We start from the raw sequence: 42,822 nt of genomic DNA on the forward strand, positions 1-42,822 counted from the left end.
CAGCGAGGATCCGGCCAGGGAACGCGAGCTGGTGCTGGCCTTCTGCGCCCGCCGGGTGGACGGCCTGGTGATCGTCCCGGCCGGAAACGACCACGAGTACCTCACCCCCGAACTGGACGCGGGCATCTCCGCCGTCTTCGCCGACCGCCCGTCCGGTTCCGGCCGCAACCTGGACACCGTGCTGTGCGACAACGCGGGCGGCGCCCGCTCCGGCGTGGCCCACCTGATCGCGCACGGCCACCGCCGGATCGGCTTCATCGCCGACGCGCCGTCCATCTTCACCGCCACCCAGCGCTGGTACGGCTACCGCCAGGCCCTCACCCAGGCGGAACTCCCCTACGACCCGGCCCTGATCGCGATGGGCCCACCGGAACCCGCCCGGGTCCTGGCCGACGTGGAACGCCTGCTCGCCCTGCCCGACCCGCCGACCGCCCTGTTCACCGGCAACGGCAGGACGACCGTGGCCACCCTGCGCGCCCTGGACCGGCCGATCGCGCTGGTCGGCTTCGACGACTTCGAACTGGCCGACCTGCTGGGCGTCACGGTGGTCGCGCAGAACCCGGCCGGGCTCGGCAAGGCCGCCGCCGACCTGCTGTTCAGCCGCCTGTCCGGCAACCGGGAGCCCGCCCAGCGGCTGGAACTGCCGACCCAGCTGATCGCGCGCGGCTCCGGGGAAGATGCCCTCCGGCTGTTCTAAAGGGCGCGTACAGCAGCATGGCCGCCGACGTAGAGGTGCTTGCGCAGGGCGATCGCGGAGAGCAGGACGGCCACCCCGGACAGGGCGATCGCGGGCGCGGGCCCGGTCAGCTCGGCCAGGCCTCCGGCGATCACGCCGCCCAGCGCCTGGCAGGTCATCATCCCCGATTGGGACAGGCCGAACGCCTGCCCGAGCGTCTCCCCCGGCACGGCCTCGACGAACCTGCGCTGCAACCCCAGGTTGTAGGAGAGCGCGCTCCCGGCCAGGAACGCGAGCCCGGCCGCCGCGAGCGGGCCCGGCTCGGCCAGGAACCCGAGCAGCGGCAGGCCGAGCAGCACGACCAGCGGCAACGTCAGCCGTTCGCGCAGCGCTGGCGGCGCGAACCGGCCGACCACGAACTCCCCGACGCCCATCCCGGCCGCGGTCACGGCCAGCACGATCCCGGCCGCCGACGCCGTCCCCCGCTCGGTGAAGTACGGGATGAACACCGCCTCCGCGCCCACCATGAACATGATCGGCACCCAGCCGGCCAGCATCAGGCCGCGCACCCGGCGATCGGCGAGCAGGGCCGCGTTCACCCGAAGGCTGGCGCGGACCACGCCGGCCTTGGCGGCCACCGCGCGGGCGGCGCGGTCTTTCAGCCCGAACCTGAGCACCAGCGCGCCGCAACCGGACAGGCTCGCGGTGAGCAGCAGCGCGTGATTCGGCCCGATCAGGGCGAGCACGCCACCGCCGACCGCCATCCCGGCGATCTGGGCGCCCGCCGCCGTCATCGTGAAGATCGCGCGGCCCAGCACGAAGCCGTCCCCCGCCAGCATGTCGGGCAGGATGGCGTTGCGGGCCGCCGCGAAGATCGACGCGGGCACGCTGGTCACCAGGACCACCGCCAACATCGCCCACACCGAAAGCCCGGCGAACGCCAGCACCAGGCACACGGCGACCCGCAAGATTTCCCCGGCCACGATCACCGGCCGCGGCCGCAGCCGGTCGGCCAGCGAGAGCAGGAAAACCCCGCCGACCGCGTGCGGCAAGAACCCGATCATGTACGCGGCTGCCGACAGCCCGGCGGACTCCGTCTGCGTGTAAACCAGGACGGACACGGCGAGCATCTTCACCGACTCGCCCAGGACCATCAGCAACTGCCCGGCGAACAACACCCGGAACTCGGCCACCGAGAACACTTCACGAAATGTCGCCGCACGTTCCGGGATCGACTCAGACCCGACGGGCGCACTCTCCGCAGAGCCGGAGCCCCGCGAAACCAATGTCGCCGCACGTTCCGGGGCGGGCTCTGGCCCGACCGGCCCGGCGGGCGCGTTCTCCACCGGTCCGGAGTCCCGGGAAGCCGACGAAGAACCGTCTTCCATGGCACCTCCGCATCAGATGCTCGGGAAGTCCCACTCTCTTTCGCTAATATTTCGGAAATATCCGAAAGGTGGGGGTGGATGATCCGGATCGAGGTGAGCCCGCAGGACATCGCCGCGAGCCGGTTCGCGATCTCGCCGGTCGTGGAGACGATGCACGCACTCTGGGTGGTGTCGGGACGGCAGCCCGCCGGGCCGCTGAGGTCGTGGGCGGAACAGGCGCGAGAGCCGTACCTGGCCTTGGTGGCGGCCAATCCCGAGCTGCGGGCTTTGCATGCGCTGATGCGGGCGGGGGGCTACAACGCGGACTTCGTCGCGCCGCCGCCTTCCGGCGTGAATGTGCGGTTCGAGGTGGAGATCGAGCGGATCAGGGCAACGCCGCTCAGCCAGGCGCGGGCGGAGATCGCTAGGAACCTGGACGGCGTGGCCCGCCCCCCGGACGCGGTGATGGCCATCCTGAACGGGCCCGGCGTGGTGGACGCGCTCGCCGACGCCCTGGAACTGGCCTGGCGGGCGGTCCTCTCTCCGGACTGGCCGCGCTTCCACGCCATTCTGGAGCGCGACGTGGTGCAGCGGGCCGGACGGCTGGCCACCTACGGCTGGGCGGCCGCACTCGACGACCTCAACCCCAGCATCGGCTGGCGCGACGATACCATCGAGATCCGCCACCGAGGCGAGCCCGAGCACTACCGCCTAGACGGCCGCGGCCTGCTCTTCATGCCAAGCGCGTTCTCCCCCAAAGTGATCCCCTACCTGGAGGATTCCTGGCCCTATGCGGTCGTCTATCCGGCCAGAGGCACCGCCGTCCCCACCCACACCGGCGGCACCACCGCCCTGACCCGCCTGATCGGCCGCTCGCGAGCCCGCATCCTGCTGGAACTGGCAACCCCGGCCACCACCTCCCAACTGGCCGCCCGGCTCACGCTGAGCCTGGGCGCCACCGGCGACCACATCTCGGCCCTGCGAACGGCCGGTCTGATCACCGGCTCCCGGACCGGCCGCACGGTCCGCTACCACCGCACGCCGCTCGGGGACGCGCTGGTCAGCCCTTAAGCGCCCCCGCCATCAGACCGCGCATGAAGAACCGGCCCAGCAGCACGTAGATGATCATGGTGGGGATGGAGGCGAGGATCGCGGCGGCCATCTGCTGGCTGTAGGGGACGGTCTGGGCGCCCGCGATGTTGTTGAGCATCACCGTGGTCGGCCAGGAACTCGGCCCGGTCAGGAAGACCGCGAACAGGAAGTCGTTCCACATCGAGGTGAACTGCCAGATGATCACGACCGCGAAGGCGGGACCCGAGACCGGCAGCACGATCGAGGCGAAGGTCCGCAGCATGCCCGCGCCGTCCACCCGGGACGCCTCGATCAGCTCGTCCGGGATGGTCACGTAATAGTTGCGGAAGATCAGCGTGCAGATCGGGATGCCGTACACGACATGGGCCAGGACCAGGCCGGGGATGCCGCCGTACACGCCGAGGTTCACCATGAGCTGGACCAGCGGGATCATCACCCCCTGGTACGGGACGAACATGCCGAACAGGAACAGCGTGAACACGAGTTCCGAACCGGGAAAGCGCCACTTCGACAGCACGTAGCCATTCATCGCGCCCAGCGCGGCCGAGATGAGCGAGCCGGGCACGGCCAGCAGGAAGCTGTTGACGATGCCGGGCCGCAGCTTCTCCCAGGCCACCCCCCACGCCTCGGTCGTCCAGACCCGCGGCAGGTTCCACGCCTGGCTCGGGTCGGCCTCCGACAGGGGCTTGAAGCTGGTCACCACCAGCACGTAGACGGGCAGCAGGAAGAGCAGCACGAAAAACAGGAGCAGTGCGAAACGCACATGCCTGGTGGTCACGTTCGATCTCCCCGGCGGGCGTTCCAGATCAGGTACGGCACGACGAACACGCACACCGACAGCACGATGTAGGCCGCGATGGTGGCCCCCTTGGCCGGATCGTGCGAGTCGAAGACGGCGGTCCACATGAAGATCGCGGGCACGTCCGTGATGATCTGCTTGCCGGACACGGCCACGATGAGGTCGAACACCTTCAAGCTGATATGCCCGAGAATGATCAGCGCCGCCAGCGTCACCGGCCGCAGGAACGGCAGCACGATGTGGCGGTAGACCTGCCACTCGTTGCACCCGTCCACCCGCGCCGACTCGCGCAGCTCCTCCGGCACCCCGCGGAACCCGGCCAGAAACAAAGCCATGACATATCCGGACATCTGCCAGACGGCGGGGAGGGCCATGGCGGCCATTCCCCAGTCCTGGTCGCGGAACCAGCCCCACTGCAGGAAATCCAGCCCCAGATAGCCCAACAGGCCGTTCAGGCCGACCGCGCGCTCGCCGGTGCCGCTGTTGAGCAGCCAGCGCCAGACCACGCCGGTGGCGATGAACGAGACGGCCATCGGGAACAGGTAGATCGCACGGAACCCGCCCTCACCCCTGATCCCCTTCTCCATCAGGAACGCCAGGAACCAGCCGAGCACCAGCGCCCCGGCCACGAAGACGACCGTGAAGAGGACGGCGTGCCGGACCGAGAGGCCCCAGCGGTCCTCGGCCCAGATGCCGGTGAAGTTCTCCAGGCCGACGAAACTCCCCGGGGAGACCTCGTCGTGCTGGTCGGTCAGGGCGACCTTGAAGTTCCAGCCCAGCATGCCGTACACGAAAACCGCGATGGCGATGATCGACGGTGACACCAGCAGCAAGCCGGGCAGCCACCTGCGGACCCTCGTCACATTCATCCTTTCCGTGGGGGCACGGCGGGTGCCGTACCCCCAGGTGTCAGATCACTGGCCGCTGTTCTTGGCGGCGTCGGCGAGGGACTGCTGGAACTTGGCGACGTCGCCCTCCTGCTGGAACAGGCCGACCGCGTCGTTGATCGCGGCGCGCCAGGCGTCGTTGGCGACCACGCCGTGCTGGATCGAACCGGCCAGCTTGTTGCTCGCCCACTGGGCCAGGTCCCACTCCAGGTAGTCCTTGTAGAGGGACTTGTCGGCGTCCTTGCGGGCGGGGATGGAGCCCTTCAGCGGGTTGAACGCGTCCTGGCCCTCCTTGCCGGCCGCCACCTTCAGCCACGCCACCGCGCCGTCGCGGTTCGGCGCGCCCTTGGGCAGGGTGAAGCTGTCCGACAGCCACATGAAGGTGCCGTCGGTGCCGGGCGCGGGGGCCCAGTCGAAGTCGGTCTTGGAGACCTTGCCGAGGCCGCCGTCCGGCGGGTTGTGGAAGTAGCCGTAGGCCCAGTCGCCCATGATGTTGAAGGCGGCCTGGCCGTCCGCGACCTGCTTGGCGGCGGGCTGCCAGTCCTCCACGGGGGTGCCCGCGTAGGACAGGATGGTCTTGAAGTCGGTCAGCGCCTTGGTCACGTTCGCGCTGGACCAGTCGGCCTGCGCGCTCCACAGCTGGTTGTAGGCGTCGGTCCCGAGCGAGCCGAGCAGCACGCTCTCCAGCAGGTGCACCACGGTCCACTGCGAGCCGATGGACAGCGGGATCTTCCCTGCCCCCTTGACCTTCTCCAGGTCGGCGATGAACGCGGGGATCGTGGCCGGCGGGCTGGTGATCCCGGCCTCCTGGAGCACCGACGGGTTGAACCAGAGCACGTTGGAGCGGTGGATGTTCACCGGCACCGAGTAGATCTGGCCCTGGACCGAGATCTGGTCGATCAGCTGCTGCGGGAAGACGTCCTTCAGCTTGAGCTCGTCGTAGAGGAAGTTCAGCGACTCCAGCTTGCCCGCCTTGATGTAGCCCTGCAGCTCGGCTCCGGCGTGGCCCTGGAAGGTGTCCGGGGGCTGGTTGGCTTGAAGCTTGCTGGCCAGCAGCGCGCGGGCCTGGTCGCCCGAGCCGCCCGCCACGGCCGCGTCCACGAACTGCTGGCCGGGGTTCTCCCGCTCGAAGATGGCCCGCATCGCCTTGAGGCCGTCCGCCTCACCGGGGCCAGTCCACCAGGAGAAAACCTCAACCTTGGCGTTCGGGGTCCCCCCACCGCCGGTCTCGGCGCTCTCCCCGCTCCCGCAGGCCGTCAGGGTCAGCAGTCCGGTCAAGGAAACCGCGACGGCCGCCATCCACCGTAGTCGCATCGCAACATCCTTTCGGGGTATTGAAACGGGTCATGTCATCCCCGACTGACAACGTTGTCAAGAGGCCAATCAACCCACCGTTCACCATCCCGCGTCAAGGTTTGTGCAGATAACGTCTCTATATAGAGCGCTCTCCGACCCGGCGCATCACGCGGCATTCGCGCTCGTCCAGCAGGGCGGTGACGGTCACCCCGAAGTCGTCCAAGGCGCCGGGCAGTTCCACCGAGGCCAGGCCCGGGCGGGCCACCACCAGCGCGCCCCGGCTGAAGGCGAGGCTGGCCAGTAGCGCGAGTTCGGCGTCGGGACCGGGCGGCCAGCTGACCAGCACGACGTCGGAGCCGACCAGGCCGACGCCGTCGTCCAGCCGGTCCATTCCGTCCAGGAACGCCTCGTGGGTGAGCCGGTCTTCCTCGGAGAGCAGGACCGCGCCCGCAGTGGGGCGGATCCGCGGCAGCGGGACCGGTTCGAGGGTCAGCAGTGTGCCGAACTCGATCGTGTCCACCGCCGGGCCGAAGGAGACCACCTGGCGCACCCGCGAATGATCGGCGGCCTCCACCGCGGCGGGCGCCAGCTTCTGAGTGGTGAACAGCAGCCGGGCGTCCCAGCGCAGCAGCGCAGCAGCGTCGGCCACGCGGAGCGGGAGCGCCACGCCGCCGGCCGCGATCACCGTGTGCAGCGCGGTCAGCTGGGTGGCCACCCCGTCCACCAGCACGCCCGCGACCTGGCCGGCCCTGGCGCCGCGCCGTACCAGCCCGGCCGCCGCCCCCACGACCGTGCTGGCGAGCGCGCGGTAGCTGAGCACCGCGCCGTCCCCCAGATCGACCAGCGCCGGACGGTCACCCCGCTCGTGCGCACCACCGAACACCACCTGGGTGACCAGCGGCTGAGCCGTCGACTCCATGCTCAGGACGGTAGGGCCCGATGGCCGCTTCGCGGATCCGCATATGTATGTAGTCGCATGTGTAGGCCGCCTCCCGGTTTCGGGCGGACCCGGGTCCTGCGCGACCCGGGCCCGCGGCCGCGTGCCCCTCGACCTGGGGTCTCCACCCCTCCGAGGCGACCTCGGCCGACTCGACGAGGCACGCGGCGTGTCCAGATGCCTCTGCCGGACCCGCTTTGGCGGAAGGCATCCGCCTGCATACCGGCCTGAAATCGCTTCCCCCCGGCCGGTCACACCGCCAAACTAGGCGGCGGGCCGGGCGGTCACATCCACACGAATGCCCACTCGACGGTGTATTCGCGCCAGCTGATCATGTGTAGGCGAACCCTTTAAGGGGTGCGTGTCTCGCGGCATCCATAGGGTTTGACCTGCACCGGTGTCCACGATGCCGCTTGCCAGGGCCTCATCAAGGCCGTCCGAAGCAACCTTCGGGTCGCGGGCGGGCGGCAGGCCATGACGCCGAACAATCTCGTGCTGGATCTTGCGGATGACGATGACGTCGATCTCTGGTCCTTCGTCCGGGTAGTCGGCAACCTGGATGGCGATCCCCGTGCCTTCTCCATGTGGGTCTCAAGGTCGGCGATGAGGCCGCCGAGTTCGGCTCGGGCCTGGTCGACTCAGGCCCGCAGCCATCCCTTCCCGCCGTTCGAACCCGCCATAATTGAGAGATCTGGCCGACACTCAAATATTTCAGCGTCTCGTCGATCGAGTTGTTTGCATGTTCACCGAAGAGACTTGACGCAAGTGATCACGCAGCATAGAAGGAAGCGAGGGTACTCGACAGAAAGGGCAGCATGAGAAGGTCGCGCGCGTTACGCCGATTCCTGGCGCCATTCATCGCAGTGCTGATGGCGATAACTACCATGACACCCGTCTCCCACGCCGACGCGGTCGCCGATGATCCCCCAAAGGATCGGCCCGTCGAAGAAAGGCCGTTCAGCTATCTTCCGCCGGGAACCCTGGAGAAGATGAAAAGTCAAGAAGCGTCCAAACGAGCCGCGACCAAAATCTTGGACGTCCTGGTAGAGCTAGTCGGGAACGTACGGAATCCGCGTGGCAGTGGGTTCGCCGGTCTCTGGATAGACGACCATGGCGTGCAGGTCCGCTGGAAGGGGACATTGCCTGGCGGCATCGAGGATGCCGTCACGCGGGCCCGCGCGGACACGCCTGTGAACGTTGCGCAGTCCGCCTATTCCCGCGCCGAGCTCACCGCTGAGGCGGACAAGCTCAGAACGCAGATGTTCCAGAATCCAGAGGGCCCCATCCACCGGCTGGAGATCAAGGGAGACGGGAGCGGGATAGTCGCTGTCACCGAGAAGCCAAGAGACAAAGCGGAGCTTCGAGCGGCATATTCCTCGCTGTCCGATATTCAGGTGCCTCTCACGATCGTCCAGAAGGCTCGCGCCACGACAGCCGGCAGACTCGACGACACGAATCCGTTCTACGCCGGGGCGCTGATGTGGAACGGAGGTTACGACAACCGGCAGATTTACTGCACTGCGGGTTGGCCGGTGCAGGGCCGGAGCAACGGCAACTGGTATCTCGTGACGGCCTCTCACTGCGCCTATTCCGGCCAGCACTGGTGGAACGGCAATGGAAGCGCATACATCGGCCAGGCCGGCCTTGAGTCGACCTTTCTGGACATCATTCTGGTCGGCATGGCGGGTCCGGAGAACTACAAGTACATCTGGGATGGCGGCGTTCCGGGAGGAGAGAACACGTCTCCGGAATACGTCAAGCCGGTTGCTGGCTGGGGGCACGTAATTCCCGGCGAATGGCTTTGCGCATCGGGCTCGTACAGTGGTGCCGTATGCCGGTGGGTGGTGAACAACGACTTCCCCTACAGCTACTGTGACCATGACAAATTCGGCACCTGGGAGTGCTACGGCGACATGTTCACCATGACTCAGATCGATGGCCTACGGGGATGCCGTGGCGGTGACAGCGGCGGGCCGGTGTTCGCGCTTAGCAATGATCTCTCGCAGGTCATCGCCCGAGGTGTCATGAGTGGCTGCAACATCAGCGGGGACGGCGACTGGATGATTTTCCAGGACTTCTACTCGATTTACACTTCTCTTCATGTGACTGTCTAGAAGGCACCTGGAAGCGCGGGCGTGTTGTTGTCGTTCACGACCGCGACATTTCCTAGTTCGTCGAGCAGCCCTCTTTCGCCCAGAGGGCTGCTCAGTTCATATGTGAACGCCTCGGCCCGGAGATCAGCGGTCATAGCGCAGCGTGAGAATTCGGCACGCGACCGAGGGGCGATTTTTCCTATCACGACAACGTTCTCACTCTCGGTGATCCGCACGTTGGGAGGTGCGGTCACGCGCTGCCCGCAACCGCGTCTGGGATCCATCCAGACCGTGATCTGAGGAAGCGTCCGACTCGCCGACGCCTGCACAACCGTGGAAGAAGGGGAAAGCGACCCGAGACGCCAGAAGAATCGAGAAGGCAGAGCCGGCCACACCAGCGCCCCGCCTCCCGCCAATTGGAATTTCCACGCCGGCAGTGACACGAAGCCGCGATCCGATTGAAATTCCTGAATCACACTCTCGGCGGCCACGACCGTGCCCATCCTCCCCGGCGCGGCCTTCCGGTCCAGGTGGAGTCTCAACTCGTCGAACGCGTTCCGCGCGGAAACGCGGGGAAGTGTCGTGACGCCGTCTGGCAACGTGACTTCCGAGGCTGCCGGGACAGTCTCGGACAACTTCCCGCCGAGCTGCACGCCGATGACGATTCCGCCTGACTTCTCCTGGGCGGGGAGCGCCGTTACCAGAAGGATGGGACGTGGATCCCGGCTCGCCTGGAATGAACTCCACTGGCTTATCACGGTGAGAGGGTCCGGATACCCGGGCCGACTGTCCCCGGTGACAGCGAAGGGTGCCGTGACCAGGAAAACAGCGAGAGACAACGCTCTTCTCATACGGACATCATCTGCCAGAAGTAGGCGACGGACTACCACCGATTAGACGATTGAACGCGGACGGGGGTTTACGGCTGGTGCGTGGGGATTGTGCGGATCAGTAGAGTGAAGAATTCCGCCCGAGGCCCGCGACCAGCGGGAAAGCATCATCTGTCGGCGGCGCTGCAAAACTGGATCTGGCCCACATCTCGAGATCTGAGCCAGATCCAGAAGTTCCGCAAGCTGATCTCCGGCATGCCCACCGGTCGGCTCCGGGCCCGCCTGACCTCCATGGCCGACAACACCGGCATCGCCATCATCGCCGCAGACCCGGCCTGCACCTCCAAGTGGGGCGCCCAGCACTGGCAGACCCCACTGACCAGCGACAACCGCAAGACCACCCGCCACGACGCGGCAGCCGTGGCGATCGGCAGACGCGCCCAGGGGCATCCGATCCGGCGACGGACGGCACCGCCCCACGACGACCGGAGTGATCGTCGTGGGCATCGGACCGTCCAGGCCCGACCGGCAGCCGCTCGGCGTGAGGAACCCGCCCCCGCACCACCGGACCACGCACAGGATGCGCTGGGCCCGGATGCGGAGCGAACGCGGGGAACCAGTGTGCCCAACACCGTTCGGGGCACGCGGCTGAGCATGGGTTCTGGCAACAGGATCCGCTCCCGCTCAGTCTCTAGGAACGGTCTACACATCCGGACGGGCGTGCTCGACGACCCACGTCGCCACCTGGGTGCGTGAGGTGAAGCCGAGCTTGGCCAGGATGTTGGCGACGTGGCGGGCGACGGTGGCCTGGCTGATCACCAGTTCGTCGGCGATGGCCCGGTTGCTGAGTCCGCGGGCGATCAGTTCGGCGATCTCCTGCTCGCGGGCGGTGAGCGTGCTCTGGGGGGTGAGCGCGGCGGGCTGGACCACCGGCCGGGTCACGGGCACGGCCTCTTCGAGCGCCAGCCTGACCGCCTGGTCGAGGGTGAGGCCGTGCCCTTCGGCCCAGAGGGCGGCCACCATGGCCTCGCCGAGCACGTCCCTGGCGGGCGCCAGCACGTTCTCCAGCCTGGATCCAGAGGAAGGGCGCTGGGCGGAGGACGCGGCGGCCAGCAGGACCGCGCGGCGCGGGTCGCCCTCGCGGGCCGACAGCAGGGCGAAGCCGGCCAGCCGCCTGGCGGTCTCCATCCGCAGCCCGGCGTCCCGGCCGAGCCGCAGCGCCTCGTCGAAGCGGCGGCGGGCCTCCGCCAGGTCGCCGCTCTCCAGCGCCACCGTGCCGAGCCCGGCCAGGCAGCTGATCAGAGACTGCCGGGCGTCGAACCCGCGCAGCAGCTCCATGGCGCGGGTGAAGTGCAGGCGGGCGGCGGCCAGGTCGCCGCGCTTGCGGGCGGCCTGGGCCAGGCCGGTCAGGCCGATCACCATGCCCAGGTGGTTGTCCAGCGCGGTGGTGAGCTCGACCACGCGCTCGCTGGCCCGCTGGGCCTCCCTGATCCTGCCCTGCCCCAGCGCCAGGAAGGCGCGGAAGCCGTGCGCCTCCGCCTCCAGCAGCCGCTCGCCGATCTCGACGCCGATGGTGACGGCCTGGTCGAGCCGCTTCTCCGGCGCGTCCGGGTCGTCCTGGTCGGTGACGGCCAGCATCATCAGGCCCAGCGCCTCCCCGCCCCGGTGGCCGCCGCTGCGGCACAGCTCGAGCCCGCACAGCGCCCGGCTCCTGGCCCCGGCCAGGTCGCCGGAGTTGACCGCCAGGTTGGCGGCCAGGAGCAGCGCCCGGCCGCGGGTGGCCGCGGGCAGCTCCGGGGAGGCCAGCGCGAGCAGCCGGTCCAGCCAGGAGATCAGCTGGGTCTGGTACCGGCCTGCGCCGATCAGCGCCCAGCGCATCTCGACCAGGGCCTGGAGCATGGGATCGGTGTCACCGGCCGCGACCGACCATTCGACCGCGCCGCGCAGATCCCCTTGGAGCCATTCCAGCCGGTCCACCCGGCGTTTCAGGTCGGGCCAGGGCACGCCGAGGGCGGCGGTCTCCCAGTCCCTGCCGAGGTGGCAGAAGTAGTCCCGGTGGCGGCGGCGCACTCCCTGCTCCTCGCCGGCCGCCTCCAGCTGCTCGGTCGCGTACTGCCGGATGGTGTCGAGCAGGCGGTAGCGGGCCTCTCCGGCGAGCTCGCCGTCCACCACGACCAGGGACTTGTCCACCAGGGCGGTCAGGTGGGTCAGCACGTCGTGCGGCCGCAGGCCGTCCCCCGAGCAGATCCGCTCGGCCATGTCGAGGGTCCAGCCCGCCCGGAACGTGGTGGTCCGGCGTAACAGCAGGCGTTCGGGGTCCGACAGCAGCCGGTAGCTCCAGTCCACGGTGGCCCGCAGGGTGCGCTGGCGCGGCGGCGCGGTCCTGTCCCCCGCCGCGAGCAGGTGGAACCTGTCCCCGAGCCGGGAGACGAGCTGCGGCATCGACAGCACCCTGGTCATTCCGGCGGCGAGTTCCAGGGCCAGCGGCAGGCCGTCCAGGTCGCGGCAGAGCCGGTCCACCACGGCGGCGTTGGCCTCGGTCAGCGCGAACCCGGGGGCCGCGGCGGCGGCCCTGGTGAGAAACAGCCGCCCGGCCTCCGAGTCGCGCACGTCGGCCGGCTCTCGCGACGCGGGCAACATCAGCGGCGGCACCCGCCAGACGGTCTCGCCGGGCACCCGCAGCGGCTCCCGGCTGGTGGCCAGCACCCGCACCTCGGGGCAGGCCTCGGTCAGCCGCCGGACCAGCCGGGCGCACTCCTCGACCACGGTCTCGCAGTTGTCCAGCAGGAGCAGCATCCTCCGCCCGGCCAGCACCTCGGCCACGGTGTCCCGCAGCGACCGGCGCGGCTCCCCCTCGACCCGCAGGATGGTGGCGGTCCTGCGGACCACCTCATCCGGCGGGGTGCCCTCGGGAAACTCCACCAGCCAGGCGCCGTCCGGCAGGTCGCCGACGATTTCGGCGGCGACCCGCAGGGCCAGCCTGCTCTTGCCGATCCCGCCCATGCCGCTCAGGGTCAGCACCCGGGTGGCCGTGATCAGCTGGACCAGCTCGGCCACGTCGGGCTCACGACCGACGAAGACGTTCGGCTCCAGCGGAAGATTTCCCACGTGCGCGCGTGAAGTCTGAGTCATCGGCCCTCGGGGTCGCCGGCTGCATCCGTCACAGAAAGTGTTACACCAACTACGGGAAGCTGCCCAGACGCAACCGAGTTTCATTCCTGGACCGCCAGCAGGATCGACCCGGAAAGCGATGGCGAATTGTCAGTGGCGGCAGCCACACTGGCGGCATGGCCACCGCCCCCCTCGAAGAGAACCGGGAACGGGACCCCGAATCCGATCGGGATTCGGGGCCGGACGAGGGCAGGATCGACGATCTGCCGGACTTCTCCGACCTGACCACCCACAACTGGCACGCCCACGACGACACCATGAGCGGCGTCGGATTCGTCACGATCGCCAGGCGGCTGCCCGCGCTGATCGGGCAGGCGGTCCGGATGGCGTGGCAGGCCAGCCCACGCGACACGGTCGCGACCGTGCTGCTCAACCTGCTCGCGGGCGTGTTCACCGCGTTCGGCCTGCTGGCCACCACCGGCGTGCTGGAGGCCTTGTTCACGGCGGGCCCCACCCCCGACCGGGTGCGCGCAGCCCTGCCCAGCCTGCTCCTGGTGGGCGTGGCGGCCGTGCTGCGCACGCTGCTCCAGGCGGGCGCGGGCTGGGCCCAGTCCCGCCTGGAACCCCAGGTCAACCGCATCGCCGAAGAACGGTTGTACGGGCTGACCAGCAAGGTCGAGCTGATCAGGTTCGACGACCCCGACTTCCACGACTCGCTGCAGCGGGCCAGATCCCGCGGGGTGAGCTCGGCCGATTCGGTGGTCGGCTCCGCCATCGACGTGCTGACCGCCGGGATCAGCCTGATCGCCGCAGGCGGCGTGCTCGGCGTGCTGCACCCGGTCCTGCTGCCGCTGCTGGTGATCGCGGTCCTGCCGGACGCGTGGGCCACCGTCCGCGCGGCCCGGATGCGCTACGCCACGATGTTGTCCCTGCTTCCCACCTACCGCCGCAAGTGGATCATCAGCGAGCTGCTGGCCGACCGGGACACCGCCGCCGAGGTGCGCTCCTTCACCATGCGGGGCTTCCTGCTGCGCGTCTACGACCTGGTCGCCAGGACCGAGCAGAACGTCCTGGTCCAGCTGGCCCGGCGGCAGACGATGGCCCGGCTGGTCGGCGAGGCGCTCGGCGGCGTGGGCGCGGGGCTGGTCTACCTCGCGCTCGGCCTGCTGCTGGCCACCGGCTCGGTCCCGCTCGCCATCGCGGGCACGGCGGTGCTTGCCGTGCGCTCCGGCCAGGGCTCGCTCACCAACCTGCTCTACGCGGTCAACCGGCTCTACGAGAACGGCCTCTACTTCACCGACTTCATCGACTTCTGCGAGGCCAACGAGTCGGCGCCGGAAGCGGAGCGGGGGCGGCCCCCGGCCGGGTTCGACCGGATCACGGTGGACGACGTCACCTTCACCTACCCGGGCAAGGACACCCCCGCGCTGGCCGGGGTGTCGATCCACATCGACCGGGGCGAGGTGGTCGCGCTGGTCGGCGAGAACGGCTCCGGCAAGACCACCCTGTCCAAGATCCTCGCGGGGTTGTACGCGCCGGCCACCGGCCGGGTGCTCTGGGACGGCACCGACCTGGCCGAGGTGGAACCGCACCTGCTCCGGGGCAACATCGCGGTGATCGCCCAGGATCACACCCGGTGGCCGCTGACCGCCCGGCACAACATCACCATGGGCCTGGAGAAGGGCGAGGACGCGGTGGTCCGGGCGGCCGGGGTGGCCGGGGCGGACGAGGTGATCGCCGAACTGCCGAGCGGCTATCAGACCCTGCTGGACCGCAGATTCAAGGACGGCCAGGAGCTGTCCGGCGGCCAGTGGCAGCGGATCGCGGTGGCGCGCGGCTTCTACCGGGACGCGCCGCTGCTGATCTGCGACGAGCCGACCGCCGCGCTGGACGCCCGCGCCGAGCACGCTCTGTTCGACCGCATCCGGCAACATTCGGACGGCCGGACCGTGCTGCTCATCACCCACCGGCTGGCCAGCGTCCGGCACGCGGACCGGATCTACGTGCTGGATCACGGTCTCGTGGTCGAGCAGGGCACCCATGACGAACTCGTCGGTGGGGACGGTATATATGCGGATCTGTACAACCTGCAGGCCCGCGCCTACAGCCGCTGACTATTGACCCCATAGACAGCCGCATGGGCGCGGCCCTGGGTCCGGCCGCCAGGAACCGGTTCGCGACCGGGGTCAAGAAAGGCGAGGCGGCCAGGCCGTGGGGCGCGGCCCGCCGCCGACCAGACACGCTGTACTACAGCAGGGCTTCGATGACCGCCTTGGCGATCGGGGCGGCCACCTCGCCGCCGAAGCCGCCGTGCTCGACCAGCACCCCGACCGCCACCCGGGGCCGCGCGGCGGGGGCGAAGGCGGTGAAGACCGCGTGGTCGGAGCCGTCGTTCTCGGCCGTGCCGGTCTTGGCGGCCACCTCGACGCCGGGGATGGCGGCGGCCGTGCCGGTCCCGCCGGGCTGGGTGACGCTGACCATCATCTCGGTGAGCTGCTCGGCCACCGCCCCCGGCATGGCCTCGCGGTACTCCTCCGGATCGGTCATGCTCACCATCGCGCCGTCCGTCAGCCGGATCTCGTCCACCAGATAGGGCCGCATCAGCACGCCGTCGTTGGCCACCGCCGCCGAGATGAGCGCGAGCTCCAGCGGCGTCACGCGGTCGTCGAACTGGCCGATGGCCGACATCGCGGTCTGCGCCCGGTCCATGCGCTCCGGATACCGGCTGGCCGCCACCGCGAGCGGCACGGTGAGGCTCTCGTCGCCGAACCCGAACGCGGTGGCCCGGCGGCGCAGCGCGTCCTGGCCGAGCGCCAGGCCGAGCGTGGCGAACGCCGTGTTGCACGACATCTGGAAGGCCTGGGCCAGTGGCGGCGAGCCGTTCCCGCAGTCCGCGCCGCCCGCGTTGCCGAGCATGACGCTGGTGCCGGGCAGCTTGAGCCGGGGCGGCGCGGTGATCGGGGTGCCCGGCGCGTACTTCCCGGAGTCCAGCGCCGCGGCGGCGGTGACCACCTTGAACGTGGAGCCCGGCGGGTAGAGCTGGCTGGTCGCCCGGTTGAGCAGGGGTTTGGCCGGGTCGGCCTGCAACTCCTTGTCGATCCTGGCCAGCTGCTCGGGGTCGAAGGTGGCGAAGTCATTCGGGTCGTACGCGGGAAAGGAGGTCATGGCCAGGATGGCGCCGGTGGCCGGGTCGACGGCCACGACCGCGCCGTGTTTGCCGGTGGCGCGCAGGCCCTCGTAGGCGGCGCGCTGGGCGCGGGCGTCGAGGGTGAGCGTCACCGACGCGCCCCTGGCGGTGTCCTTGAGCAGGGTGCGGACCATGACCCTGGGGTCGGTGCCGGACAGGGCCTGGTGCTCCGCCTGCTCGACGCCGGTGTCCCGGTAGAGCGAGGCGAAGCCGGTGACCGCCGAGTAGAGCGGGCCCTGCGGGTAGACGCGCTGGTAGCGGTACCGGCCGCGGACCTCCTTACTGGTGGCGAGCACGGTGCCGTCGCGGAGCAGCAGGTCGCCCCGGGAGGTGTTGAACTTGGCGAGCATCGGGCGCTGGTTGCGCTCGTCCGCCTCCAGCGCGGCGACCTGGAAGATCTGGATGTAGCTGGCGTTCGCGAGCAGGGCGAACAGCATCATCCCGGCCACGGCGGCGACCCGTCGCAGCGGGATGTTCATACGTCGGGCGCGAGGTCCTGCCACACGTTCTGGTGTAACAGGCGGCCGGGAAAGCGCGACCCCGCACGGGGCAAAGGGCGGTTAGACGCCTTGCGGGATGGCCATGACGTCCTTGTAATACTGGATCTTGTAGTGGATGTGGCCCTGCCGCCGGCGCAGGGTGGCGATCTGCCGCTCGACGCCCTCGTCGTGGGCTTCGAGAAGTTCGATCCGCTCGCGGACGGTGTGGTCGCCTTGCCGTACGAGTTCGGCGAAGCGGAGCATCTCGGCGATCGGCATGCCGGTGTCGCGCAGGCAGCGGAGCATGTTCAGCCAGCCGACGTCACCGTCGGTGAAGCGGCGCTGCCCGGCGGCGTTGCGCCCGACGTTGCCGAGCAGCCCGATGCGCTCGTAGTAGCGGAGGGTGTCCAGGCTGAAGCCGGTCTCCTCGGAAACCTGCCCAGGTGTGAATACGGCCATACCCCGATCCTGGCACCTGGAGTGCGCTCCAGGTCAAGGCGCGCACCTCGGCCGGGAATCCGGGGCTTGCCCTGGAGCGCGCTCCAGCTCGCACAGTGGGCCCATGACGAACTACCCCACTGTGCGTCCCGGCTGGTTCAGCACTCCCGCGCTGCTCCCGCTCTGGGTTCGGGACGAGTACAGCACGCAGCCGCGCCGCGCTACTCGGCGAGATGGTCGGACAGGTAGCGGCGAACCAGCCGCTTACACTCCGCGATCAGCTCGGGGTCGCCTTCGGGATGCACGCGAAAAGCCAGTTTGAGCACGGCGTCGGCGGCTTCCACGGCCACCACGAGGGCGCGGGCCAGCGCGTCGCTGCCGGGCGCGCCGAGAAGATCGATCACGAGGCCGCGCAGCCGGTCGGCCACGACGACGTTGTTCTCCAGAGCCGCGTCGAGCATACGCTGGGTGCCGGGCAGCGCCGGGCCGCCGGGAGCGGCCAGCACTTCGCCGAAGTCGACCACGCCGAAGCCGGGCGTGGTGCGCTTCATCCGGACGAACTCGTCGATGCCCAGGTCGACGGCCTCGGTCCAGTCGCCGGGGTTGGTCGCGCCGAGCCGGGCCGCCATCCGGTTCAGGAACGCGTCCAGATTGCGCAGCGCGAGCGCCCGGACCAGGCCTTGCTTGTCCGGGAAGAACTGGTAGAAGGTGCCGATGGGAACCTCGGCACGCCGGGCGACCTCCTTGGTCGTGAGCGCCTCATACCCCACCTCGTCCAGGAGTAGGGCGCACTCGTCGAGCATGCGCTCGACGCGTTCCAGGCTGCGGCGCTGAGCCGGGCGACGACGCAGCGTCCCGGCGGCGGCGTTTGTCATTGCTCCATTGTCTACCTGTTCGATTGCGGTCGGGTTAACATGAGTTGCACTCGCGTCAGGAGGCCCGATGTTCCTGTGGGGTACGGCTACCGCCGCCTACCAGATCGAAGGGGCGGTCGCCGAGGACGGGCGCGGCCCCTCGATCTGGGACACCTTCGCGCATGAGCCCGGACGGGTGCGGGACGGGCACACCGGTGACGTGGCCTGTGATCACTACCATCGGTGGGCCGAGGACGTCGAGTTGATGGCGGCGCTGGGGGTCAACGCGTACCGGTTCTCGGTGGCGTGGTCCCGGGTCCTGCCGTACGGGCGGGGGGTGGTGAACGCCAAGGGGCTGGATTTCTACGACCGGCTGGTGGACGGGCTGTGCGCGAAGGGGATCGCGCCGGCGTTGACGCTGTTCCACTGGGATCTGCCGCAGGCCTTGGAGGACGAAGGCGGCTGGATGAACCGCGATATTTCCGGGTATTTCGCGGATTATGCGGCGATCGTGGCGGAGCGGTTGGGTGATCGGGTCAAGCTGTGGATCACGTTGAACGAGCCGTTCGTGCACATGGTGTACGGGTACGCGATGGGGACGCACGCGCCGGGGAAGACGCTGTTCCTTGAGGCCCTGCCGGTCGCCCATCATCAGCTGCTCGGGCACGGTCTGGCCGTACAAGCCCTGCGGGCGGCCGGAGCCGAGCAGGTGCTGATCACCAACAACTGCACGCCAGTGTGGGCGGCCTCGGACGCGCCCGAGGACGTGGCCGCCGCCGACGCGTACGACGTGCTGCACAACCGGCTCTTCAACGACCCCGTCCTCACCGGCACATACCCCGACATGTCGCCATTCGCGATCGACGAGGTGCCCGGCGTGCGCCCCGGCGACCTGGAAACGATCGCGCAACCCCTCGACGGGCTCGGGATCAACTACTACAACCCCACCCGGCTCGCCGCCCCCAGCACCGACATCCTGCCGTTCGAGGACGCGGGGATCACCGGCTACCCCACCACCGCCTTCGGCTGGCCGGTCGTCCCCGACGGCCTGCGCGAGCTCCTGGTCTCCCTCAGGACGCGCTACGACACCCTCCCGCCCGTCTACATCACCGAGAACGGCTGCTCCCACGACGGCCTGGACGACCAGTTCCGCGTCGACTACCTGGACGGACACCTGAAAGCCCTCCGCCAGGCCCAGGCCGAGGGCGTCGACGTGCGCGGCTACTTCGCCTGGTCACTGCTGGACAACTTCGAGTGGGCCGACGGCTACCACCAGCGTTTCGGCCTGGTCCACGTGGACTTCGACACCCAGGCCCGGACCCCGAAGTCCTCCTACCACTGGTTCCGGAGCCAAATACGCACCGGCCGGAACTCCTTCTGAACTACAGAACGCGCCCAGGCACAGCCGCGCGAACGTCTTGAGAGCGCATTGGATTCGCCCTACTGTCCCGTCGGCAGTTGAGTGAGCCCGGCGCGGTCGCACGGTGAGCATGCCGGCGGCCCTCACCACACGCCCGAGGGCCGTGCCACCTTCTCGGGTGTGGCCCGCAGGTCATTCTCCAGGTCTTCGACGATCCGCTGGGTGAGCACCTTCAGCCGCTCTCTGCGCCCGGTCAACTCCTCGGTGAAGTCCCGCGCCGTCGGGCCCACCCACACCGCCTTGCCGGTGAACGCCGCATGTGCCGGATCCAGGGCCGCCTCCAGACGAACCGCGTACCCGCGCACCTTCGCCAGCGCTCGCAGCAATTCCTCCCTACGGGGGTTGAGCGCCATATCCTGTGGATCGGGGGCCATAACTTTTCCCCTTCCTCCCTGGAACGGCTTGCGCGGTCTCCCGGACGATATGAGATGGTGCGCTCAGACGGCCAGCTCCTTTGGAGGATATCCAGTGCTCCGTTCCAACCGAAGCCTTTACCTGCGGCTCGGCGCGACGCTCCTGGCAGCCGTTCTGGTCGCGGTGATCGCGCTGGTCGTGATCAACGGCGGGCAACGGGAACCGGAACCGACGGCGGCCGAGGCGGGCGCGACCCTCAAGGCACACATCCTGAAGCTCCTCGACGAGGTCTTCGCTCAGAACATCCAGGTCACCGACCCTGGAGGTAAGGACGTTCCCTGCGGGGACGATAAGGTCAAGCGAACTTTCGCCGCCACCGGGCATTCAGCTACCGGGTCAACGCCCTACAATTTGAACGTCGTTATGTTAGGTGCTATGGACCAAGTCGCCGACTACGACATCGTCGATAGCACAGGCGCGAGAATCCGCATGACAAACGAGTCCACGGAGACAGTTATTCTGCTGGAGTCTGCGGAGAAGGGCACATACTCCGTGCGAGGAGAGACCCAGTGCCTCAGTCGGTCGTGAGCTCCGCATTCGCATAATTTTCCCTACGAGTGTAAGCATCCCCCTTACCACCGGTAAAGCGACTAGCCTGCTGTGCGGTCAGTTCTCCTAGAGAAAGCGGGCGTCCTTTCCCCATGCCGTTGTCGACCATCCATTGGTCAAAAGCTCTCACCCCCGCAGCGCCCTGCTGCTGAATATCACTGAATGGGCGAAGGCCACCATTTGAGTCGGCGATAATACCGGCCGGGGGCACCTGGGGAGTAAACCCCTGCTTGATGAGGAGCTGAGCCATCTCGTGGCGACGCCCCAACGTCTTCGCCTCGTCGGACTCCAGGAGCTTGTCCACCTTCTCCTCCGGATCCCGGCCGTAGGTGTAGTAGACGGAGACCCCGGTAGATAGCGCAGTCCAAGCCCTGGGAATGGCCGACAAGGGGTGGGCCAGTCCAAGAACCGCCAAGGCGCCACCCGCGAGGAAACTCTCCGCGTCCTCGGCGCCCTTGACACGCTCGTCCTCGGGGTCGAGCACTCTCACCGCAGCCGCCAACTCAGTACCCCGGACGTTACCCAAGGCCGAGAACAAATTTTCCAATGGAGCGACATCCCCACTGCGCTTCACGGCGTTTGACGCAAGGGGAAGAACCCTATGGAGGAACTCATCCATGCCTTCGTCGAACCGGAGCCGCGCGTCGGCGTCACCGGCGAATGTGGTCATGAAACGGAAGGTGTCTTCGGGACTCAGCCGGAAAGCACCACGCGCCCCCGGGATCGGCATCCACTCAAACAGGCCGGGAGCCGCCTGCATAGCGCTGTCCTTGGCCAAGTCGGCGTCGCCGAGGTACGCCCCCAGGGTGATCTCGGTGGCGTACGAGCCCGCGACCTCGGCTAGGTGTATCCGGGTCGCGTCGTTCAATCGCCATTCATCGGCCGTGGTCATCACGGTGTAGGCGAAGAACGCCGCTTCTTGGCTGTGTTCGCCGTCCTGCTCGTCATAGGCCCCGGAGGCTGCCGCCAGCAGCCGCCCGAAGGCGTCCGACACCGGCGGGACCTTCGCCGCCCGCTCGTTGAGCCCGTTCAAGAACGCGGCCAACTCCGGCCGTTTGTCCCACGCCTGCGGAGAGGACGGAAGCAGGCCGAAAGAGGGCAGCGGAAGCGCCGGCGGAGCCGGGAGCGGGCTCAACCGGGCCGCCCGCCCGATCGCCAGACGAGCTGCGGCCGGGTTGTTCGCAAGCGCGTTGAACAAGCCCGCTAGTGTCGGGCCGCTGACCCGGCTGCCGGGCTCCAGCGCGGGCGCGAGGAGTCCGGCCAGCCACACATCCGGATAGTTCCCGTGGTTCAGCAGCGCGGAGAGCACCCGCATGCCCTCGGTGTCCTCCGGCTTGGTGTCCTCCATGCTTCGCATCACCGCGGCGAACCCGGCAACCTTGGCTCCGCCGCTGACCGCAGTGGCGAAAGCCGTACCGAACATGCGCCGGGCATCTGGCCGCTCCTCCCCCGGCAACCGCCAAAGTGCCGGGACCACCTTGCGCATCCCGGCCGGGCCGAGAGCGGCGAAGAACGCGGCGGTGAAGACCGCATCATGCTGATGCGCCCCCAACTCCTCAACCACCGCGCCAATCCGGTCAGAGGCATACGGTGCGGTGAGACGGAACTCATCCGGATCAATGGCCTCAAATCGCCTGCCCAGCTCGGTGCCCAAGCGCTGCGCTTCAGCAGGAGCCAGCAGCGATGCCTCCCGATACGGCCGCAGGCCGGGACTGGACATGCCGAGGAGTCCTGGCACGGGAGCGGTGATGGTCTCCACCCGTTGCCGCAGCCGGGGCAGCTGCTGTTCGACCCAGCCGCCGATCTCCCGGATGGGCGCCAGCCCAGCGGCCGGCAGATCGACGGCGGCCAACTCCCGGCGAATGTTCTCGACCTGCTCGGCGATCACCTGACCGGCCCGTTCCAGCTCGGTGATGAAGTCGTTCATCAACGCCGGGTCGATCCCGGAGAACTCCGGCGCGAGCGGTCCGGTCCCCGGTGGAACAGAGGGCTTCTCTGCCATGCGTCCATCATCGGCGACCTGTGGTCGAGCGTGAAGGTTTAGCGAAACATTGGTCTGAGGCTCTTACACCTCACGATCGTATGGAGCCGCTTGACCAAGCTGATCATTGGTGGGACGCCTGCCTGACGGCGGCAGACCCGCCGAGAAGCGAGACCCGCGATATTTCTGGATATGAGAAGGCGCTCAGACGGCCAGTTCTTTGGAGGGTGGTCAATGCTCCGTTACAACCGTAGCTTTCTCCGTTACAACCGTAGCCCTCTCCTGCGGCTCGGCGCGGCGCTCCTGGCGCTCATGCTGATCGTGCTGCCCGCGCTGGTCTCCGTCGAGGGCGAAAAGGAGCCGGACCCAACGGCAGCCGAAGCGGGCGCGGCCCTCAAGACGCACATTCTTACGCTTTTCGACGAGGTGTTCGCGCGAAACGTCCAGGTCACCGACCCCGGCGGTAGGGACATTCCCTGTGGGAACGACAAAGCCAAACGCACCTTCGCCGCCACCGGTCTGGATTCCGATCCGGAGCACCCACCCGACCTTCTGAACAACAGAATGTTAGGCGCCATGTTCAGTATCGCCGACTACAACATCACCGATAGCTCAGGCACGACATTCCGCCTGGAGAACGAGCCCACGAAGACGGTTATTCTGCTGGAGTCGACGGCGAACGGCACGTACTTCGTACGAGGCGAGACCCAGTGCCTCTGGCTGCAAACTCCGCGGTCACGTAATTCTTTCTACGGCCATCCTTTTGTCGTATAAGACTCAGCCTTAACCAGCAGATCAGAGCACCGACACGTGTACGTGGTCGTAGTGGTTGGCGGTGTTGCTGCCCCGGTTGGCCATCATCTTGGGCGCGGCCCCGGTCCGGATGTCGTAGTACTTCTGCTGCCAGATGATGTACATGATCCCGAGCCGCCGCCCGTTGGCCACGCACCACTGGGCCAGCGCGTCGCCGCGGGCCTTGGCGGAGGCGTCCGGCATCCGGCCGCCGGAGCTGATCATGAAGTCGCAGGCCCGGCCCTTGCCGTGCTCGCCGAAGTCGCCCGCCCGGAAACAGCCGACGCCGAACGGCATCGGGAAGTTCTGCATGATCAGGTTGCGGATGGAGACCATGCGCGACGTGAGCCCGGTCCCGGCGTCGGGGGTCTGGAAGCCGAACTTGGCCAGCAGCTTCTCGACCTCGCGCTGCTTGCCCTGCAGCTCCTTGATGTCCTTCTTGAGCTGCTCCACCCGCTGGTCGGCGGTTTTGGCGGCCTTCTTCTGCTCGGCGATCAGCCGGGTGACGTTGTTGAGCCGCTCGGTCTTGGAGCTGTTGAGGTAGGCCAGGGTGGACACCGAGCTCAGGTCCGACTGCATGCTGAAGATCTGCACGCTGTCGATCCCGCCGCCCATGTAGGTGGTCTGCGCGAACTGCGCGACCTTCTGCTCGGCCGTGACCAGGTCGGCCTTGAGCTTCTTGACCCGCGCGTCGGCCCGCTCGGCGGCCTTGCGGGTGTCGTCCAGGCTGGCGATCTCCCCGCGGTACGCCTTGGCGAGCGCGGCCGCGTCCTTGGTGAGCTTGCGCAGCTGGGCCTGCCGGTCCGGTTCCGCGGTCACGGACGAGGGCAGCGCGAACATGCCGAACAGGCCGACCGCGATAAGCGCAGAGCCCGACCAGCGTCGCAACCCAACCTCCCCTCCCAGACGGACCGAAACTATAGAAGCTGATCTTGGTCACTGCCACCGGAACGGGGGAACTCGTGCGCCTTTGACGAAGTATCTACCAATTTGGCAGCCCGCCGGTGCGGCCAGAACATGGTTCGGTCTGAGGGGTTGTCGAGGCCGACGCGAGCGAGAAGACTATCCAAGCAAGCACTCGTTCAGGCAGCCGCGGGAGGCAGAGCAATGCTCCAGCACGACACGCTGTTCATCGGGGGCGACTGGGTGGCCCCCGCGAGCACCGGGACGATCGACGTCGTCTCCCCGCACACCGAGGAGATCGTCGCCCGGGTCCCGGACGGCACCCCGGCGGACATGGACCGCGCGGTGGCCGCCGCCCGCGCGGCCTTCGACCACGGCCCCTGGCCACGGATGACCATGCCGGAGCGCGCCGCGGTGGTCGCCAGGCTGGCCGAGCTATACGCCGCCCGCCAGGCCGAGATCGCCGACATCATCACCCTGGAGATGGGCAGCCCGATCACGTTCTCGCAGCTCGCCCAGGCGCCGCAGCCGCTCGGCATGCTGCAGTACTTCGCCCAGCTGGGCGAGACCTTCGAGGTCGAGGACCAGCGCCCCGGCATGTTCGGCCCGGTCACCGTGCGCCGCGAGCCGGTCGGCGTGGTGGCCGCCATCGTGCCGTGGAACGTCCCGCAGTTCGTCATCATGACCAAGCTGGCCCCCGCGCTCATCGCGGGCTGCACGGTGGTGATCAAGCCCGCGCCGGAGACTCCGCTGGACAGCTACCTGCTCGGTGAGATGATCAAGGAAGCCGGGATCCCCGACGGCGTCGTCAGCATCGTCGCGGCCGGCCGGGAGGCCGGAGAGCACCTGGTCGCCCATCCCGGCGTGGACAAGGTCGCCTTCACCGGCTCCACCGCCGCCGGCCGCCGGATCGGCGCGATCTGCGGAGAGCAGCTCAAACGCTGCAGCCTCGAACTCGGCGGCAAGTCCGCCGCGATCATCCTGGACGACTGCGACCTGCCCTCAGCGATGGGCTTCCTGTCCATCGCCTCCCTGCTCAACAGCGGCCAGGCCTGCGTCGCCCAGACCCGCATCCTGGCCTCCCGCAGCCGGTACGACGAGGTCGTCCAGGCGGTGGCCGAAATGGTGACCGGCCAGACCGTCGGCGACCCCGGCGACCCGACCACCGCGATCGGCCCGATGGTGGCCCAACGCCAGCAGGAACGCGTCGAGAACTACATCAGGATCGGCCTCGACGAGGGCGCCAAAGCCGTCGTCGGCGGCCTCGACCGCCCCTTCGACCGCGGCTGGTACGTCTCCCCCACCGTCTTCGCCAACGCCGCCAACGACATGCGCATCGCCCGCGAGGAGATCTTCGGCCCGGTCCTCACGGTGATCCCGTACGACGACGAGGCCGACGCCGTCCGCATCGCCAACGACAGCGACTACGGCCTGTCCGGCAGCGTCTGGACCGCCGATACCGACCACGGCATGGACGTGGCCCGGCGGGTGCGCGCGGGAACATATGGCGTCAACATGATGAACACTTTGGAGCCCGGCACGCCGTTCGGCGGCTACAAGGCCAGCGGCCTCGGCCGCGAGCTCGGCCCCGAAGGCCTGGCGGCCTACCTGGAGTACAAGAGCATCGCGCGCCTCGGTTAGAGGTTCCTGTCCGGTCCGGTACGGGAACCCGTACCGGACCGGAAGGACGCCCAGCGCGCCCCCGCGACGCTGGGCGAATTACATCCCCCTGTGGTAGACGCCCGTTATTCCATTTTGGTTCGCGCGGTCCACCGACCAATTCGGCGGATCAGATCTGGCGTAGCGGCCGACTCCGCGTGTCCGTAACCCCGCTCGATCCAGAGCTCCTTGGGGTGCTGGGCGGCCTCGAAGAGCTGGTTGGGGTGTTCCAGCGGGAAAAACGTGTCCGCGTCCCCATGGACGATCAGCAGCGGCGTAGGCGCGATCATGGGCACGGCCTCGTACGGCGCCAGCGGGATCGGGTCCCAGCTGCCGACCGCGATCCTGGTGCGTTTGGCCAGGCGGGCCGCGAGCCGTCCAGCCGGGTGCTCGATCGCCCAGTGCACCTGGCGCATCGGCCTGGTGCCCCGGTAGTACCAGCGGGCCGGGCCGCTCACCGCGACCACCGCGTCCACCCCGCCGTACAGCGCGGCGTGCCGCAGGGCCACCGCCGCGCCCATGGAGAAGCCCACGGTGACGACACGCCGGTAGGCGGTGCGGGCGTGCCGTACGGCGGCGTCCAGGTCGAGGACCTCCAGGTCACCGACGGTGGACAGGCCCGAGGAGCGGCCGTGGCCGCGGAAGTCGATGGCCAGCACCCCGCCGTACCTGGCCAGGACGGCGGCGATGCGGCGGGTGGCCGGCGAGCGCCACGAGCCGGTGAAGCCGTGCGCCAGCACGATGCCCAGCTCGCCGGTGTTCCCCATCGGGCCGGGCAGGTGCCCGGCGTCGATTCTGACCCCGTCGGAGGTGCGCAGCATGGCGCCGTAAACAGGAGCGATCACCACCCTCCCAAGGTTACGGATGGCTGGTTATATGCAGCGTCCAGTAGAGGTCAGCGTTTCCCGGGCGCATCGTGGTAACACGGATCAACTAAAATGGGAAGGCCGCACTCTCGCGGCAGGAGCGTCTCGCCGCAAAGTCCGGGACGCGGACGACAGCCCCGACGAACCAGAGCGAGACTCCACTATGCCTTTGAACAGCCGCGACGACCTGCGGAACCTCGCGATCATCGCGCACGTCGACCATGGCAAGACCACGCTTGTGGACGCCATGCTCTGGCAGTCCGGGGCGTTCCGCGCCAACCAGGACGTCGACGAGCGTGTCATGGACTCCAACGACCTAGAGCGCGAGAAGGGGATCACCATTCTCGCGAAGAACACGGCGGTCAAGCACGGCGGCCGCACCCTCAACATCATCGACACGCCCGGCCACGCCGACTTCGGCGGCGAGGTCGAGCGCGGCCTGTCCATGGTGGACGGCGTGGTGCTGCTGGTGGACGCCTCCGAGGGCCCGCTGCCGCAGACCCGCTTCGTGCTGCGCAAGGCGTTCGAGGCGAAGATGCCGGTCATCCTGTGCATCAACAAGGTGGACCGGCCCGACGCGCGGATCAAGGAGGTCGTGGACGAGGTCTACGAGCTCTTCATCGATCTGGACGCCACCGAGGAGCAGATCGACTTCCCGATCGTGTATGCCTCGGCCAAGGCCGGCCGCGCCTCGCTGAACCGGCCGGACGACGGCGGCATGCCCGACTCCGACGACCTCGAGCCGCTCTTCGAGACGATCTACCAGACCATCCCGGCCCCCACCTACGACCCGTCCGCGCCGCTGCAGGCCCACGTCACCAACCTGGACGCCTCCAGCTACCTGGGCCGGATCGCGCTCTGCCGGGTGCACCACGGCACGATCAAGAAGGGCCAGCAGGTGGCCTGGTGCCGCACCGACGGCACCATCCAGCGGGTGAAGATCACCGAGCTGCTGATGACCGACGCGCTGGAGCGCAAGCCGGCCGAGGAGGCGGGCCCCGGCGACATCATCGCCATCGCCGGCATCCCGGAGATCATGATCGGCGAGACCCTGGCCGACCCGGAGGACCCGCGCCCGCTGCCGCTGATCACGGTGGACGAGCCGGCCATCTCCATGACCATCGGCACCAACACCTCGCCGCTGGTCGGCCGGGTCAAGGGCTCCAAGGTCACCGCCCGGATGGTCAAGGACCGGCTGGACCGGGAGCTGGTCGGCAACGTGTCGCTGCGCATCCTGCCGACCGAGCGCCCGGACACCTGGGAGGTGCAGGGCCGCGGCGAGCTGGCGCTGGCCATCCTGGTCGAGCAGATGCGCCGGGAAGGCTACGAGCTGACCGTCGGCAAGCCGCAGGTGGTCACCAAGGAGATCGACGGCAAGCGGCACGAGCCCGTCGAGCGCCTCACCGTGGACTGCCCGGAGGAGTATCTGGGCGCGGTCACCCAGCTGCTGGCGGTCCGCAAGGGCCGGATGGAGCACATGACCAACCACGGCACCGGCTGGATCCGGATGGAGTTCGTGGTCCCGGCCCGCGGCCTGATCGGCTTCCGGACCGAGTTCCTGACCGAGACCCGGGGCACCGGCCTGGTGCACCACGTCTTCGACTCCTACGAGCCGTGGTTCGGGGAGCTGCGCACCCGGGGCAACGGCTCGCTGGTGGCCGACCGCTCGGGCCCGGTCACCGCGTTCGCGATGACCAACCTGCAGGAGCGCGGCATCCTGTTCGTCGGCCCGACCACCGAGGTGTACGAAGGGATGATCGTCGGGGAGAACTCGCGCTCCGACGACATGGATGTGAACATCACCAAGGAGAAGAAGCTCACCAACATGCGCTCCTCCACGGCCGATGTGACCGAGACGCTGATCCCGCCGCGCCAGCTGTCGCTGGAGCAGGCGCTGGAGTTCATCCGGGACGACGAGTGCGTGGAGATCACGCCGGAGACGGTCCGGATCCGCAAGGTCGTGCTGGACGCCTCCACCCGCGCCCGCACGGCCGCCAGGGCCAAGCGCGGCAGCTGAGGTCGCTTCGGAACGCCCGTCCCGGTTGGGGCGGGCGTTTCGCTTTTCTTCCGGCCGGAAGTTGGAACCCTGGGCTCGGGTTCCCGTCGTGGCGGCGAACCGTTCGCGCTGTCGTGTGCGACAGAGGAGACACCAGCGCAGACGGAGGAGAACACAGCAATGAGCCAGCGCGTCACGAACATCGTCCTGACCGCCACGATCGCCATCGGCCTGGGCGTGGCCGGGGTGGCCACGATGGCGCAGGCGTCCCAGCGCGACAAGCCGGTGCGCGTCGCCATCCGGGATGTGAAGGGCACCCGGATCGGCACGCTCGCCGTGGTGAACAAGGACGGGGCCCGAACCCGGGTCACCGTCAAGGTCCACCACCTTGCCCCCGGATACCACGGCTTCCACATCCACGCCGTCGGCGTCTGCGACCCGAAGTCCGTCGACCCGGCGACCGGGTTGGTGTCGCCGTTCTTCAGCGCGGGCGGGCATCTCGACCTCGCTCCCGGCGGGCACAGCCATCCGGCGCACTCCGGCGACATGCCGCCGCTGCTGGTCCGCAAGGACGGCACCGGGTCGGCCTCGTTCATCACCGACCGGTTCCGGGCTGCCCAGCTCTCCGACGCCGACGGCAGCGCGGTGATCGTGCATGCCCTGCCGGACAACTTCGCCAATGTCCCCAGCCGCTACGCGCCCAACGGTCCGGACGAGGCCACCCTCAAAACGGGCGACTCGGGGCCGCGTGCCGCCTGCGGCGCTATTAAGCCGATCAAAGCGTCCAAGTAGGGCGCAAGCCATTTGCAATCCCCAGGCCGCACGCTGAATGGCAGAGGAAGGGGGCTTCCGATGAAAATCGTGAGTGGAAGTTTCTACGTGGCGCTGTTCTGCGCCTGGGCGATCATCGCTGTGGTCGCTTTCGTGGCTCAGTACGTGGTCAGCTGAGTCTGACCCGCAACCAATCGACCAATGGTGTGAGGGTCCGCCAGGTCTGGCGGACCCGGTCGAGGGCCTCGGGGGTGTGCACCCAGGGTTCCGGTTCGTACTGGCGGGCGGCGTAGAGGGACTTGTGGCGGAGCAGGTCAAGGCGGGGGTGATCTTCGGGAACGCCGCGGGGGCGGGTCTTGAGCCGGTCGCCGGAGATCCTGAAATCCGGGCGCAGACCGTCGACGATCTTTTCCAGTTCGGATCCGATGGCGTCGTCCTCGAGGGCGGCCCGGAACCGGTTGGTCATCTCCCCCTGGGACCACCAACCGCCCGCCACATAAAGCCCATCCGCACCGATATGCAGGTAATACCCCACCCCATCGAGAATCTGGATGTAGCCACCCTGATGGTCCTTATATGGCGTTTTATCCTTTGAAAAGCGCACATCTCGGTACGGCCGGAACAGGTGCGGCGTCCCGAACTCATCAGCCAACTCATCCAGCATCGCAGCCACAGGCGCTTTGACCATCGTGTCATACACCTGTTTGTTGGCATTCCAGTAGGACTTGGAGTTATCCACCTCCAAGCCCTCGTAGAACATGAACGCCTCATCCGGAATCCCACTGAACGCCATGGGCTCCACCGTATCGGGCTACCACGGCGATGACGGAGGCGGGCGAAGCCCAAGAGAGGACCACCACGCCAAAGCTGTCGTGCCGTGGGGGGAGCGACTTGTCATGGCGCAGTGGTTCTCCCACCCACCCAGCCCTTTGTTCTCTCGGGCTCCGCCCGTCCCCGCCACCTCCGTGGTCACCCGAACGAAGCGGCGATCGATCCGGGGTTCTCCCACCCACCCAGCCCTTTTGTTTTCCCTCGGGCTCCGCCCGCCCCCGTCGTCACCGTGGTTTCCCACAGGGCGACCACGGCGACCACGGCGATGGCGGGGTCGGGCGGAGCCCGAGGTGAAACAAAGGGCTGGGTGGGTGGGAGAACCACCCTTACGTCGGGCGCTCCTTGCGCGCGTGGAAGTACTCCTTCCCGGGGGTCGTCTCGCCGAACAGCTCAGTGACCGTGACGTAGGTGAACCCCTTCGCGTCCAGCAGGTCGAGCAGCTTGGGCACTGCTTGCACGGTCGAGGCGTGGATGTCGTGCATGAGGATGACATCGCCGGGCTTGGCCTTGAGGCAGCGTTTGGCCACCAGATCGGCGTTACGGTCCCGCCAGTCCATGGTGTCGAGACCCCACAGGATCTGGGCCATGCCGTACCGCCGGGTCATCGCCGCCACCCCCGGACTGGTCGCGCCATAAGGCGGGCGCATCGTCCGCATCCGCACCCCGGTATACCTGCCCACCGCGAGCTGCGTCCTGACCAACTGCTCCTTGAGCGCGGCCTCCGACAGCGAGGGCAGCGCCGGATGGTCCCAGGAATGGTTCCCCAGCTCGTGACCCTCAGTGACCATACGCTGCAACAGCCCGGCGGTCTTCTCGGAGACCATCCGGCCAACGACGTAGAAGGTGGCCTTGGCGCCATGCTCGGCGAGCCGGTCCAGGACCATCCCGGTCTCGTCACCGGGCCCGTCGTCGAAAGTGAGCGCGACGCACTTGAGCTTGTGGCAGTCGATGCCCCGGGCCTGCGGCGCGACCGGAAAACGTGGCGCCGGCCAGCCCGGCTGGATCGAGGCCAGCTGCCGCGCCAGCGTCGCCGGATCATGGACGGGTGGCGGCAGGGCGGGCAGGGACGCCATTTTCTCGGGAGCAACCGCATTGGTAACAGCACCACTACAGCCGGTAACCGCCATGAGCAATACGAGTCCCAGCCGCATTCTTCCCCCCGAGGCAGGCGGGGACTAGGGATAGTCCTCGGCCGTGTCCCCCCGTAAGACCTTGGCCAAGTCCTCCCACCAGTGCGGCACATCGGCCTGCAACTCGGCATACCGTCGGGCCACCCTGATGGCGCATCCAACCGGATCCGTACCCAGGTGGCGGCGTTTCACCGCGCCTTCCTGCCAGCGGAAGAAGCCGTCACGGTAGCTCACGACAAGGCCGATCCAAACCGAGAGCGTAGCGTCATCGCCGATCTCGTACGCGTCGTCCACTCCGACGTTGGCCAGTTCGGCACGGAGTTTCTCCACGGCCGCGCGAGACTCACTCAACGGCCACCCCCAGCAGACGTAGCGACGCGCACAAGGAGGGATGTACCCAGCATCGGGCCACCCCTCGCATGCTCATGGGGTAATCATGGGACTCCACCCCGTGACTTCGCAGCGTTATCCGGCTTCTGCATGGTTGTCGGGCCGGTCGATGAGCTTTCGTGCCCTTTTGTAAGGTATTGGGGTCCGCTTCACAATTACGGGGGGTTAGCGTGACGGCTGTGGCGCTCGCGACAGCGTGTGCGGTCATCTTCGGCACCGCCGATTTCTTCGGCGGTCTCGCGACCCGCCGATCCCGGGTGCTGGCCGTCGTGGTGTGTTCCCAACTGGGCGGCATGGTCCTGGTTCTGGCGCTGATGCCGTTCCTGCCGGGAATCGCCAGCTCGGGCGCGCTGCTGTGGGGCATGGCCTCCGGGGTGGCCGGCGGGCTGGGGATCGTGCTGTTCTACCGCGGCCTGGCGATGGGCAAGATGTCGGTGGTCGCGCCGATCACAGCCACCACGGCGATGGCCGTACCCGTGCTGTTCGGGTTACTCGCGGGCGAGCGGCCGTCCGTACTGGCGCTGAGCGGGGTCGTGCTCGGACTGCTCGCGGTGATGCTGGTGAGCCGGGAGCCAGGCGGCTCCGCCGGGCTGACGCTGGGCCCGGTGCTGAACGCGCTCGCCTCCGGGGCCGGGTTCGGCGGGTTCTTCATCCTGTTGAAGCTGGCGCCCGCCGACGCCGGGCTGTGGCCGCTGGTGGGGGCGCGAATCGCGTCGATCGCGCTGGTGGCGGCGCTGGCGGTGGCGACGCGGCGGAGCATGCGCCCGGCCGCCGGGTCGTGGCGGGTGACGATCGCGGCCGGGGTGCTGGACATGGCGGCCAACGTGCTGTTCCTGCTGGCCGCCCAGCGGGGCATGCTGATCTTGGTGACCGTGCTGGTGTCGCTGTACCCGGCGAGCACCCTGCTGCTGGCCCGATATGTGCTCGGAGAACGGCTGAGTTCCACGCAAATTGCGGGCGTTGGCTGCGCATTGGGGGCAATCGCGTTGATTGCGGCTTCCTAGATGCATTGTCATAAGACGTTGGAGCTTGTTACGTTCGTCCCCGTGCAGGTCGAGCGGGCTCCTCTCGTCTCCGAGCCGTTCGCGCACATGGCTGTGGCGTATGGCTCTGGTGAGGAATACCTGAAAACGGTCCTGCCCGCTTTGCTGGATGGCCTGCGCCGAGGGGAACGCACCATCCTGCTCGGCCCTGAGGAGAACCTCGATCTGGTACGGACCGCGCTCGGCGCCGACGCCACCCGGGTCGAACTGGGACTGAGCCAGGACTGGTACGGCCATCCGGCCCGGACCATGGCCGCCTACCTCGACTTCGCCCGGCGGAACGGCCCGGCCAGGATGATCTGCGAACCGGTCTGGTCGTCGGCCAGGGACGCGGCCGAGTGGGCCAAGATCGAGGCGATCGCGAACCTGGCGTTCGCCGGGATCCAGGCGACGATGATGTGCGTCTACCGGGATCCGGGCGAGGAGGTGTTTCGCAGCCATCCCTGGTATCTGGACGGCGAGGCGGTCCGGGCGAGCGAGCCGTACCTCCCGCCGGAGCGGATGGACTGGGAGCAACCGGCGTTCGAGTCCCCTCCGGCCGAGGCCGAAGGGCTGGACTTCGATCTGCCCGGCGTACGGCGCATGCGGGCATTCGTCCGCGATCAGGCGTACGCGGCGGGGCTGGAGCGGGACGAGGTGACCTCGCTGGTGCTGGCCGCGGCCGAGATCGCCGCGAACGCGGTCGAGCACGGGGCGGGGCACGGCCGGGTGGCGGTGTGGCGGGCCGGGGACGAGCTGATCTGCGAGATCACCAACCCGGACGCCGGGATCGAGGTGCCTTTCCCGGGATATATCCCACCAGAGCATGAGTCGTTGCGGGGTTACGGCCTGTGGATCAGCCGCCAGCTCTGCGACGCCATGGAGGTCAGAACGCTGGACGGGAAGTCCTGCGTCCGCCTTCACATGCGTATGACCCTTTAAGCCGCTTTCAGCCGAAATTTCGGCTTATGCGGCTACGCTTTCCGACTCCCGGACGACGCCCTCCTCCCGGGCGTACTCCTCCAGCATGCCGCGCAGCTGCCGCCGCCCGCGATGCAGCCGCGACATCACCGTCCCGATCGGCGTGCCCATCCGGTCGGCGATCTCCTTGTACGCGAAGCCTTCCACGTCGGCGAGATACACCGCGACCCGGAAGTCCTCCGGCAGCGACCGGAGCGCGTTCATCACGACGTTGTCCGGCAGGGACTCCAGCGCCTCGGTCTCCGCCGACTTCAACCCGGTCGACATGTGCGACTCGGCGGCGGCCAGCTGCCAGTCCTCGATCTCCTCGGCGGCCGACAACTTCGGCGAGCGCTGCTTCTTGCGGTAGTCGTTGATGAAGTTGTTGGTGAGGATCCGGTGCAGCCACGCCTTCAGGTTCGTGCCCTCCCGGAACTGGTGGTAGGACGTGAAGGCCTTGGTCACCGTCTCCTGGACGAGGTCCTCCGCGTCTGCGGGGTTGCGGGTGAGACGCATGGCCGATGCGTACAACTGGCTGGTCACGGGCACCACGTCGCGCTCGAACCAGGCCTGACGCTGCTCATCGCTCATCGAGATCATGTCATCCCCCTGGAACTCTCTCCCCCGTTGCCCCTCCGGAACGGACCCATGCGGATATGGCGAACCGTCGTGGTCATCGTCATCGTGTCAGGTGACCCGTAAGCGGGGTGTTAACCGGCCAGAGGGGTTCAGACGGGAGCACCGGGACGGCAATGGCTTGATTACCCGCCTGCCGGACAAGTCTCATTATCATAACACTCTCGCCTCGTTCCGGAAGAAAGTGTGGCGTATGGCACTCGTTACAGTGGCTCCCATGAAACAACAGTGGCTCCCATGAAACACCTGGACCGGCACAACCCGGCGACTCGCGCGTGGGCGGCCGAGGCCATCCGGGCCGTGGAAGCCGACGCCAACCGCAGCTGCGACACCCACCTGCACGTCTTCCCCCTTCCCGCGCACTGGGGAGTGGACCTCTACCTGAAAGACGAATCGGTGCACCCAACCGGTTCACTCAAACATCGCCTCGCCCGCTCCCTGTTCCTCTACGGCCTGGCCAACGGCTGGATCGGCCCGCATACCACGATCATCGAAGCCTCCAGCGGCTCCACGGCCGTGAGCGAGGCGTATTTCGCCCGGCTGCTCGGCCTGCCCTTCATCGCGGTCATCCCGGCCACCACCTCGCCGGAGAAACGCGACATCATCGAGTTCTACGGCGGCAAGTGCCACCTGGTCGAGGACCCCGGAAAGATCTACGCAGAGTCGGCCCGGCTGGCGGCCGAGACCGGCGGCCACTACATGGACCAGTTCACCTACGCCGAGCGGGCCACCGACTGGCGCGGCAACAACAACATCGCCGAGTCGATCTTCGATCAGCTGGCCCTGGAACGGCACCCGGAGCCCACCTGGATCGTGGTCGGCGCGGGCACCGGCGGCACCTCGGCCACCATCGGCCGCTACATCCGCTACCGCCGCCACCAGACCAAGCTCTGCGTCGCCGACCCCGACGGTTCGGCCTTCTTCCCGTCCTGGGTCTCCGGCCAGAACGGCACGGCCCGCGGCTCCCGCATCGAGGGCATCGGCCGCCCCCGGGTGGAGCCGTCCTTCCTGCCGACCGTGATCGACCGCATGACCCAGGTGCCGGACGCGATGTCGATCGCCGCCATGCGGTGGACCCGCGAGGTCACCCATCGGGACGTGGGCGGATCGACGGGGACCAATATGGCGGCAGCCGTACAGATCATCAGGGAGATGCGGGCGGCCGGGGAGCGGGGCAGCGTGGTCACGCTCATCTGCGACGGCGGCGAGCGCTACCGGGGCACCTACGGCAACGACGACTGGCTGGCCGACAGGCGGATCGACATCGCGCCATACTTGGCCGAATTCAGGGCTTTTCTGGCGTCCTGAGGGCCTCGCGCACGTCCTCGTCGGCGGGGTCCAGCTCGGCCGCCCGCAGCAGATCGGCCTGGGCGCGCTCATGCCGGCCGACCGACCGCAGCGCGATCGCCCGGTTGAAGCGCAGCGCGGCGTCGTCGGCCAGCTCGATCGCCCGGGTGAGATCGGCGATCGCGCCCTCCGGGTCGCCCAGCTCGAAGGCCAGCTCACCCCGGCTGGCCCAGCCCGCGGCGAGCCCGGGATCGTGGAAGACCGCCGCGTCGTAGGCCTTGCGGGCCTCCGCGTACCGCGCGGTGGCCGCCTCCGCCTGCCCGAGCGCGCACAGCAGGTACGCGTTGCGCGGGTTCAACGCCAGACCCAGCCGCGCGTCGGCCCTGGCCCGGTCGAACTCGCCGATCGCCACCAGCAGCCCGGCCCGGTTGGCGTACGCGTCCACGAAGCCGGGGTCCAGCTCGATCGCGTAGTCCAGGTCGGCCAGCGCGCCCGCGTGGTCGCCGTCGGCGAAGCGGATCTCGGCCCGGTTGTAGTGGGCCTCGGGGAACGGCGGCCCGACCCGCATCGCGGTCTCGTAGTCGGCGGCCGCGTCCGCGGACCGGCCCAGCCGGTAGAGCAGGTTGCCGCGGTCGATGTAGTAGTCGGGGTAGCCGGGGTCGGCCTCGATCACCGCGTCCAGGTCGGCCAGGGCGGCGGCCGGGTCGCCGAGCAGCACGGTCAGCTGGGCCCGGTTCGCGCGCAGGACCAGGCGGTGGATCGCGTGCTCGCCCGGTTCGAGGTCCCGGTCGGCCAGCTCGATCGCTTCCTGAACCAGGCGCAGGGCCGAGTGGTGGCGGCCCAGCCGGGTCTCGATCAGGGCCTTGCCGTTCAGGTCGAAGCCCAGGTGGAAGGCGCGGACCCGCCGGTCGGGGAGCAGCCGGGTGATCGTGACGGCCTCGTTGATCCAGGCTCTGGCCTCCTCGATGTCCCGTTTCTCCGGGTCGTGGTGGCGGGTCAGGAGCATCGCGGTGGCGTACGCGGCCGTGGCCCGGTTGACCGGGTCGGTGCTCTCCCGGCGGGCCAGGTCGAAGAGGGCGCGGGCGTCGTCCTCGCGGTCGGTGGCGGCCAGCGCGCCCGCCGTGCGATGGACCAGGGCCCACCAGTCCTCGGTGTCCACCTGGGCGCGTTCGAGTGCGCGGGTTCCGGCCTCGGCGGCGGCGTGGTGGAAGCCTTCGGCGACGTATCGCCGTACCAGGTCGGGGGTGGGGGCCGGCCAGGTGTGCGCGGACGGCCCGCCCGCGCCGGGCACGCTCTCCACATGCAGGGGCAGTGCGGCGGCCAGCGGCGGTTCGGCCACCGGGGTGCACACCACGACGGTCAGCGTGGCGGGGTCGAGCCGCCGGAGCAGGACGCCGAGCAGCTCGCTGTCGGTGTGGTCGGCCTCGTGCACGTTCTCCACGACCAGCGCGACCGGACCGGCTTTTTCCAGATGATCGCGGACGAACTCGGCGATCCCGTTGGCCAGGCGGAGGGTGCGGCGCGGGGCGGGCACCAGGATGCGCTCCGCTTCTGGGACCCGCGTGGCCAGGGTGAGCCGCCGGGCTGGGACCAGATCGCGCAGGTCCGGTGCGGCCGCCCGGATCTCGATGTCGTGCCGGGCCACCAGTTCCGGCCGCGCCTCCGGCACCAGGACGGCGAGCAGCGCCGCCGCCACCGTGTAAGGGCCGCCGGAACGATGCGCGTCAATGGGCGCGAGCAAAAGGCGCGGCAGGTCTTTCTCCCCGTTCCAGCGGCTTCCTCGCACCCAAAGATGGCGCATCGTCCGACTCCCCTCACCGGTGAGGACCGGAACCCCGCGGCTCCGGCCCCACTGATCGATCAAGGAAGGTGCTTGGCGCTGGCGCTGCCGGACAGCTTGACTGGACCTGGCTTGTGCACGATGACCTTCTTCATCAAACGGCCTTCCAGATAGTTTCGGGACTCGCCAATGTCAACACAACCGCCAACGAATTAACAATACTTTGGCCGGTAATAGACATTTCCCGATAAATGCACTTAATTAGCTATTCAGTCACCCAGAAGCTTCGGTCACGCCTCTCCCAGAAGTGCGTCCACGAAGACTTCGGGGTCGAACGGGGCCAGATCGTCGGGGCCCTCGCCGAGGCCGGCCAGCTTGACCGGAACGCCCAGCTCCCGCTGGACCGAGATGACGATGCCGCCCTTCGCGGTGCCGTCCAGCTTGGTGAGCGCGATGCCGGTGATGTTCACCACCTCGGCGAACACCTGGGCCTGGCGCATGCCGTTCTGGCCCGTGGTCGCGTCCAGCACCAGCAGCACCTCGTCGACCTGGGCCTTCTTCTCGATGACCCGCTTGACCTTGCCGAGCTCGTCCATCAGTCCGGTCTTGGTGTGCAGGCGGCCGGCGGTGTCCACGATCACCACGTCCACCTTGTCGGCCATGCCGCGGGCCACCGCGTCGAACGCGACCGAGGCCGGGTCCCCGGCTTCCGGGCCGCGCACCACGGTCGCGCCCACCCGGTCGCCCCAGGTCTGCAGCTGGTCGGCGGCGGCGGCCCGGAACGTGTCGGCCGCGCCCAGCACCACCGTCTTGCCGTCGCCGATCAGGGCGCGGGCCAGCTTGCCGGTCGTGGTGGTCTTGCCGGTGCCGTTCACGCCCACCACCAGCAGCACGGCCGGGCGCTCACCCGGCGCGGAGGTGTGCAGCGTGCGGTCCAGGCCCGGGTTGATCTGGGCGAGCAGCTGCTCCCTGAGCAGCCCGCGCACCTCCGCCGGGGTACGCGTGCCGAGCACCTTCACCTTGGTCCTGAGCTCGTCCACCATGGCCCGGGTGGGCGCCACCCCCACATCGGCGGTGATCAGGGTCTCCTCGATCTCGTCCCAGACGTCGTCGTCCAGGCGGTCCCGGGAGAGCAGGTCGAGCAGGCCCTTGCCGAGCGTGCTCTGCGAGCGGGCCAGCCGGGCGCGCAACCGGACCATCCGGCCCGCCGACGGCGGCGGGACCTCGATCTCCGGCGGCTTGACCAGCTCCTCCGCCGGCGGTGCCAGCGTCGCCGTCGCGGTGCCGCCCGATTCCTCCTCCGCCCCGCCACCCACCAGCGGCGTGTCCACGGGAGGAAGAGGCTTGCCCTTCGGCCGGAACATGAAGAAAAGACCACCGGCCACCAGCAAGGCGGCCAGGATCACGACAATGGTGATGACCAGGTAACCATCCACAACCGTCAGTTTTCCAGATAACGCCGGGGGCTGTGTCTATGGCCGCGCCTCCGGCACGTCGGGCTTGGCCGCCTTCAGCCTGTGCCTTCCCTCGTCACTCCGGCCGCTTCGCGACCTGCGTTCCTCAGTCCAGACACAGGCGCGGCCAAGCCGGTCAGGCGTGCTCGCGTAGTCGCTGGCTGACCACCTGGGTTACGCCGTCGCCGCGCATCGATACTCCGTAGAGCGCGTCGGCGATCTCCATGGTGCGCTTCTGGTGGGTGATCACGATCAGCTGGGAGCTCTGCCGGAGTTCCTCGAAGAGGGTCAGCAGGCGCTGGGTGTTGGTGTCGTCGAGGGCGGCCTCGACCTCGTCCATCACGTAGAACGGGGACGGGCGGGCTTTGAAGATGGAGATCAGGAACGCGACGGCGGTCAGGGAGCGTTCGCCGCCGGAGAGCAGGGAGAGGCGCTTCACCTTCTTGCCGGGTGGGCGTGCCTCGACCTCGACGCCGGTGGTGAGCATGTCGCTGGGGTCGGTCAGCAGCAGCCTGCCCTCGCCGCCGGGGAAGACCCGCTCGAAGATCTGCGAGAACTCGCGCTGCACGTCGTCGTAGGCGGCGGTGAACACCTGCTCGACCCGGTCGTCCACCTCCTTGACCACCAGCAGCAGGTCGCGCCTGGTCTTCTTGAGGTCCTCCAGCTGCGAGGTCAGGAACGTGTGGCGCTCCTCCAGGGCCGCGAACTCCTCCAGCGCGAGCGGGTTGACCTTGCCCAGCTGGGTCATCTGCTTGTCGGCGGCCCGCGCGCGTTTCTCCTGCTCGGCACGGACATACGGAACCGGGGGTTCGCCCGGAACCGCCACCGTCGGCCCGTATTCGGCGATGAGCGCGTCGGTCTCGACGCCGTACTCGTCCATGGCGCGCTCCTGGAGTTGCTCGAGCCGCAGGCGCTGCTCGGTCCTGGCCATCTCGCTGCCGTGCACCCGGTTGACCAGCTTGTCCAGCTCGACTCCGAGTTCCCTGACCCGGACCCTGACCATCTTCAGCTCGGCGTCCACGGCCTCCCGTACCGTCTCCGCCTCGTCCCGCTCGGCGGCGGCCCGCGCCAGCGAGGTCTCCAGCGCGCCCAGCGCCGTCTGGGCGCCCTTGACCACGGCCGCGGCCACCTTGGCCTGGATCCGCCTGCGCTCCCGCTGCGCCGCCGCCCTGGCCCGGTCCTCACGCTCCCGGCGCGCCGCGCGCAGCAGGCCGTCGGCGCGGCCCGCGATCCCCCTGACCCGCTCCTCGGCCGTGCGCACGGTCAGCCTGGCCTCCATCTCGGCCTGCCGGGTGACCCCGCAGGCCGCGGCCAGCTCGTCGCGCAGTTCGGTGGTCGGCTCGGCCTCCAGTTCGTCCGCGTACTCCTCCTCGGCCAACCGCTCCTCCAGCTCGGCGATCCCGGCCCGCGCCACCTCCCGGGCCTCCTCGGCCCCCTGGACGGCCAGCGCCAGCCGCGCACCCTCGTCCCGCGCGGCCTTCACCGCGGCCTCCAGCCGCGCCAGCTGCTTGGCCGCGTCCGCCAGCCGCTGATCCGCGTCCCGCTGCCGGCCCCGCACCCGATCGAGTACGGCCTGCGCCGCGTCCAGCCCGCTTCGCGCCGAGTTGACCCCGTTCTGGGCGACGGTGACGCCGGTCTGCGCCTCGTTCACCCGGCCCTGCGCGGCCTCCACGGCCTCCCGGGCCTCGGCCTCGGCGTAGACGGCCTCCTCCAGGGCGGATGCGTGCTCAGCCGCGGTGGCCTCGGCCGCGCTGAGGTCGGCGACGGCCTGCTCCAGGGCGGCTCTGACCTGCCAGGTCGAGTTGTCGGCTGAGCCGGTGCCGGTGAGCGCGCCGAACATCGCGTCCGGGCCCATCACGGCGGCCAGGTCGGGGCGGTTGGCCAGCAGCTGCTCCGCGGTGGGCACGTCCTTGGCCAGCAGGACCGGACGCCTGGGCCCGGCCAGCTCGCCGGTCACCCATTCCAGCTCGCCGTCGCCGGAGAGGCTGAGTTCCAGGGCGTCCCTGCGGGCGGTCAGGGCGCTCATGGCGCGTTGCGCGTCCTGGTCGGCGGCTCGTGCCGTACTGACCTGGGAGGTGGCCGCAGCCAGGGCCGCGCGCGGGGCCGCGACGGCGGCCTTGGCCTCCTCGACCAGGCCCTTCGCCTGCTCCACGATGTCGCGGGCGGCGTCGACCTGGGCTCTGGCCAGTTCCACGCCCTCCTGGGCGGATTCCAGTTCCGCAGTCAGTTCCGGGTCGGTCGCGGGTTCGCTCAGTTCCTGGGCGTCGTGGTCGGCTTGGGCTTGTTCGGCCCGTTTGCGGGCGTCGTCGAGGGACTTGGCGAGGCGGCCGATCTCCTCTTCGGCGGCACGCGCCCGGCTTCTGGCCGAATCCACCTGGCCGCGCAGCCGCGCCAGCGCCTCCCGGCGGTCGGCGGCGGCCCTGGCCATGGCGGCCAGCCTGCGCTCCTCGGCGGCCAGCGCCTCCTCGGCCTCGCCCCGGGTCTCCACGGCGACCGCGAGCCGCTCCTGGGCCTCCGCCAGCGCTTCCTGGAGTTCCCGCTCCTGTTCCCTGACCTCGGCCGCTTCCCGCTCGAACTCCTCCGGGTCCCGTCCCCGGCGTTCGATGGACGCCGCGTCCGCCGCGTGCCGCTCCCGTTCGGCCGCCAGGCTCTCCACCCCGCGCAGCCGCTCACGCAGGGCGGAAAGCCGGTAATACGTCTCCTGGGCGCCCGTCAGCCTCGGCTGCGCCTCGTTGGCGGCTGTCTCCAGCGCGGCCTCGCGCTCCTGGTTCTCCGCGTGCTCCCGCTCCACCTGCGCCCGCCTGGCCTGTACGGCGGCCTCGTCCTCGGCTTCCCGCTGGAGGGTGTCGCGTAAAGTCACGACATCGTCGGCGAGTAGCCGGAGCCGGGCGTCGCGCAGGTCGGCCTGGATCACGGCGGCCTTACGGGCGATCTCGGCCTGGCGTCCCAACGGCTTCAACTGGCGGCGCAGTTCGGTGGCCAGGTCCTGGACCCGGGTCAGGTTGGCCTGCATGGCGTCAAGCTTGCGGAGCGCCTTTTCCTTACGCTTGCGGTGCTTCAGCACGCCCGCGGCCTCTTCGATGAACGCGCGGCGCTCCTCGGGGCCCGCGTGCAGAACCTGGTCCAGCTGGCCCTGGCCGACGATCACGTGCATCTCGCGGCCGATGCCGGAGTCCGAGAGCAGCTCCTGGATATCCAGCAGACGGCAGGTGTCCCCGTTGATCGCGTATTCGCTCTGCCCCGACCGGAACATCAACCGGCTGATCGTCACCTCGGTGTAGTCGATCGGCAGCGCACCGTCGGTATTGTCGATCGTCAGCGTGACCTCGGCCCGCCCCAGCGGCGGACGTGACGAGGTCCCCGCGAAGATCACGTCCTCCATCTTCCCGCCACGCAACGACTTCGCGCTGTGCTCGCCCATCACCCAGGCCAGCGCGTCGACCACGTTGGACTTGCCGGAACCGTTGGGGCCGACCACACAGGTGATGCCGGGCTCGAACCGGAGGGCGGTAGCGGAGGCGAACGACTTGAACCCACGCAGGGTGAGGGTCTTCAGATACACTTCACGACCCCCTCCTGCTCCCCGCTCTGGGGGGAAGACTACCGGTCTTCCGTCCCATCAGCCGTGCCTTCCGCCCGGCTGCGCCTCCGGCACAGCGGGCTCAGCCGCCTCCAGCCTGCGTCTTCCCTCGTCACTCCGGGTCGCTCCGCTCCCCTGCGTTCCTCAGTCCAGACACAGACGCGGCCAGCCACTTCCCCCCTGCGACTGGAACAAACGGAATCGACAACCTCAGCACGGTGGTTCTCCCACCCACCCGCCCTTTGTTCTCCCCCGGGCTCCGCCCGGCCCTGCCGTCGCCGTGGCTCCCACGCGAGAGACCACGGCAGAGTGAGGCTTCCCCACCAACTTTCCGATGTTGGGGCTCGGTCTCGCT

At 68.8% G+C, this 42,822-nt stretch carries 34 protein-coding genes (1 of these 34 running past the window's edge); 13 read left to right on the top strand and 21 right to left on the bottom strand.

Going from position 1 to position 42,822, the window contains the following annotated elements; genetic code table 11:
- Positions 1 to 697 carry the 3' portion of a LacI family DNA-binding transcriptional regulator gene (locus Aple_RS20185; protein ID WP_246264653.1) on the top strand. It extends 296 nt beyond the left edge of the window, so only the last 697 of its 993 coding nucleotides appear in the window; its start codon lies off the left edge, out of view; the stop codon is at positions 695 to 697.
- Here the strand turns inward: Aple_RS20185 and Aple_RS20190 are convergent.
- A complete protein-coding gene (locus Aple_RS20190; RefSeq protein ID WP_155346189.1) occupies positions 694 to 2,064 on the bottom strand; it encodes an MFS transporter in 1,371 nt (456 codons plus the stop codon). The genes Aple_RS20185 and Aple_RS20190 overlap by 4 nt on opposite strands.
- Positions 2,065 to 2,142: 78 nt before the next feature.
- Here Aple_RS20190 and Aple_RS20195 point away from each other — a divergent pair, with 78 nt between their 5' ends.
- Positions 2,143 to 3,114 carry a winged helix-turn-helix domain-containing protein gene (locus Aple_RS20195; protein WP_218038423.1) on the top strand — a complete coding sequence of 324 codons (972 nt, stop codon included), beginning with the start codon at positions 2,143 to 2,145 and terminating at the stop codon, positions 3,112 to 3,114.
- On the opposite strand, the gene Aple_RS20200 is transcribed toward Aple_RS20195, so the two are convergent.
- The 4 genes from Aple_RS20200 to Aple_RS20215 all read right to left on the bottom strand — a co-directional run bounded on the left by Aple_RS20200 (position 3,104) and on the right by Aple_RS20215 (position 7,036).
- Positions 3,104 to 3,913, bottom strand: coding sequence for a carbohydrate ABC transporter permease (locus tag Aple_RS20200; protein WP_246264654.1), 810 nt, complete (start codon positions 3,911 to 3,913; stop codon positions 3,104 to 3,106). The genes Aple_RS20195 and Aple_RS20200 overlap by 11 nt on opposite strands.
- Positions 3,910 to 4,803, bottom strand: a complete 894-nt coding sequence (locus tag Aple_RS20205) for a carbohydrate ABC transporter permease (protein WP_155346191.1) — start codon at positions 4,801 to 4,803, stop codon at positions 3,910 to 3,912. Before Aple_RS20205 ends, Aple_RS20200 begins: the two co-directional genes overlap by 4 nt.
- 45 nt (positions 4,804 to 4,848) lie before the next feature.
- Entirely contained in the window at positions 4,849 to 6,135 is a 1,287-nt protein-coding gene (locus Aple_RS20210) for an ABC transporter substrate-binding protein (protein WP_155346192.1), read from the bottom strand.
- A 118-nt stretch (positions 6,136 to 6,253) separates the two neighbouring features.
- Positions 6,254 to 7,036 carry an AMP-binding protein gene (locus Aple_RS20215; RefSeq protein WP_155346193.1) on the bottom strand — a complete coding sequence of 261 codons (783 nt, stop codon included), beginning with the start codon at positions 7,034 to 7,036 and terminating at the stop codon, positions 6,254 to 6,256.
- A gap of 902 nt (positions 7,037 to 7,938) precedes the next feature.
- Here Aple_RS20215 and Aple_RS20220 point away from each other — a divergent pair.
- Complete coding sequence (locus Aple_RS20220) at positions 7,939 to 9,168, top strand: chymotrypsin family serine protease (protein ID WP_155346194.1); 1,230 nt, start codon at positions 7,939 to 7,941, stop codon at positions 9,166 to 9,168.
- Here the strand turns inward: Aple_RS20220 and Aple_RS20225 are convergent.
- Both Aple_RS20225 and Aple_RS55575 read right to left on the bottom strand, forming a co-directional pair.
- A complete protein-coding gene (locus Aple_RS20225; protein WP_155346195.1) occupies positions 9,165 to 9,905 on the bottom strand; it encodes a hypothetical protein in 741 nt (246 codons plus the stop codon). The two genes, Aple_RS20220 and Aple_RS20225, sit on opposite strands and share 4 nt — an antisense overlap.
- Positions 9,906 to 10,679: 774 nt before the next feature.
- Positions 10,680 to 13,085 carry an ATP-binding protein gene (locus Aple_RS55575; protein ID WP_218038424.1) on the bottom strand — a complete coding sequence of 802 codons (2,406 nt, stop codon included), beginning with the start codon at positions 13,083 to 13,085 and terminating at the stop codon, positions 10,680 to 10,682.
- 179 nt (positions 13,086 to 13,264) lie between these two features.
- Here Aple_RS55575 and Aple_RS20240 point away from each other — a divergent pair, with 179 nt between their 5' ends.
- Positions 13,265 to 15,202: an ABC transporter ATP-binding protein gene (locus tag Aple_RS20240; RefSeq protein ID WP_155346197.1), complete on the top strand. Its 1,938-nt coding sequence runs from the start codon at positions 13,265 to 13,267 to the stop codon at positions 15,200 to 15,202.
- Between the two features lie 133 nt (positions 15,203 to 15,335).
- Here the strand turns inward: Aple_RS20240 and Aple_RS20245 are convergent, their stop codons facing one another.
- The 3 genes from Aple_RS20245 to Aple_RS20255 form a co-directional block, all read right to left on the bottom strand.
- Complete coding sequence (locus Aple_RS20245; RefSeq protein ID WP_246264656.1) at positions 15,336 to 16,754, bottom strand: peptidoglycan D,D-transpeptidase FtsI family protein; 1,419 nt, start codon at positions 16,752 to 16,754, stop codon at positions 15,336 to 15,338.
- Between the two features lie 81 nt (positions 16,755 to 16,835).
- Positions 16,836 to 17,213, bottom strand: coding sequence for a MerR family transcriptional regulator (locus Aple_RS20250; protein WP_155346199.1), 378 nt, complete (start codon positions 17,211 to 17,213; stop codon positions 16,836 to 16,838).
- Positions 17,214 to 17,413: 200 nt separating this feature from the next.
- Positions 17,414 to 18,067 carry a TetR/AcrR family transcriptional regulator gene (locus Aple_RS20255; RefSeq protein ID WP_155346200.1) on the bottom strand — a complete coding sequence of 218 codons (654 nt, stop codon included), beginning with the start codon at positions 18,065 to 18,067 and terminating at the stop codon, positions 17,414 to 17,416.
- Between the two features lie 67 nt (positions 18,068 to 18,134).
- Here Aple_RS20255 and Aple_RS20260 point away from each other — a divergent pair, with 67 nt between their 5' ends.
- A complete protein-coding gene (locus Aple_RS20260) occupies positions 18,135 to 19,427 on the top strand; it encodes a GH1 family beta-glucosidase (RefSeq protein WP_155346201.1) in 1,293 nt (430 codons plus the stop codon).
- Between the two features lie 122 nt (positions 19,428 to 19,549).
- Here the strand turns inward: Aple_RS20260 and Aple_RS20265 are convergent, their stop codons facing one another.
- Positions 19,550 to 19,840, bottom strand: coding sequence for a hypothetical protein (locus Aple_RS20265; RefSeq protein WP_155346202.1), 291 nt, complete (start codon positions 19,838 to 19,840; stop codon positions 19,550 to 19,552).
- A 94-nt stretch (positions 19,841 to 19,934) separates the two neighbouring features.
- Here Aple_RS20265 and Aple_RS20270 point away from each other — a divergent pair, with 94 nt between their 5' ends.
- Positions 19,935 to 20,408 (top strand): hypothetical protein, encoded by a 474-nt coding sequence (locus tag Aple_RS20270; RefSeq protein WP_155346203.1) that lies wholly within the window; start codon positions 19,935 to 19,937, stop codon positions 20,406 to 20,408.
- Here Aple_RS20270 and Aple_RS20275 read toward each other — a convergent pair.
- Entirely contained in the window at positions 20,395 to 22,431 is a 2,037-nt protein-coding gene (locus tag Aple_RS20275) for a hypothetical protein (RefSeq protein ID WP_155346204.1), read from the bottom strand. The two genes, Aple_RS20270 and Aple_RS20275, sit on opposite strands and share 14 nt — an antisense overlap.
- Before the next feature lie 291 nt (positions 22,432 to 22,722).
- Between Aple_RS20275 and Aple_RS20280 the strand changes: the two genes are divergently transcribed.
- Positions 22,723 to 23,184 carry a hypothetical protein gene (locus tag Aple_RS20280; protein WP_155346205.1) on the top strand — a complete coding sequence of 154 codons (462 nt, stop codon included), beginning with the start codon at positions 22,723 to 22,725 and terminating at the stop codon, positions 23,182 to 23,184.
- A 21-nt stretch (positions 23,185 to 23,205) separates the two neighbouring features.
- Here the strand turns inward: Aple_RS20280 and Aple_RS20285 are convergent, their stop codons facing one another.
- The gene (locus Aple_RS20285) at positions 23,206 to 24,090 is read right to left on the bottom strand and encodes a coiled-coil domain-containing protein (RefSeq protein ID WP_155346206.1); all 885 of its coding nucleotides are present in this window, start codon (positions 24,088 to 24,090) and stop codon (positions 23,206 to 23,208) included.
- A gap of 219 nt (positions 24,091 to 24,309) precedes the next feature.
- Here Aple_RS20285 and Aple_RS20290 point away from each other — a divergent pair, with 219 nt between their 5' ends.
- Positions 24,310 to 25,746: an aldehyde dehydrogenase gene (locus Aple_RS20290; RefSeq protein WP_155346207.1), complete on the top strand. Its 1,437-nt coding sequence runs from the start codon at positions 24,310 to 24,312 to the stop codon at positions 25,744 to 25,746.
- A gap of 104 nt (positions 25,747 to 25,850) precedes the next feature.
- Here the strand turns inward: Aple_RS20290 and Aple_RS20295 are convergent, their stop codons facing one another.
- On the bottom strand, positions 25,851 to 26,585 hold the full coding sequence (locus Aple_RS20295; RefSeq protein ID WP_155346232.1) for an alpha/beta hydrolase: 735 nt from the start codon (positions 26,583 to 26,585) through the stop codon (positions 25,851 to 25,853).
- A gap of 208 nt (positions 26,586 to 26,793) precedes the next feature.
- On the opposite strand from Aple_RS20295, the gene typA reads away from it, so the two are divergent.
- Together typA and Aple_RS20305 are read left to right on the top strand one after the other, a co-directional pair.
- A complete protein-coding gene (typA, locus tag Aple_RS20300) occupies positions 26,794 to 28,647 on the top strand; it encodes a translational GTPase TypA (protein ID WP_155346208.1) in 1,854 nt (617 codons plus the stop codon).
- A gap of 159 nt (positions 28,648 to 28,806) precedes the next feature.
- Entirely contained in the window at positions 28,807 to 29,418 is a 612-nt protein-coding gene (locus Aple_RS20305) for a superoxide dismutase family protein (RefSeq protein WP_155346209.1), read from the top strand.
- 148 nt (positions 29,419 to 29,566) lie between these two features.
- Here the strand turns inward: Aple_RS20305 and Aple_RS20310 are convergent, their stop codons facing one another.
- From Aple_RS20310 to Aple_RS20320, 3 genes are all read right to left on the bottom strand, one after another.
- Positions 29,567 to 30,190 carry a DUF2461 domain-containing protein gene (locus tag Aple_RS20310; RefSeq protein WP_155346210.1) on the bottom strand — a complete coding sequence of 208 codons (624 nt, stop codon included), beginning with the start codon at positions 30,188 to 30,190 and terminating at the stop codon, positions 29,567 to 29,569.
- Positions 30,191 to 30,554: 364 nt separating this feature from the next.
- Entirely contained in the window at positions 30,555 to 31,301 is a 747-nt protein-coding gene (locus Aple_RS20315; protein ID WP_246264657.1) for a polysaccharide deacetylase family protein, read from the bottom strand.
- Positions 31,302 to 31,403: 102 nt separating this feature from the next.
- A complete protein-coding gene (locus Aple_RS20320; RefSeq protein ID WP_155346212.1) occupies positions 31,404 to 31,709 on the bottom strand; it encodes a hypothetical protein in 306 nt (101 codons plus the stop codon).
- Between the two features lie 218 nt (positions 31,710 to 31,927).
- Between Aple_RS20320 and Aple_RS20325 the strand changes: the two genes are divergently transcribed.
- Positions 31,928 to 32,752 (top strand): DMT family transporter, encoded by an 825-nt coding sequence (locus tag Aple_RS20325; protein WP_246264658.1) that lies wholly within the window; start codon positions 31,928 to 31,930, stop codon positions 32,750 to 32,752.
- 18 nt (positions 32,753 to 32,770) lie between these two features.
- Positions 32,771 to 33,712: an anti-sigma factor RsbA family regulatory protein gene (locus tag Aple_RS20330; RefSeq protein WP_170321579.1), complete on the top strand. Its 942-nt coding sequence runs from the start codon at positions 32,771 to 32,773 to the stop codon at positions 33,710 to 33,712.
- A 24-nt stretch (positions 33,713 to 33,736) separates the two neighbouring features.
- Here Aple_RS20330 and Aple_RS20335 read toward each other — a convergent pair whose 3' ends face one another.
- Positions 33,737 to 34,330: a sigma-70 family RNA polymerase sigma factor gene (locus Aple_RS20335; protein WP_155346215.1), complete on the bottom strand. Its 594-nt coding sequence runs from the start codon at positions 34,328 to 34,330 to the stop codon at positions 33,737 to 33,739.
- Positions 34,331 to 34,603: 273 nt separating this feature from the next.
- Between Aple_RS20335 and Aple_RS20340 the strand changes: the two genes are divergently transcribed.
- Complete coding sequence (locus Aple_RS20340; RefSeq protein WP_155346216.1) at positions 34,604 to 35,674, top strand: PLP-dependent cysteine synthase family protein; 1,071 nt, start codon at positions 34,604 to 34,606, stop codon at positions 35,672 to 35,674.
- On the opposite strand, the gene Aple_RS20345 is transcribed toward Aple_RS20340, so the two are convergent.
- The 3 genes from Aple_RS20345 to Aple_RS20355 form a co-directional block, all read right to left on the bottom strand.
- The gene (locus Aple_RS20345) at positions 35,652 to 37,454 is read right to left on the bottom strand and encodes a tetratricopeptide repeat protein (RefSeq protein ID WP_155346217.1); all 1,803 of its coding nucleotides are present in this window, start codon (positions 37,452 to 37,454) and stop codon (positions 35,652 to 35,654) included. The two genes, Aple_RS20340 and Aple_RS20345, sit on opposite strands and share 23 nt — an antisense overlap.
- 269 nt (positions 37,455 to 37,723) lie before the next feature.
- Positions 37,724 to 38,869, bottom strand: coding sequence for a signal recognition particle-docking protein FtsY (ftsY, locus tag Aple_RS20350; protein ID WP_155346218.1), 1,146 nt, complete (start codon positions 38,867 to 38,869; stop codon positions 37,724 to 37,726).
- A 154-nt stretch (positions 38,870 to 39,023) separates the two neighbouring features.
- On the bottom strand, positions 39,024 to 42,449 hold the full coding sequence (locus Aple_RS20355; protein ID WP_155346219.1) for a chromosome segregation SMC family protein: 3,426 nt from the start codon (positions 42,447 to 42,449) through the stop codon (positions 39,024 to 39,026).
- Positions 42,450 to 42,822: the final 373 nt, after the last annotated feature.

This window comes from Acrocarpospora pleiomorpha (assembly GCF_009687885.1).
In the GTDB taxonomy this organism is placed as follows: Bacteria; Actinomycetota; Actinomycetes; order Streptosporangiales; family Streptosporangiaceae; genus Acrocarpospora; species Acrocarpospora pleiomorpha.

Bases quoted from the DNA above. Each gene is read 5' to 3' on its own strand.
- Aple_RS20215 (WP_155346193.1), bottom strand. From the start codon at position 7,036: ATGGAGTCGACGGCTCAGCCGCTGGTCACCCAGGTGGTGTTCGGTGGT.
- Aple_RS20280 (WP_155346205.1), top strand. From the start codon at position 22,723: ATGCTGATCGTGCTGCCCGCGCTGGTCTCCGTCGAGGGCGAAAAGGAG.
- Aple_RS20305 (WP_155346209.1), top strand. From the start codon at position 28,807: ATGAGCCAGCGCGTCACGAACATCGTCCTGACCGCCACGATCGCCATC.
- typA (WP_155346208.1), top strand. From the start codon at position 26,794: ATGCCTTTGAACAGCCGCGACGACCTGCGGAACCTCGCGATCATCGCG.
- Aple_RS20265 (WP_155346202.1), bottom strand. From the start codon at position 19,840: ATGGCCCCCGATCCACAGGATATGGCGCTCAACCCCCGTAGGGAGGAA.
- Aple_RS20295 (WP_155346232.1), bottom strand. From the start codon at position 26,585: ATGCTGCGCACCTCCGACGGGGTCAGAATCGACGCCGGGCACCTGCCC.
- Aple_RS20260 (WP_155346201.1), top strand. From the start codon at position 18,135: ATGTTCCTGTGGGGTACGGCTACCGCCGCCTACCAGATCGAAGGGGCG.
- Aple_RS20315 (WP_246264657.1), bottom strand. From the start codon at position 31,301: ATGGCGTCCCTGCCCGCCCTGCCGCCACCCGTCCATGATCCGGCGACG.
- Aple_RS20245 (WP_246264656.1), bottom strand. From the start codon at position 16,754: ATGAACATCCCGCTGCGACGGGTCGCCGCCGTGGCCGGGATGATGCTG.
- Aple_RS20205 (WP_155346191.1), bottom strand. From the start codon at position 4,803: ATGAATGTGACGAGGGTCCGCAGGTGGCTGCCCGGCTTGCTGCTGGTG.
- Aple_RS20250 (WP_155346199.1), bottom strand. From the start codon at position 17,213: ATGGCCGTATTCACACCTGGGCAGGTTTCCGAGGAGACCGGCTTCAGC.
- Aple_RS20210 (WP_155346192.1), bottom strand. From the start codon at position 6,135: ATGCGACTACGGTGGATGGCGGCCGTCGCGGTTTCCTTGACCGGACTG.
- Aple_RS20255 (WP_155346200.1), bottom strand. From the start codon at position 18,067: ATGACAAACGCCGCCGCCGGGACGCTGCGTCGTCGCCCGGCTCAGCGC.
- Aple_RS20195 (WP_218038423.1), top strand. From the start codon at position 2,143: ATGATCCGGATCGAGGTGAGCCCGCAGGACATCGCCGCGAGCCGGTTC.
- Aple_RS20240 (WP_155346197.1), top strand. From the start codon at position 13,265: ATGGCCACCGCCCCCCTCGAAGAGAACCGGGAACGGGACCCCGAATCC.
- Aple_RS20310 (WP_155346210.1), bottom strand. From the start codon at position 30,190: ATGGCGTTCAGTGGGATTCCGGATGAGGCGTTCATGTTCTACGAGGGC.
- Aple_RS20340 (WP_155346216.1), top strand. From the start codon at position 34,604: ATGAAACACCTGGACCGGCACAACCCGGCGACTCGCGCGTGGGCGGCC.
- Aple_RS20220 (WP_155346194.1), top strand. From the start codon at position 7,939: ATGACACCCGTCTCCCACGCCGACGCGGTCGCCGATGATCCCCCAAAG.
- Aple_RS20290 (WP_155346207.1), top strand. From the start codon at position 24,310: ATGCTCCAGCACGACACGCTGTTCATCGGGGGCGACTGGGTGGCCCCC.
- Aple_RS20275 (WP_155346204.1), bottom strand. From the start codon at position 22,431: ATGGCAGAGAAGCCCTCTGTTCCACCGGGGACCGGACCGCTCGCGCCG.
- Aple_RS20335 (WP_155346215.1), bottom strand. From the start codon at position 34,330: ATGATCTCGATGAGCGATGAGCAGCGTCAGGCCTGGTTCGAGCGCGAC.
- Aple_RS20345 (WP_155346217.1), bottom strand. From the start codon at position 37,454: ATGCGCCATCTTTGGGTGCGAGGAAGCCGCTGGAACGGGGAGAAAGAC.
- Aple_RS20190 (WP_155346189.1), bottom strand. From the start codon at position 2,064: ATGGAAGACGGTTCTTCGTCGGCTTCCCGGGACTCCGGACCGGTGGAG.